Below are 57,671 nucleotides of genomic sequence, written 5' to 3'. Positions count from 1 at the left end.
CAAACTTTGGCGGAGTCGTTGGGGGTGAGTGCTCAAGCCATTCGCCGACATCTAAAAGATCTGACGGCAGAAGCATTGATTGAGCATCGGGCAGTACAGTCTGGCATGGGGCGGCCCAACTACCTTTATCAACTGAGTCGAAAGGGGCGCGATCGCTTCCCCGCCCAATACGATGAGTTTGCGATTTCTCTACTCGATACCCTGGCTGATACTGTCGGGCATGACCAAGTCAGCACAATTTTGCAAAAGCAGTGGGAACGCAAGGCCCAGGAATATCGCGATCGCATGGGGGAGGGCTCGATTGAGGAGCGCGTTGACCGCTTGGTGAACCTCCGTAAGCGAGAGGGCTATATGGCGGAGTGGCACCAAGTTGAGTCCGACGGCGATCGCTGCGCCACTGGCCCCTGCTACATGATCACCGAATACAACTGCGCCATTTCTCACATTGCGGAAAATTTTCCCAGTGTCTGCGGCCACGAACTGGAAATGTTTCAAATCGCCTTGCCGGACTGCTCGGTACAGCGCACCCACTGGCTTGTACAGGGCGAGCATCGCTGCGGCTACCTTGTCCAAGCTCAACCATAAACATTTCAGACAGTACGCACCAACACGCAAAACGCCGGAGGAAAGCAGTTCCTCCGGCGTTCGTTGTCTTAAATTGAGCCACTGATTGTGGGAGACCTGGATGTCATTAGTCTGGCGCTCCTTGCTGTCGCAAACACAGACTTATCTGACTACCCTGATCGCTACAAAATAAAGTCATTGGCAGCCAAGGGCGTGAAGTTCTCCGTATGAACATTGATGATCATGTCGGGACTGGTATCGGCGGACGCTCCCCCCAAGTTGACCATCACCACTGATTGATTCTGAAAAACTCCGGATCCCACTTGAACGACTCGAACCTCTCCCAGAGCATCTCCGGAGAATTCATCATCCCCAATAAACCGGAAGGCTTGATCGCCATGGGTATTGGGATCTGAGTCAATGGCAGACAGGTCAATCTTGTCTCCATCATTAGCAGCTTGGCGCGACTGAAACGCATCTGCCCGCACGGTCTGATCGTAAATGGGATCGACAGTGACCCAGACTCTTCCCGTGGGATGACTATGAGTGGTTGTCGTCACCATCCCAATTTGGTCTTGGTTGCCAGCTCCAGGCCGACTTTGATTAACGCTGGTGTAGACATAGCGATCGTTGCCCTCATAGCCGAAGAGGAAATCTTGTCCGGCCCCTCCCACCAGGGTGTCGTTTCCTGAGTGACCAATGAGCAAGTCTTCATTAAGCCCCCCTTCCAGGGAGTCATTCCCCGTTCCGCCTAATAAAATATCCTGGCCCTCAAAGCCTTTGAGAACGTCATTACCGTCATCAACATTCGAATCGTGGTAGCTATTGGCGAAACCACTCAGCGTATTGCTTTGCTCGTTGCCATAAATCACGTTGCCGAGTAAGTTGCCGCGACCAACATAACCTGCCGCATCTTTCAGCTCTAGAATTTCAATATTTTCGAAGCCTGCCGTGCCCAGGCTGAAATCACCCCAGTAGGCATGGACAGTATCAAAGCCTTGCCCCACCCCCTCGGTGACGGTGTCGACCGCTCTGACATCAATGATGTAAGTGTCATTACCAGATCCACCACTCAGGATGTCGATCCCATTACCACCATCGAGCCAGTCGTTGTCTGCACCACCGTTGAGAATGTCGACCCCCGCGCCCCCCTTCAACGTGTCGTTGCCATCATCACCAAAGAGGCTATCGTTAGCGCCGCCACCTTGGAGCAAATCATTATCGTCCCCTCCTCGCAAGAGGTCGCTATGGTTACCGCCGCTCAGCGTGTCGTCACCATCGCCGCCGCGTAGGGTATCTTCGCCGTTACCGCCGTACAGGGTGTCGTCGTCGATGCCGCCAAAGAGCGAGTCATCGCCCGCTAGGCCAAAGATGATATCGTCGCCAGCTAACCCGTTGATGGTGTCACCGAGACCCGTTCCAAAAATGGTCTGGTTAGCAATGTTGCCGGGGGCTTTAACAGGGCTGAAGCTCATGATTGATTCCTTGTGAGTATCGTCATGCGGCAGCGATCTCGGGCTGCCAGGGTTAAACACAGGACAAAAATCGAGCGCTACAGAATATTCTCTGGCAGTAAATTGCACAGTTGATTTTGGAAAATTGCAGACTTGGGAGACTGCGGTTGCATCCTGTTGTTTTCTGCCAAATGCAGGAGGGTGATTGTGTTAAGCGGCGGTGAATCTCAGTGAACGGTTACTGAGATCGCCCCACCACCCACCTCGCTAGTTTTGGGATCTTGCGCAAAGATTAAAAGGTCATTTCCGCCTATCTGTTTCAGGTTTCCTTTGCCGCAGTTACCCGTCATTTATCATCCCGACTACGTCGCGCCGCTGCCGCCACAGCATCGCTTTCCGATGCCAAAGTTTGGCCTGCTAAAAGAGCTCCTGGTCAATGATGGGGTCGTTACGACCGAGCAGATTTATCAGCCGGGGGCACCGCCGCAGAGTTGGATTGAGCAGGTTCACACCACCGACTATGTGCAGGCATATTGCACCGGGACACTGGATGCCAAAGCCCAGCGCCGCATTGGCTTACCGTGGAGTCCCAACTTGGTGAAACGCACCTGTACAGCAGTGGGGGGTACCATTCTCACAGCCAAGCTGGCACTGAGTCATGGTCTGGCTTGCAACACCGCCGGCGGCACTCACCATGCGTTTCCTAGCTACGGGGCGGGATTTTGCATTTTCAACGATTTGGCGATCGCTGCCCGTCTCCTGCTTGCCCAAAATCGCGTGCAGCGGATCCTGATTTTTGACCTGGATGTGCATCAGGGGGACGGCACCGCCTGGATTTTTCGCGATGAGCCCCGGGTGTTCACGTTCTCGATGCACTGTGAGGTGAATTTTCCGCGCCAAAAACAACTGAGCGATCTGGATGTGCCGCTGGTGGAGGGGATGGGAGATGAAGATTACCTCTCCAAGGCGCAGACTTATTTGCCGATGGTGCTGAGTCAGGTCAACCCAGATCTAGTGCTTTACGACGCTGGGGCCGATGTGCATGGCCGCGATCGCCTCGGCAAGCTAGCCCTCACCAACACCGGACTGTATGAGCGCGATCGCTACGTGCTCGATACCTGCGTGGCGGCGGGCTATCCCGTCGCCTGCGTGATTGGGGGCGGCTACGACAAAAACATGCCGGATTTGGTCTATCGCCATTCGCTATTGCATCGCGCCGCCGCCGAAGTCTATCGGCAATATCGTTTGTAGAATAGAGAGTGCTAAATTTTGCCGCTTGGGTGCCCGCCCAATCCTTACCATGACTGTCGTTGTTGCCACCTTTTATAAATTTGTGTCCGTTGAGGATTGTCTGGGCTTGCAGCGATCGCTCCAAGCCTGCTGTGATGACTTATCGCTCCAGGGCACGATTTTGCTCGCGTCCGAGGGCATCAACGCCACCGTTTCGGGCACGGAAGCGGCCATTACCCAACTGCTCGATGAGCTGCGATCGGACGTGCGTTTTGCCGACCTCACCGCCAAGTTTTCCACGGCTAAGGAGCATCCCTTTGGCCGTATGAAGGTCAAAATTAAGCGGGAAATCGTCACCCTGGGGCAGCCAGATGCTAACCCCACTGCCCAGGTGGGCACCTACGTTGCGCCTGCTGAGTGGAATCGCGTCATCAGTGATCCCGATGTGGTGTTGGTGGATGCCCGCAACGATTACGAGGTGAATATCGGCACTTTTAAAGGCGCAGTGAATCCCCATACCGAGTCCTTTCGGGAATTGCCTGACTATCTCACCACCCACCTCGATCCCCAAAAACATCCTAAAGTCGCCATGTTCTGTACGGGCGGCATCCGCTGCGAAAAAGCCACGTCCTATCTACTCAAGCAAGGCTTTCAGGAGGTCTATCACCTACAGGGCGGCATCCTCAAATATTTGGAAGAGGTGCCCGAACCCGAGAGCCTGTGGGAAGGGGAGTGTTTTGTGTTTGATGAGCGGGTAGCCGTGCGGCATGGTTTGCAACCGGGCAGTCACGAACTCTGCTACGCCTGCGGTAATCCCGTGAGTGAAGGCGATCGCGCCCATCCTCACTATCAACCGGGCATCTCTTGTCCCCACTGCTACGCCGACATGACACCCGAAAAACAGGCCAAACAGGCCATGCGACAACAGCAGCGACACTTACAATAGTGGCCCTCAAGAGCTGCCACACCCTACCAGTCCGCGATGGGGATAAAGGGCGTTGCTGCCCCGAAGGATTAACAATCTGCTGACCAGCAGGCTGGCGATTTCTGCCCCCAATGCTTTATCCGACCAGTTGGCTGCTGGATAAATTTTTTACGTAACTTGGGTGATGAGCACCCATTTTCAAACATGGCTGAATAGGATCAGAATCAACAGTCGGTCGAAGGAGTCAATGCGTTTGACCGCTCATCCTTAACATTGCTCTCAGACTGTTTTCATGTCGCTGGGTATGCTCTCAATGAGGGAACCCCAATCCGCGATCGCGATTTCTCCCATCCGGTCTTTCTCATCCATCCGAGTGCTCAGCATGTTTAATCGACTCAAGCTCGCCCCCAAATTCACCGTTCTGCTGCTGCTGATTTTTATTCTGGGGAGTGCCGTGGGCGGCTTATTCCTATCCAAAGCTTTGCAGTATCAAGCCGAGGGCAAAGTGAATGCGGAAGGCCTCATGCTCATGGAAGCGATGCAGGCGGTTCGCCGCTACACCGACCAAGAAGTTTTGCCCATCTTAGAGCGCTACGAAAATGAAGCGGAATTCTGGCCGGAAATGGTGCCTGCTTATGCCGCCCGGCGAACCTTTGAACTAATGTCGGCGGCCAATCAGGATGCCGCTGATCCTTTAGCTGGCGATTTTGACTATCGCTACAAGGAGGCGGTGCTGAATCCGACCAATCCTGATGATCTGGTCGATGAATTTGAAGCGACGCTGGTGCAAGATTATTTAGACAATCCAGAGGTGTCTAGCCAGTCTGGGTATCGCGAGGTGCCAGGAGAAGGACTTTACTTTTACAGTTCCTTGCCCATCATTATCAGAGACGAGTCTTGCCTGGTCTGCCATAGTAGACCGGAAGCTGCTCCCCCAGCGATGTTAGCCATCTACGGTCGGGAAAATGGCTTTGACTGGGAGCTCAATCAAGTGCTGGGAACTCAGATTGTTTACGTTCCTGCTGAAGATGTGTTCACGGGGGCTCGTCAGGCTTGGGGCGGGGTGATGGGGCTGTTTATCGTGGTATTTGCGATCGCCCTGTTTGGCATCAATGTGCTGTTAAAGCCACTGGTGATCAAGCCCTTACAGGGACTTGCCAAGCTGTCGGAAAAGCTCGCCTCAGATGATATTCAAACGGTGGAAGAACTGGATCAAGCGGAGTCACGCAAACTGACCGCTGTGGTCAACCGCCAGGATGAATTAGGTCAACTCGGACAAGTTTTCCAGAAGATGGTTAACGAAGTAATTGCGCGGCAACAGCGGCTACGGCAACAAATCCGTGATCTCAAAATCGAAATTGACCAAACCCGGAAGTCCAAAGAAGTGGAGGAGATCGTCGAAACCGATTATTTCCAAAACCTGCAACAAAAGGCCAAGGAGTTTCGTAGTCGCAAGGCCGATGAAGATGAGGCGGATAGCTGAATCCAGAGAACGGTTCCTCGCTGTCGGCAGCGATTCATCATTGCCAATGCTTTCGCGACAGAGACCAACTATCGCCCTCAATTTTGAGTTCCTATATGTACCTGAACGATCGGATGTCAGGCCGTGAAATCGTTGTCTGGCAAATGATTTAGCCTGTCAGCCAGCGTCAGAGAAATATGATTGGGAAATGTTGACAAAGGAATCGCTGTTTGAGATATTGATTAAACGCCTGAAAGGCATATGCGGGTATAGCTCAGTGGTAGAGCGTCACCTTGCCAAGGTGAATGTCGCGCGTTCGAATCGCGTTACCCGCTTTCAAAGTTTTTACATCAGATATTTGGCTAAAGCTGTTGACCGTTTTAGCAATCGATGCGTCTAAGTAATGGATTTCTCCCGACTAGTTTTTTCGCTCGGGTTGAATCAGTGTAAAGCTAGACGATGTGGACAGACATTGTTTAGCTGTCTGCCCACATTAGTTTAGTTAGTGTCAGGTTGCCGCCAGATGTTTAGCCGAACTTTTCGTTTGAGAGAGGTTCGAGGTCAAAGAGTGTGTGCAAGGTTGTCATGGCTTGCTTCCGCGCTTCAATATCCCGCTGGGCTCGCAGCTGCACCATGGGGTCGTGGAGGATTTTGTTGACGATGCCTCGGGTCAACGCTTCGATCACTTCCCGCTGTTTTTTGCTGCCAAACTCTTCGCCTAAACGAGATAGGGCTTTTTCCAGCTCTTGTTCGCGGATGGTTTCGACTTTGCTGCGCAGGCTGCTGATGGTGAAGACGGTGTCGAGCGATCGCCACCAATCCATAAAGGCTTCCAGTTCCTCTTCGAGCAGTGCTTCAGCTTCCATCGCCATTTGCCGGCGGCTCTCCTGATTTTGCGCGACAACCGCTTTCAAGTCATCGACATTAAAGGCCGCAACGTTGTCTAACTCATTCACGTCGGTGTGGACGTTGCGGGGGACGGAAATATCGAATAGCATCAGCGATCGCTTCGACACCAGAGCGTCAGTCAGCTTGGCCTTATCCAAGATGGGTTCGGTGGCCGAAGTGCAGGTGAAGACGACATCCGAGTTACAGACCGTCTCCATCATGATGTCGAGGGTGCCGGTCTGGATGTCCGCACCGTTGAACTGAGCAGCGAGCTCATCGGCCCGCTCGATGGTGCGGTTGAGAATGGTGATTTGACAGGAGTCCTTAGAGAGCAAGTGCTGAACCAGCAACCGAGCCATTTTACCGGCCCCTAAAATGCTGATGCGACACTCTTCCAGGTCGGGGCGCTTCATTTTGGCGAGTTCGGCCGCCGCAGAGCTAATGGAAACAGCCCCCGTCCCGATACTGGTCTCAGTGCGGACCCGCTTGCCAGCGGTAATGGCCTGTTTCAGCAAGCGATTGAGAATGCGGCTGACCCCTTTATGCTGTTGTCCGAGCTTGTGGGCATGTTTCACCTGAGACAAAATTTGTCCCTCGCCCAACACCAGACTGTCAAGGCCCGCAGCCACGCGGAACAGGTGCATGACGGCATCTTGGTGAAGCAGGATAAATAAATGCTCGCGGAGCTCGTTCAGGTTCACTTTGCCGTAGTCAGCCAGGAACTGGATCACTTCGCGCACGCCCTGATCGGCCTGACTGGTGGCGATGTGAATCTCTAGGCGGTTACAAGTGCTGAGGATCGAGACTTCTTCGATGTGGGGATAGCTGAGGAGCTGAGCGATCGCCTCACCTGCCTGCGGGGTGGGGATACTAAGTTTTTCCCGTACTTCAACCGGGGCCGTTTTATGGCTCAAGCCCACGACAGCAATATTCATGCGTCCTCCCAACGAAATCAGTTTGTTATTCGTTAAATGAAAATGAGTAGCCTAATCGGCAAACGTAAAGCTCAAAAGCGTTTTGCTTATTTGCCAGCTCTTTGAAGGTAAAGAATAATCGGGGTCGGACTCAAGAAAACTCAACAAAAATCCATCAAATTTTCGCCGGTATGATGGGCGATCGCCCCCTTTGCTGCAACCACTGCAAGCACCAAAAAGCCAGGGATGAGTCGACTCATCTCTGGCTTTTTGAATACCCAAGGGCTCGGCGCTAGAGTAGCCACTTGGCTAGTAGCTGACGCTTACTTCACCTGAATGACTTTGGGCTCTTCAAACATGTGGATGGTGTCAACAAAGCGAGCCGTTTGGGACTGGCTAGAAATCACCAAGCTCTGAGTGCGAGCCCCCCCGTGGAAGAAGCGGACCCCTTCCATCAGGTTGCCAGGGGTGATGCCACAGCCGGCAAACAGCACCGTTTCACCACAAGCGAGTTCGGAGGCGTCATAAACCTTGTCAGGATCGGTGATCCCCATTTCTTTGAGACGAGCGATGTTGGACTCTTTGCTCTCCCCGATCAAACCGGTTTTCACCACAGCCGGATCGTAGATGAGTTGGCCTTGGAAGTGACCCCCAATGGCCCGCATCGCTGCTGCCGAAATCACGCCCTCGGGAGCCGCCCCAATACCCATGAGCGCATGGGTGTTAGTGCCGGAGAAACCACAGGAAATCGCGGCCGAAACATCCCCATCGCTAATGAGACGGACGCGAGCACCCGCTTCACGAATTTCTTTGATCAGCTCATTGTGGCGCTCACGCTTCATCACCACCACGACTAACTCGTCGATGGAGCGATCCAAACACTCAGCCAAAATCTTGAGGTTCTCAGTGGGGGATTTGCGAATATCGACTTTACCTTTAGCCGCTGGAGGTGCAGCTAATTTGTTCATGTAGAAGTCAGGGGCGTGGAACAGGCCGCCTTTTTCCGAAATGGCGAGCACTGCCATGGAACCGGGTTGTCCGTAAGCACACAGGTTGGTGCCCTCACAGGGGTCAACGGCAATGTCAATTTCGATCAGTTCATCGGGATTACAGTAGTTCTTGGCGTCGGGTTGGGTGCAGATACCCACTTCTTCACCGATGTAGAGCATGGGCGCATCATCCCGCTCACCTTCACCAATCACGATGCGACCCCGCATGTGAATCTGGTTCATGCGCTCACGCATGGCCTCTACAGCCACTTGGTCGGCAGTATCTTTTTCGCCTTTACCCATCCAGCGAGCCGACGCGATCGCGGCTTTCTCGACAACTTCAATAATTTCTAAACCCAGTGTGGTTTCTAACAAGACTTATATCCTCCAAAACTCCCGACATTACGTGGGTCTGACCAGAGCGATCTCAGTTTTTCAGTCTATCAGAGGAGGGGATCGGGGGATAGTGGGGGCCGGGTGTGAGGGGGCTGGGGTGGCAAAGTGGGGTGTGACAAGATGAGGTGTGCGGATGAGGAGGGGGCATGGCACAGCGACTCAGAGTGACGGTGATTGGCGGGGGCGCAGCGGGTTTTTTTGGTGCGATCGCAGCGGCAGAAGCGAACCCAGAGGTGCAAGTGACCCTGCTAGAAGCCGGGGCACAGCCGTTGAGTAAGGTGCGCATATCTGGTGGCGGGCGCTGCAATGTGACTCACCACTGTTTCGATCCCGCTCTATTGGTGCAGCATTATCCCCGGGGGGGGCGAGCCCTTCGCGGCGCATTCACGCGATTTCAGCCACAGGATACGGTGGCCTGGTATCGGCGACGCGGGGTCCGGCTCAAAACGGAAGCGGATGGGCGCATGTTTCCCACCACGGATGATTCCGGCACGATTGTGGATTGTTTGATGCGGGAGACGCGACGGGTCGGGGTGACGCTGCGGACGCAGGCGATGGTGAAGGCGGTGCGGCAGGTGGGTGAGACCTTTGTCGTGGAACTGAAAGCGGGTGAAACGTTGACCAGCGATCGCCTCTTGCTGGCGACGGGTAGCAATCCCCAGGGCCATCGTTTGGCGGCTAGCCTCGGTCACACTATCGTGCCGCCAGTGCCCTCACTGTTTACGTTCAATATTCCTGATCGTGCCCTACGGGAACTGGCGGGGGTGGCGGTCGATCCGGTCGAGGCCAAGCTGATGGTGCCAGGGGCGAAGCCGCTGACGCAGACGGGTCCTTTGTTGATTACCCATTGGGGACTGAGTGGTCCCGCTGTGTTGAAGTTGTCGGCTTGGGGTGCCCGACTATTGCACGACGCCCGCTATCAAGCCACGTTGCAGGTGAACTGGTTGCCGTCCCGTAATGCGGAACAGGTGCGGCAGGACTTGTTGGCCGCTAAGCAAACAGTACCGAAGCGGGCGATCGCGAATCACTGCCCGTTTGACCTGCCCAAACGACTATGGCGTTATTGGTTGCAGCAGGTTGGGGTGGATGATGCCGTCACGTGGGCGAACTTATCCAAAAAGACCGTGAATCAGTTAGTGGACGCGATCGCCCGGGGGCATTTCACCATTCAAGGCAAAGGGGTGTTTAAAGACGAATTTGTCACGTGTGGCGGGGTGAAACTGTCGGAAGTGGATTTCAAAACGATGGCGAGTCGCCGCTGTCAGGGACTGTATTTGGCGGGCGAAGTGCTGGATATTGATGGTGTGACTGGGGGCTTTAACTTTCAAAGTGCGTGGACGACAGGGTGGTTGGCGGGACAAGCGATCGCCGCTCCCAATAGGGCTCTTTCAAAACAACCTTAGAAAATCATCAGGTCGAGTTCGGTATCGGTCAGCGCTTCGAAATCGATCAGTCGTGTCCGCACCGCGAGATAACGATGGGTATAGATTTTGGACTGTTTAAATCGCGGGTTCGGTTGCCCGGTTTGGGCATCGGCTTCGGCGTAGGCTTCGAGATATTCTGGGGCGATCGCCATGGGGCGGCGAGGCCACGACATATCTGGCGAGATGGTCATAGGCAAGTAACAAAGTGGATTTTGCTGTTCAAGATACTGACGCCCGCTGGAGTCGCCCCGGAATTTTCAGAATCCTTAAGGAATGACCGGAGCCGCATCACCTCTCGACGGGGCTCATTCGGGGGCATATGCCGCCTTAGTCATACGTCCTGAACCTGCTGCTGTCCGACCATCTCAACCATCCAACATGCGTCATCTCCTATGATGGCTGTGTCTTAGCGCAAAGAGCTTGGTGATGACTCGGCAAAAATTTTTCTTGGGATGGATGGCGACGGCGATACTGTTCTGTGGCACGATCGCGACCGTGAATGTTCCTGTAGCAGCTCAATCCTCTATGACAGAAACCGGCTTGATTCAGGTCAGTAGCGAGTTTAGCGTTGAGGAAACCAGCGATCGCCTGGCGGCCTTATTCGCAGAACGCCGTCTCAATGTCTTTGCCCGCATCGATCACGCGCAAAACGCGGCCTCTGTCGGCAAAGATCTGCGGCCCACGACCCTGTTTATCTTTGGCAATCCGGCAGTGGGGACACCGCTGATGCAATGCAACCAATCAGTCGCGATCGACCTACCCCAAAAGATGCTCGTCTGGCAGGATGCTGATGACCAAGTCTGGCTCACTTACAACGACCCCCAATATCTCAATGCGCGGCACGACTTGACGGGTTGCGAGATGGTGATCGATCGCATCGGTCAGGTGCTCGGCGATATTGCCCAGCAGGCGACACAGGACTAGAGCTGGTTTGTTACCGGCTTCAGCCAAGGCGCGATCTAGCAACGGTCCGTCGCGCCCAATGCTTAAAATGCAAACAAGCGATCGCACCCCTGGAGAGTATGCGCAGAATTGACGTCATCGGCATTGGCTTAGGAGTCTTTTTACTCGGCGGCGGACTGTACGTCGGGTTTCGTATCGCTGGTTTTGACGGCCTTTCAGCCGGTGTTTGGAGCCAACTGATCTTTGTGACGGGGCTGCTCGGATGGGTGGCGACCTACTTATTTCGCGTCGTCACGAGCGATATGACCTATGGCCAACAGCTCCGCGATTATGAAAATGCCGTCTTGCAAAAGCGTCTGGAAGAAATGACGCCCGAACAGCTAGCGGCTTTAGAAGCTGAAATTGCTGCCGAAAAATCGGCTGAAGCAGATGAAGCAGCGAACTCCGCTGCTCCCGACAGTTGAATGGGGCGCTGACCAGTAGACTCGGGCTCCGTCTTGCCCTAGATTGCTGTATGGGTTGATGAACGGTCTAGCGTTGAGAGGATGAGGGTATGAAGTCGGTTTCTGAGCAGTTCCAGGCACTCCGCGATCGCCAGCAATGTGCTCTGATTCCCTTTGTGACGGCAGGTGACCCTGATCTGGCAACGACGGCTGCTGCCCTCAAAACGTTGGATAGCAATGGCGCTGACTTTTTGGAATTGGGTGTCCCCTACTCTGATCCGTTAGCGGACGGACCTGTGATTCAGGCGGCAGCGACGCGCGCTCTACAAAAAGGGACGACGCTAGATGACGTGCTGGAACTGGTCAAAACCGTCTCCCCCGAACTGCAAGCCCCCATTATTCTGTTCACTTACTACAATCCGATTTTGAATCGGGGCATCGATACCTTCTTTCAAGACATTGCGGCTGCCGGAGCCAAGGGCCTGGTGGTCCCTGACTTACCGTTAGAAGAAGTGAGTGGCGTGTTGGAGTCGGCGACTCAGCACGGCATTGAGGTCATTTTGTTAGTGGCACCCACAAGTCCTAAAGAACGGATTCAGGCGATCGCCGAAAAGTCCCAAGGCTTCATTTATTTGGTCAGCGTCACCGGCGTCACCGGCATGCGCACGGAGATTCAGAGTCGGGTCAAAGAACTGCTGGACGAGTTGCACAGTTTGACGGATAAGCCCGTAGCCGTGGGCTTTGGTGTATCTCAACCAGAGCAGGCAGCGCAATTACGCTCTTGGGGAGCTGATGGCGTAGTCGTGGGCAGCGCTTTTGTGAAGCGTCTAGCCAACACTGATGATCCGCAAGCTGGGCTGACCGACCTAGAAGCCTTTTGTAAAGAGCTCGGACAAGCCGTCAAAGCGGGATAAGGCGTCCAGCAATAGCAATCCTGGTCAAGGCGCGTGGTTGGGTAGCTGGGTGGATGCGTGAATGCCTGCTGAAGCTATTCGTGGTTAGGCGTGCGTCATGGCCATTTCTAGAGGCTAACCCCAGAGATGGGGAGTGAAATAAGTTGTAACAGCCTTCTCAGCGGCTCGCTACCGGGCACAACGGGGCTCGCGAATACGAGGTCAGTTTGAGAAATCCGACTATTCACCGTTATGAAACTGGATTCCGGAAGGGGGTGACCACTGTGTTGATTGTCTCTGGAGTCAGCGATCGCTCCTTTGCCGGATCTTCTGCAATTTTACTGATGCTAAGTGGCCTGTAGCCCTTTGTTTTGAACGGATTTCGCTGTTAGAGACGACGCGCTTTCCTCAACAACACTGAGTTCAAATGTCCACTCAACTGGCACAGATGCAAAGAGTGCCACATGATTACGCCACCGATTTGGGCACTCTAGATAAAGTAGGGTTACTTCTCAAGGGTTGATGATTGCTCTGCTGGCAGGCGATCGCCCAACTCTGTTCTGTGCACTACCCAAGCTTATGATTCGCTCAATATCTTCTATTTCTAATGCACCCCTGTGTGCGCAACAATCTCAGCCGTCTGCCGATCAATCGACGACTCGCAACTTAGCTGTGGGTCACGGAGAGGTCGTTACTTCAACGACGACAGCCCCTGCCGCTGCCTCAGAACCGCCTGCGCCCCCGCCTCCCGATCCGGCATTTATCGATTGGATTATGGTGGAATTTCGGCGCGAACTGCCGGAACGGGTCAGCAGCCTTAAACAAGTGGCGACCCGGATTGCTAGCGAAGTCGATCGCATTTGCCGCATGAGCCGCCGCATCCAATCTTCGGGTGAGGTGGTGCACTGGCAGCGATCGCTGGCCCGTCATCGCATTACTAAATGTCTTAAATATTTCAACTTGGGTTCGCAGCGGGGCCGAGTGGAGCTGCACAGTACCCTGAGTGCGATCGCTTATCGCTACATCGCACCCCGTCAGGCCCGACTGGGATTTGAAGGGCGCTACACCCTGCTCGAAGACTTTTTACAAGGATTTTATATTGAAGCGCTGAAAGCCTTTCGGCGGGAGAACGACGTGGCTGACGACTACTCCCCCAAGACGCGGCTGCAACTGTCGGAATACATGACCTTTTGTGAACAGTATGCCAAGCGGCGCATCACCATTCCTGGTGCGGTGAATCAGCAGATCATCGTCTTGCGAGCGCAGACCTTTGCCCGCAGACAGCCCGATGAAACGTCCGTCGATATTGAGCGGGCCATGGAATCGGCGCGGTCAGACGAGATGGAGAGTCAAAACCGCTCGCCCGCACTGCAACAGGTGCGTGAGCAAATGGTGACCGAAGCTGAAGATCCGGCGGATCAGGTGTTGCGCGATCGCATCATTCAAGAGCTGATTGAATATTTGGAAGAGCAAGATCAGCCTGACTGCATCGACTATTTTGTGCTGCGGCTGCAAGATCTCCCAGCGGCGGAAATTGACGAAATTCTCGACTTAACTGCGCGTCAACGCGACTACCTGCAACAGCGCTTTAAATATCACGTTGAAAAATTTGCCCAAGTCCACAACTGGCAGATGGTGCATCAATGGTTGGGCATCGACTTGGAGCATAATCTCGGCCTCTCGTCGGATGAGTGGGATAGCTTTGTGGCGACCCTTAATCCGCTACAGCAGCAACTTTTGCAACTGCGGCGCACGCAAGTCCGCGCAGGGCAGCAGGAAATGGATGCGGGCGAATTGTCGGAATTGCTGCAATGCACGCCCAAACGGGTGAATCGCACATGGGGCCAAATCCTTAGCCTTGCGTGGAAACATCGCAATCAGCGCCAAGCTTAATTATCCAGATTGAGTTGGTAAATTGGGGACGCTGATTGCTGACTGGACTGCTTGTGTTTCTCCTCAAGCTGGGAGGCTTGTCAGGGAGCGATCGCGCGGTTTCATCGCCTGTAAAGATCTGACCCACTTGCGATGTCATGTCCAAGGTTTCCCGGCGATGGATGCTGCGCTGTCGGTCAAAGCTTCACGGTATGCTAGGCGTATCGTTGGGGGGTACTTTGAGTATCCTTAAACGAAGCCTTTCCTAGAGTGTGATCGCGAGACCGATGCGGCATCGTTTTACCTTTTCCTTAACCGAGTTATTGCGTGACAGTGTGTTGGTGGCGCTGTGCCTGGTAGGGGGCGGCATTGTTCCCACTGCGACCTTGACCCTGGCTCCGGCTCCGGCGATCGCTCAAAGTTCCACCGCTGACGAACAGGCCGAACTCGAACGGCTGCAGCAAGAGGCGAACTTGGCCTTTACTCGCGCGACCACCCTCGTCGCGATTTTGCTGACGGCATTGGCGCTGCTGCTGGTGTTAGGGGTGGCGATGCTGTGGTTTTTGCGCCGTTCGGTCGTGCAAGAGGTGGCGACTGCTGTCCGCACCCAGCTCAATCAAATGTCCGATCTGGAGCACAAGATTCGCACGGCGACCCGCGAACTGAATAACGTGCTGAAAGACGCGGAAGACATTAGCGACGATATCGAGCAAGATGCCGAAGCCTTTAAGGATCTGCTGAACGAAAAGCGCCGCGTGCTGAATCAGGCCCTCTCTGAAGTTAATGATTCCAAAGCGAATACGCTGGAAGATTGGGAAAAGCAGGTAACCCTGCTCTCTAAAACCTTGGCAGATTTAGAAAGCAATGTTGAAGAACAGGCCAGTCTGATTAAACAGCGTATGGAAGGGCGGGCCGCCAGCATTGATACTGATACCGCTGAGCAAACGGCGGCTGTGCTTGCTGCCGTGCAGGCTAATGCGCAGGATTTTCAGCAGCAGCTAAAGGCCATGGCCGATGAGGTTGCCGCGACCAAGGGCGATACGTTGTCCACAATGGCGGCCTCTTCTACCGACTTTGCGGCCCAGATGCAGGAACTGACGACGGCAGTGGAGACGACCCGCGATCGCACTCTGGCCGACCTGGATAAGCTGCGGGAAGAGTTTGCTCCGTACTTTGAGACCCTGCGAGACAATCTGGAAGCCCAGCTAGAGCAGTATCAGCAGCGGGTAATGGATGCCATGAGCGATCGCCAAAAATCCGTCGATCGCCAACTGGATGAAATGCAGGCGAGCACCCTGGGCCATCGCGACTTGGCGCTGCAGACCATGGAGCGCTCCATCCAAGATTTTGAAGAACAGTTTCGCCAGATTAAGGACGAAGTGCTGGCCCAACGTGCCAACACTCTGTCGGATTTGCGGCGATCGCTCGACGACTTTTTGGGCCAATTCAGCAACTATCAGGGCGAAATTGATGCCGGCAAAGCCCAGATTTTGGCCGACATGCAGCAATCTGCCGATGAATTTCTCAATCGCTTCACCGCGTTGCAAGACGAAGTGGATGAGCAGAAATCTGATGCCCTAGGCCAACTGACCGGCAGTGCCGACGAGTTTCGGCGGCAGCTCAGCGACATGCTGGCTGATCTGGATGAGAACAAAACGGTTACCTGGGAATCTGTGCAGCAGACCGCTACTGAACTGTCTGAGACGCTGAAACAGTTGCAGGGCGAAAGTCGCGATCGCGCCACCGTCGCGCTGGAAAGCCTGGTGCGCATGGAAGATGAAGTCGGACGCCAAATGAACGAAGTGCGTGACGTAATCTTTGATCGACGCGATCGCATGCTCGACAAACTCGACGGCTTCGACCAGCGCCTGACGGAGCATGTCAGCGCCCTCGAAAGTGAATCGGCCACCCGCCAAGAACAAGCCCGCCAGCGCCTCACCGAAATTGAGACTGACTTTAGCAACCAACTGACCGAGTTGCAGAAAGACATTGCTGCGGGTCGCACCGATGTAATTGCCGACCTCGAAGAGGTGAAGCGCACCGTGCAGGAGCGGCTGATTACCCTGCAAGCCGAAGCCCAAGGGGAAAAAGAAGCCATCATGCGGCGACTGGGCGAACTCGCCCCGGAATATGTCGCCAACAGCTTTATGGCGACGACACAGCAGCAGCTTGAAACCGTTTCGGGTTTAGTACAGCGCCTGCGAGACAATCGCCCCAATCTCTTCCTCTCGGCGGAAGAGCGCATCGAAGCGGCGAATCAATATCTCGCCGACGAAAACTACGCGGCTGCGCTGGAACAATACACCGAGGCGCTGACGATTCAGCCTGAGAATGCCGAAGTCTGGCTCAACCAAGCCCTGGCCCTAGTGGGATTAGACCGCCAGGAGGAAGCGATCGCGGCTTTTGACCAAGTGCTCGAACTCGTTCCCGATCAAATCGCGGCGCAGTTCCAAAAAGGCCAAGCCCTGAAAGAGCTGAAACGCTACGAAGAGGCGCTGGAAGCTTTCGACAAAGTGCTGATGCTCAACCCTGACGATGCCAAAGCCTGGGTCAATCGAGGCATGGTGTTGGGCCGCCTCCGCCGCCGGGAAGAAGCGATCGCTGCCTTCGACAAAGCTCTCACCATTAAGCCCGATTACCAAGAAGCCTGGGTCAATCGCGGTGTCTCCTACGGCGTCCTGCAGCAACATACCGAGGCCTTCCAATCCTTTGATAAAGCGACCGAAATCCAAGCTAACGATGCGGTGGCCTGGCTCAATCGGGGCTTGGCGGCGCTGGAACTGGAGCGATTTGAAGAAGCACTATCGTCCTTTGATAAAGCCACCCGCTTTAATCCTCAAGCGCCCAAAGCTTGGGACAATCAAGGGCTGGCTTTGATGAAGTTGGGCCGTGATGAAGAAGCGCTTACCAGTTTCGATCGCGCCCTCGACATCGATCCTGATTACGCCAAGGCGTTGTATCACAAGGCGCTTTGTTACACGATGCAGCGCGAATATGATGTTGCGCTAGAAAACTTACAACTGGCGGTGCGACTTGATCCTAATCTACGAGCCGACGCCCAAATGGAAGACACCTTTGCCGATCTCCGCAACGATGATTGGTTCCGCGAACTGGTTGGCTTGTAAGGCTGGCAATGCTCATCCTCACCGGGAGGATTGAAGACCACCTGCTCCGATCTTCGTTATTGCTTCTGTTCATCCTCACCGTGTGATGTCGCCACTTGCTCCCCGTCTCTCAGAAACTGAACTGAGTCAGCGCATTTTAGAGATGGCCAGAACGGGCGTCTATCGCGAGTCGATTTTTGAAACGTTTCGCTCGCTGGCAACCAAACGGCAGATTCGCCAGGCGATCGCCCAGGCCAAGCAGTTCGGACTCTACTCGGTGCGCGACCTGCGGGATGAGGAACTCGGCACCTATTACCAAGTTGACCCTGCCAAGTACGACTCTTTTCAAGCGGCTCTCAAAGCGGCAGTGCCGATGCCAGCAGGAGACGACTTGGCGGCTCAAATGTTGGCCGCCACCCAAGCAATTCGCGCCATGGTCGCGATCGCGGGCAGCGTCACTTTCATCTTGTTCATTGCTGGGGGTCTCTGTCTGCTCACGGGTCATCTGCAGAGTGGTCGCTTTGCCTGGGTGAGTGCTGCCAGTGTGGGCGGTATCTGGTTGCTGCAACAGCGCTGGGCAAAAGAGTATCGCCGCTAATCACGCAAGTGCAGATGAGGGCTAAGCGATCGCTGCTGTGGGGGCGCTGACTTATTTTGCTGTAGTCAACTTTTGTCGATGGCTGGTAGTCGCGATACGCCTAATTCCACGACAACCTTGCAACCTTCAATCATATTGATGAAGTTGGCCAGACTGATCACTCAAATCTAAGATATTCAGAAATCAGCTGCAGAATCGCTAGAACATTGTTACTAAAAGCAGAGCGACGACTGACCGGTTGAATCAATTGATAATTGTGAAAACTGCATAGGATCTAGCGCGCCATGCTGATTTCTATTCACTCTGTAAAAGACTCAGCCCCTTGAGCTGCAGGGATCACTAGACAGCTGCGACCAACTTTCTGGTGCAGGAGAGTGTGAACTAAGCTAACGTCCTTGATCAGTTTATTAGGACAAAAATACTGAAAAAGGGGCTCACGATTCCCTTCCTGATCGATTTTCTCGTTCTAAAAGTAATTTTATAAACTCGTGAGGTCTGTTTTAAAAAAATTGGTTTACTATTGCCTAAATTCCGAAATCCTGGAAATATATCGTGTAATCAAAAAAGTCTACCGTCAGCAGGTTTTATTGTTGTGCAATAGCACTCATGTACTGCTGAGCTGATCTGATCCAGCGTAGATAACTCTCGCGCTAGTTACTGATGAGTCCGCCAAGCCGGGTGGGCACGAAGGTGGCGCGATCGGCTAGCTGAGTGACTAATGATTTCTTGTTTCCCTAAAGATGGCTATCTCGAGACCAGATTCTCAATTGCTTCATTACCTGGCCACAGGCATTTGCTAGGGGATGAGTTCTGAGTCTCATCTCAAGCTGTTTGTCGGCCATATGCATTTCAACGTTTTGATGTTGTGGAGAGAAGAAAATTACATGAATCTCGCAAAACTGCCCTGGCGCAAATCCGTTGCTTTGTTGGGAATGGGATTTTGGGCTAGCTCGTTAGCTCTGATTTCGCAGACGGCCCAAAGCTCTGGGCATAATGTCAGCCCTTATTGTTTCAGTATTCAAATTGAGACCGAGATGTACTCGCATCCGTCTTTTCACTCAGAAGTGATTGGTCGGTATAACGTGGAAGACGTTGCTTATGCGACTGCTAATCCCATCAAGTCTTACTGGTTTTGGGATGGGACGAAAGATGGCAATTCATTTGTAAAAGTTGCGGGTTTCGATGGCACGGTCGGCTGGGTGCCTCGTTTTCCAAAAGGGGAGAATGCCCCCGTCTTGGTTGATCTGGCAGATTGCCCCAGTCCTGGCGTCAATGCTTCGGGTTTTCCGGGTGGCAGCGGTGATGATCGGCTCTGTTACTTCGTTTTAGAGCCGACTAATCTTTATGGCCGACCTGATTTTGATACGGCGCTAAATGCCAACTATGTTCCGGGGGATATTGCGTATGCCAGCTATCCTCCGCAAAAAGTTGTAGTAGACCACGGTCGCAATGCCTTTGTTTTAGTGGATATTTTTGATGGCAATCAAGCGTGGGTGCCGTTCTTTTCTGGGAATTTGAGCACGAAGATTGTGGAGGAATATCCGCCGGAAGACTGTGAGCGGCCAATCTAAAGTCGGTACCAGTTTGCTCATTTGCTCAAACGTTAGAAGACGATTTTTTCTGACTTTATGAGACGCTTTGCGTTTGGCGAAGCGTCTTTTTGTTTGCTGCAATTGAGACAGCTCTAGCAACAATCTGTGCTGAGTTCTACCCAATACACAATACGGTCAGCTGCGATTACGCCATGAACGTTAGTCAATGGCGGCATCTGCCTGTGTTAAGAAGTCACCGACTTGCGATCGCGTGGGCATTGATGGTTGTGCCCCGGCTTGGCTCACCGACAATGCGGCGGTTGCTGAAGCCCAAATGACTGCCTGTTGGAGCGATCTCCCCTCAGCGATCGCCACCGCGAGGCCACCGTTAAAGGCATCGCCAGCGGCCACGGTATCCACTACCGAGACAGGAAAGGCGGGTATATGAAAGGTTTCCTGAGGAGTCCCGCAGAGGACGCCTTGCTCGCCCAGTTTGATGAGAACGGTGGTGGCTCCTTGCTGTTGGAGGTGAGCGATCGCCTTCTCGGCTTCAAGCAAATTGTTGACCGACCTTCCTGTGAGTTGCGCGGCTTCGACTTGATTAGGCGTCAGAATGTCGATGAATGGATAGATTGGGCGCAAGTCCATGGCTGGCACCGGGGCCGGATCGAGTATCACGGTAACGCCAGCGGCATGGGCCAGTTGGGCCGCTTGTGCCACGATCGCCGCTGGAATTTCGCATTGCAACAGCAGTAGCTGAGCCGTGGCGAACCGGCTCTTCAAGTGGGTGAGATCTGCTGCATTGACCCGACCATTGGCTCCCGGCACAATGACGATTTGGTTTTCGCCTGACTCGGCCACGGTGATGGTGGCGATGCCGGTGTAGGTTTCGGCATCCACTTGGACGGCGTCAATATTGATGCCATCAACCGCTAGCGCATGGCGTAACTGATGGCCAAAATCGTCGGCCCCGACGCGCCCTACCATCGCTGTACTGATGCTTTGACGGGCGGCGGCGACCGCTTGGTTCGCTCCCTTGCCGCCGGGAATGGTCGCGAAACTGTGGCCGGTCAAGGTTTCACCGGGTTGGGGTAGGCGAGGCGATCGCACCACCAAATCCATATTCAAACTGCCGCACACCAGAATCGTCATGGCGGTTAAAAGTCAAACGGATCGTCAGTGATGTCGGCGGGCTCATCGGTTTCGTCGTGCTGCCCGCTCCATTCGGTGGGGGGGCGATCGCTGCTCCAGGCCCACCAGGCTGATTGGCATTCGCCACATTGATAAAACTCTTGCCACTTTCGGCGATGCCCATCGGTATAAACGGGCGAGCGGCGATTAATCCACACTGCGGCCGACTCAGAAACGTTAGCCCCGCAGCGGGGACAGCCAAACTGGTAGGCATGCACGGCAGACTCAGACCAGGTTGGCGGCACGGGAGAAAAGGGATTCATATGCTGGGAAGGAACCATTTTCCCCATTATGGTCTGGTGATCGTAATCCCGCACAAAGTTGTAAATGGATACTGAGTATTTATGCGACAAGAGTTTACTGATAGACAAAAAGCACAGATTTACGTTCGAGATCGGGCACTTTGTGCTTTCTCCGGTAAAAGCCTGTGGATTTTAGACTATGGTCTCAGTCCAACATTCGATAGCGATTGGGTTGATCATATTAAACCAGCAGCTAAAGGTGGAGGGAATTCTATCGACAACGGTATTTGTGCAAGTTATTTTTACAATTCAAAGAAACGTGCTAATAGCCATGATAACAAACACTTATTCTTTGCTGGTAAGCCAACACGAGAATTTTTCTACTTTTATGAGACTGTTTCGATTGAGATAGCAGAGCATTTGAGACGTTTTGCCAATGTGTCCTTATCTGATTGGTATTTTAATCGAGCAGCCTATCGCTTTATGATTGCGCTTTACCGTCTGCGTATGCAAAGTTTCGGAAAGACATATGCACGTACTGAAAGCTACTACGCAAAAGCTGCAATGAAGATGCTGAAAGCGTGGAAGAAACTGATCAAAATTGAAGGAACCTTTGAACAAAGGGGATTAATGAATTCTCCAATCTCGACAGATCAGGAGCAATTGCGTCAGCTTCAGTATTGTCAAGCTGAGGCGGATGTTCTCGAACATCTTGATCAATGTTTTCCTTTTTATGAAAACTCATGCAACGCTATTGATGAACTTTCCACAGCTACAAATAATGATCTTCTAAAGTCAGTTCGAGATAAATACTCTGAAAATGAGTTTATGTCTCAAAGAGTTCGAGACTTAATTGAGATAAATGTTCATCGATTACAGGGTCTTTATGATGAATAGCTGGCCTATGCTTCACAAAGTCGTAAAACAACGTTGCGGATCGTCGGAACCCCTGTAGAATCGTGGCGTTAATCGGAAAAGGATGCGCCGATGCTGAACTTACTGTCGCTGGTGGGGCTTGCGGGTCTGTGCTTTGTGGCTTGGCTAGGGTCAGAAGACCGCCGTCGAATTCCCTGGAAGTTGATGGCGTGGGGCATTGGCCTCCAATTGGTATTAGGTCTGTTCATTTTTCGAGCGCCCATTACCCGTGAAATTGTGGTGTGGCTCAGTGGTTTGCTGAATGCGCTGATCGATGCTTCAGAAGAAGGGTCAAAATTTTTGTTTGGTCCCATTTTGGTGCCCGATTTAGGGGCTCAGGTGGGGCCGCAGGGGGCGGGTCGCTGGTTGGCTCGGGCATTAACGCCGCCGTTTACCCCGGTGCCAGGCGATCGCTTGGGCACCGACAATCTCAGCATGGGGTACATTCTGGCGTTTCGGGCGTTACCCCAGGTCATTTTCTTCGCTGCGATTTTTAATCTGCTTTACAACTTGGGGATTATTCAGCCGGTGGTGCGGGTCTTTGCCAAGTTTTTCCGCTCGGTGATGAATATCAGTGGAGCCGAATCTCTGGCGGGGGCGGCCAACATTTTTGTCGGCATTGAGTCAGCGATCGCCATCAAACCCTTTCTAGAACGCATGACTCGCAGTGAGTTGTGCGCCATTTTGGCCTCCTGCTTTGGCTCGATCGCCTCTACGGTGCTGGGGCTGTATGCCGGATATTTGCGAGGCACCTTTCCGGCGATCGCCGGTCACCTCATGTCGGCCTCGGTGCTCACCATTCCTGCCGCGTTCGTCATGGCAAAAATCCTGGTGCCAGAAACAGACGAACCAGAAACCCTCGGCAAAGTCCCCGATTTAACGCAGGACGAAGACGACCAAAAAAGTCCGATGGATGCCCTGATTTTGGGTGCTTTGGACGGCGTCAAAATGGCGGTCGGGATTGCGGCATCGTTGATTGCCATCCTGGGTTTAGTGGCCTTACTCAACCTGATATTTGCGTCTCTCGCTGGACTGCAAACCAGCAACATTGCGCTGTTGCGCCCCATTGGTCAAATTTTTAGCGTCATTACTCTCGACAACATTACGGGTGTCCTGTTCTTGCCACTCACCTTTTTGACGGGCGTCTCGACGGACTGGAACGAACTGTGGACGTGTTCGGTGCTGATCGGGCAAAGACTTTTGAAAACGGCGATTCCGCCCTATATCGCCTTGGCTGATTTATCGGCTGAAGGTGTCTTGAGCGATCGCGCCTTAGTCATTGTCAGCTACGTGCTCTGCGGCTTTGCCCATGTGCCCTCTGTCGGCATTTTTGTCGGCGGCCTCGCCGGACTCGTGCCCTCCCGCAGTCACGATATTTCTTCTCTCGGGTGGAAAGCCCTTTGGGCGGGCACCTTGGCGACTTTGATGACCGGATGCATTGCGGGCGTGTGGTTTTATGACGGTACGGCGGTGTTGGGTCGCTAGACTCGCCAATGTCTGTATGGATGATGCCTGACAGGCGGCACTTTTATCGCGGCGATCGCGTCATCTCATCGGTGTCTATCTGACGATTGGGGGCTTCGGTTTGTGATCAAGCAAGCGTTGACAAAAGTCTGGCACCGTTATCATCAGTCGTTACCGTGGTTGCTGGGCTTGGGACTGCTCTCGGGCCTCGCGATCGCCCCACGGCCAAATCCGGTGGTTGTCATTGCTGCCGACCCCGCGATCGCAACTCTGGAGCCGATGACAGCACTAGAGCCGACCGCAGAGACCGACGAGCAGTTTCTCTGGCAAATTGAGACGCCCACTAACACGGTGTATTTGCTCGGTTCTATTCATTTTCTAGACGCTGACAGCTATCCGTTGCCCGAGGTCATGCAGGCGGCATTTAGCGATGCCGAAAAGCTCGTGCTAGAAGCCGACGTTGGCCCCGGCACCGAAGCCGAAGTGGCCGCGTTGCTGTGGGAAGCGGCCCTGCCTGAGCCGGGTGAATCTTTGACAGACGTGCTCGATGTTGAAACCTATGGGTTAGCGGCACAACGAGTGAACGAACTCGGGCTGTCGATTCAGATGTTCGAACCGTTTGAGCCCTGGTTTTTGGCGGTTTCTCTGACGGCTTTTGAACTCATTTCCCTCGGTTTTACGCCCGAATATGGAGTCGATCAGCACTTTTACCAACAGGCACAAGCGAATGGCAAGCCCATCTTGTTTTTAGAAACTGCCGAGCAGCAGTTTGACTTATTTGAGCAGCTATCGATCGCCGAACAACGCCTGTTTACGGAGCAAACCCTGGCAGAACTCGACCTGTTTGAGGACTCCTTTAACGAAATCGTGGGTGCATGGGAAACGGGAGATCGCGATCACATGGCCGAAATTTTGCTGACGAGCTTTGCCGATTATCCCGAAATGCAGGCGATTTTTCTCAGCGATCGCAACCGTGACTGGGTCAATCAAATCTTGCCCTGGCTCGAATCTGACGAAGATTACCTGATTGTTGTTGGAGCACTCCACCTCGTGGGTCCGGATAATGTGCTCGATCTCTTGGCGGCAGCCGGCTATGAGGCCGAGCAACTGTAATGCCAATCTGAATCAGGTGGGTGTATTGAGGCGGCGGTTGAGTGCGTCCTTCCAGTCTGTACTCCGGCAAGCTTGGCAACATGGGAGGGGACTGGGGTGGCTCTCAGCGATCGTGGTCAGTCTGTGAATCGGCAATATCTAAACTAGGATAACGGTAAGGTTTGAGGCGTTTGTCATGGCGGATGGTGAACCAACACAAGTGCGGCAGAGTCAACTGCACCAACAACTGGTGATAGACCTGGAAACGACGGAAGAACTCGGCAAACTGTCGCAGTTTTTGGTCGATGTGCAGCATCACCAGGTGGAAGGATTTGTCTGTAAAAAAGGACTGCTGAGTTTTGATCCGGTGCCGATCATGTGGGTGCAGGTCGACTCTGTGGGCCAAGACTGTATCTTGGTGCGTCGCAGTGGGGCCACCATTTCGGAACGGTTGGATGCGGCGATCGCCCTCGATCACCAAGCCATCTGGTCGGACGCTGGCAGCGAGGTGGGACAACTAGTCGATTATTGCATCGACCTCGCGACCGGTGAGATTACTCAATACCTGTTCACCGCCCCTGGTTGGCAGGGCTTGACCGATGGGGTGTACACGTTTGCCCCAACGGCTGTGGTGAGTGTGGGCAAAAAGCGCATGATGGTGCAACAAGCCGCTCTCCAGCAGGCCGAGCAATTTGTTCCAGGTGTCCAAGATCGGGTGCAGCAAGCGTGGCAGCAAGATCTGAACCGGACCCGACAGGATATGCAGGGGGCGATCGATAGCACTCGGGAAGTTGCTGAGCAGGTACAAAACCAAGCGCAAAAACTGACCGAACAGGCCCGTAGTCAGTTTGGCCAAGTCTTTGGCCAGGTCAAAAAACGCAGCAAAGGTTGGCGATCGCAGGTCAATGATCGCTTTGCGGATGCGGCTTCTAACTTTGACCAAGGGCGTCGACCCAGTCCGCCCCAGGTGCCCGGCGATACCATCGATGTGGATTCCGAGGAAATTTGGCCCGAAGAGAATGACTCTTCCCATCAACCTTAGGGATGGGAATTGAATTGCGGAGATCGCTGGAAAAGAATTTCCCGCTTGTAGGGTGTTATGAGCGCAGCGTAATGCACCGCAGCCAGGTACTTGGATGTTGGAAAATTCCGATCCCTTCGTTGCCGGATCGCAGTGAGACGACGTTATTGCAATCTGCTGTCGGTTTACTAAGCTGACTCTAGGCCGACTGCGAGGTAATGGACGAAGTTCCCTGGTGACCTTGCAACCGCAGCGCCCGCTGGTAATCGTGTAACGCCCCTTCGGCATCATCGGCCGCAGCGCGAGCTTGGGCGCGACTAATGTAAGCGTCAGTCAAATTGGGATCTAGCTTCAGAGCCTGCGTAAAGTCTTGGAGCGCCGCTTGGGCATTGCCCAACTCGTAGTAAGCATTGCCGCGATTGTTATAGGCTTCGGCGTAATTGGCGTCTTGTTGAATCGCTTGATCAAAATCTTGAATCGCCGACTCATATTGGCCTGCTTGCAACCGCAATAGCCCCCGTTCGTTGTAAGGACGGGCTTTATGGGGCTCAATGGTTAGGGCTTTGGTATAGTCGGCGATCGCTCCTTTGGGGTCGCCTAATTCGGCGCGAAGCTTGCCGCGACTGTGATAAATCTCCGCCATTTGCGTGGCTGATGCGGAGGTTTTTTCGTAAGTTTGCGTCATGCCCGAAGCCGTGCCATGGGGATCTGCCGGGGTACCTGACTGCAAAACTGGGGCAGCTGCCTGTGATAGTTCAGCCGTGAGCTGCATGACTTTTTGGTAGTCATTGACCGCGCCCTCGGTATCGCCCAGCTTGTGGCGCAGCAGTCCCCGATTACCATAGGCCTCGACAAATTGCGGGTTGAGCTCGATCGCCTGATTCATATCGGCGATCGCTTGATACAGGTTGCCCAAGTGCATATGGGCTAAACCACGGCTGTGCAAGGCATCCGCGAGCGACGGTTTGTACGTCAACGCTTGATTGAAATCGGCGATCGCCTGCGAGTAGTCCTCTAAATGCAAATAGGCACAACCCCGCCAAAGATAGACTTTGGCAAACTTCGGTGAATAGGCCAGGGCTTGCTCAAAGTCACGAATGGCTGCCGTGTAGCGGGACTGCATTAAAGCGGTCAATCCACGCCCACCGTAAGCTTTAGCCGAGGTGGGATCGAGCTGCAGCGCCGATTCAAAATCAGCCATCGCCGCCGCATAATCGCCAATTTTGCGGTAGAGATTGCCCCGGTTCAAATAAGCGTTGACGTAGTCAGGGTTGAGCTCCAAAGCATCTGTAAAGCTTTTTAGCGCTTCCTGAGCCCGCCCCAAATCGCTCAGAGCACAAGCTCGGTTGTAGTGCGCCTTACTGTAACTGGGCTCGATTTTTAAGACCTGGTCGAACAAAACCACTGCCTCGGCCAGCTCGCCCCGACGTGCCCGATCAATCGCCTCATTGAGTATCGTTTTCCACTGCATGTTTGCACCTCAACCCTCAGAGGCCGATCCCAGTCTTCTGGTTGAACTAACGCTACCTTGGCAAGATGGCTCCAGCTTTGGCCCAGCTTCGGTATTTACGTACCTTACTACTAGCGCATCTCAACCTCAACAATCACAAAAGTTGTGCTTGCGAGTGTCGTCAAAGGCAGCCTGACGACCCACCTGTAGAGTCTGGAATGTACGACTTCCCAAGAGATTGACCGTACATACTCAATATCTGCGATGTCTATACATTAAGCGAAAGGGGCCTAAAGCCAGGAGTCATGCTTGATTGGGTTCATACAATCTTCATAAAACAGCTCAAGATTCTTGGTGCGTTCACAAATATTATCCGGCGAATCGGAAATTCTTGGGTTGTGCTCATCTGCAAACAGTGCCTTCGGCTAACGAACGTTCTAGGGAAATGCCCCAAAGCCTGGGCCTGACGGTCATCATCATGCCCGGGGGTCGGGATGATTACCCCGCTGAGAGTAACTGCACCGCAGCCTGATTATGGCGTCGCGTGAGGGCCGGTAAGTCCACCGTGGTGAGCCGACCCTGATCGACCACCCGGCGACCGTTAATAAAGCTGTAGGCGACTTGATCCACATGGCAAAACAAGAGTGCCGCCACTGGGTCATGCACCGCTGCGCCTGCCAGAGAGGGCTGTTCTAGGTCAATCGCGATAAAGTCAGCGGCCATGTTGGGGGCCAGCATACCGATGTCATCGCGGCCCAGCACGCGCGCCCCGCCCCGGGTGGCGATCGCCAGCGCTTCTCTCGCGGTCAAAGCACCGGGGGCTTCATCCCGCACTCGTGCGGCTAACATGGCCATCCGCGCCTCCTGCATTAAATGTCCCGAGTCGTTAGAGGCCGAACCATCGACCCCTAGCCCGACGGGAATCTGCAAATCCAACATTTTGCGAATGGGGGCAATGCCACTGGCCAGGCGCATGTTGCTGCAGGGACAATGGGCGACTCCGGTGCCTGTCGCCGCGAACTGGCCGAGAGAGCTGTCGCTTAATTTGACGCAGTGAGCGTGCCAGACATCGTCTCCGAGCCAGCCGACCGATTCGGCATATTCACCGGGAATCTGGCCAAACCGCTCTAGGCTATAGTTCACATCGCTGACATTTTCGGCCAGGTGAGTGTGTAATCGCACGCCTGGGTAGCTGCGGGCCATGGCGGCAGATTCCCGCATTAAATCTTGGGAAACGGTGAAGGGGGAGCACGGGGCCAGGGTAATGCGCAGCATGGCGTAACGCTCATTATCGTGATACTGCTCAATCAGCCGCTGACTGTCTTGCAGAATGAAGTCTTCCGCTTCGACCAAGCCGTCTGGGGGCAGTCCGCCTTTGCTTTCGCCGATGCTCATGCTGCCGCGATTGGCATGAAATCGCAAGCCAATTTCCTGAATCGCCTGAATTTCGTCGTCGAGGGTGCAGTCGTTGGGGAATAAGTAGTTGTGGTCACTCGCGGTGGTGCAGCCCGACAAAATGAGTTCGGCGGCGGCCATTTGGGCACTGGTGCGCAGAATATCGGCGGTGATATTGGACCAGAGCGGATATAAACCTTGGAGCCACTGAAAGAGTTCGTGATTTTGAGCGGCGGGAATGACGCGCGTTAACGTCTGAAAAAAATGATGATGGGTGTTGACCAGTCCCGGCAACACAATGTAGCGATCGCTCAAATCCAGCACTTCATCAGCCGTGTCGGGTAACTCGGCGGTGGTGCCCACTTGTTCAATCACGTGGTCACGAACGAACAGCGCTCCCTGTCGAATTTCTCGCTGTGCATCATCAAAGGTCGCCAGGGTATGGATGTTTTTGACTAACAAAGTGCCCACGCGCGGTTCTCCTTAACTGGTTTGGTAGGTGCGATCGCCCCATCATATTCTCAGGTGCGCCAATTGCTAGTGGTGTATTGCATCCAGCGAAACCTCTGTTTACTTATCAGGAGCAAGCACTGAGCGGGGGACTGGATAAGCGCTTGGCCGATTACTGAGTCAGGTGCAATGACAGAGCCATAGGCCATAAAGCTTCCGCTACGCTCCAAACGATGAAAAAGTGTGATGTCCTTTATCAGGTAGAGGCTCCCGGTCCCTTGACTGTGATCTCAGGGTACCGAGTCATTCCAGGGACTGGGGGCCTGGAGCGATCGGATGGGGGTATTTTCAGAGCAAACACTTTTTTATATCGAACGCATGGTATAAAAAGGCATGCCTAAAATTGTTGACCACGATCGCTATCGGCGAGAGCTGTTGGCTCAATGCCTTTCTCTATTTGCTGAGCAGGGCTTTGGGGCCGTCACCATGCGCCAAATTGCGGGCAGTCTGGGGGTTTCCACCGGCACGCTGTATCACTACTTTCCCAACAAGGAGAGCATCTTTGTTCAGTTGGTGGAAGAGTACTGCAATCAGGATGTCCCTAAGTTCTTTGCCCAGGCCCCTATCGACGCCACCCCAGAGGAGAAATTGCGATGTGTGATGGCGTTTTTTCTCGCTAACTACCAGGCATTTCAGCAGCAGCTGTTGATTTGGATTGACTATTACCAACACTGCCAGTACGCCGGTAAGGACAGCAACACAGTGTTACAGCAGTTTTGGCAGCAGACGCAGCAGCAGTTAGGGGCGTATTTGCAGTGGCCTCCCGAGCAAGTGGATGGCCTGCTGATTTATTTGGATGGCTTGCTTTTGCAGTGCCTTTACGGACGGAGCGAAACGGACATCGCTCGTCAGATTGACGCCTTTTGCCAACTCTATAGGAGCCGATAGGATGCTTTTTTTGACAGAAGTGGTCCCCGATTTGTGGACGGCAACCCAATCACAGCGCTTTTTAGGGTTAGAAGTGGGCTGTCGGATGACTGTGGTGCGCTTGCCCAACCGCGAGCTGGTGTTGATTTCACCATTGCCGCTGAAGAGTGGCGATCGCGCCCGATTAGATGCGCTGGGCACCGTCAAGCACCTGATTGCGCCCAATCGGTTTCATCATCTTTATTTCGGGGCAGCTCAGGCTTTGTATCCGCACGCTCAGGCGTGGGGCGTCGAAGGGCTGGCCCAAAAACGTCCCGATCTCCGGTTCGACGGCGTGTTAGACGAGCCCGGCAATTTTGCGGGGGCTCTTCACTACCTCCCCTTCTCAGGCTTGGGCAGCATCATGTTGCAAGGGATCCAACTGGCGAATGAAACGGTGTTTTGGCATCAGCTGAGTCAGACGCTCATCCTCACGGATCTGGCCTTTAACTTTGATGAAACGTTTCCGTTTACGTCGCGGCTCGCCGCCCAGGTGTTAGGCAGTTATCAAACGCTGCGTCCCACCCGACTCGAAAAATGGGGCAGCTTTGATAAAGAGGCGGTGGCCCGGTCGATGCGCCAGGTTTTGCACTGGGAGTTCGATCGCGTGATTCCCGGCCATGGCTCGATTGTGGAGCATGATGCCAAAGCGCAGCTGAGAGCCGGGTTTGAATGGTTTTTGGGGCGATCGCTGGCGGTGGAGACTTCTCTCGCCACATCGCGCCCCGCTTGACCCGGCGGCATGGCGAACAGGTGAGGGCGATCGCGACACGACTCACGCGCCAAGACCGCATTCATAATCATTCACTGATAAGATCAGGGCCGACATTCACACGCAACATCATGTTAACGATCGCCCTGCCCAAAGGTGCCCTGCTCCAAGAAAGTATTGCCCGGTTTCAAGCGATCGGTCTGGACTTTAGTGCCTTTCTCGACAAGTCCAATCGCCAGTTGCAAATCACGACCCCCAACGGCAAGGCGCAAGGGCTGCTCGTGCGTGCGCAGGATGTGCCCGTGTACGTAGAGTACGGACAAGCTCAGCTCGGCATTGTCGGCTATGACGTGCTGCGCGAAAAGCAGGCTGACGTGGCGCAACTGGCTGATTTAGGGTTTGGGCACTGCCGCATGTCGGTCGCGGTGAAAGCGAGCAGTCCCTATCGGTCAGCGCTGGATCTGCCGGCCCACTGCCGCGTCGCGTCTAAATTTGTGAAATGCGCCCGCGACTATTTCAACAGTATTGATCTGCCGGTGGATATTGTGCCGCTGTACGGTTCGGTAGAGCTCGGCCCGATCACGGGGATGTCTGAAGCCATTGTGGATTTGGTCTCGACCGGGCGCACCCTCCAGGAAAATAATTTGATGGAACTGGAAGTACTGTATGAAAGCACGGCGCGACTGATCGCTCACCCCATCAGCTATCGGGTCAACTCGGATGGTTTGAGCGATCTGATTCAGCAATTGCGATCGCCTGCTTTGGTGACGATTTAGGGTCGCCCGGCAGGGTGGTTTCATCGTCGGCAGAGAAAACTCGGATCGGGCGGTTTGAGGTTTCTGTAGTCGGGGCTTGGCACTGCCCAGCCCTGACAGCCCCGACGAACTATCGCCGAAGCAGAATTGCTTTTGGCGCACATGAAACCGCTCCAGGGCCGCCCAGCCTTAGCGATCGCCCATGGTTTTCGTTACCTAAGATACAGTGTGAAGAGTGTCATCCCTAACGGATTCGCTGGCTGGGGGGTGGCGGCTTTGTCCTTTGATCGGCGATCGCATTTTCTCGTGTTATGACCACAGCCACTGATACGCCTCCTTCCACTACTGCCGCAGCCCCCAATAGCGATTGGCGGTTGTTTTTGCGCTTGTGGCCGTACATTCGCGCTCAGCGTCGCTATTTGTGGCTGCCGTTTGTGTTGCTGGTGCCGCTTTCCCTTGCCAACGCCCTCCAGCCGATTTTGATTGGTCAGGCTATTTCTCTGATTCGGCAAGAGCCCGTGGCCTGGTTTTTGCAAGAGCGCACTCTGCAAGGGGGGCTCAATCTGCTGGTGGCGCTGCTGTTAGTAACGGTCGCGGTGCGGCTGACCCTCGATGGTTGGCAAAGCTTTCTCGTGCAAAAAGTGGGCCAACGCATCACCGCGAATATCCGCAATGATTTGTTCACCCACGTCACGTCCCTCGCCGTGCGGTTCTTCGATCGCACCCCAGTCGGTAAACTGATTACCCGCCTCACCAGCGATGTGGATGCGCTGGGCGACGTATTTTCCACCGGGGCAGTGGGCATTTTTAGCGACATTTTTTCCATCGGCGTCATCGCGATCGCGATGTTTTGGCTGCAATGGCAGCTCGCGCTGATGTTGATTGGCATGTTGATTCCCGTCACCTGGCTGATCATTTACTTTCAGCAGCAGTACCGCAAAGCGAACTATCGCGCCCGCGAAAAACTTTCTGAACTGAACGCCACCCTGCAAGAAAACATCATGGGTATCGAAGTGGTGCAGATGTTTCGCCGCGAGCGCTTCAATGCGGAGTCGTTTCGGACGACGAATACCCAATATGTGCAGGCGATCGATAAAACCATCTTTCACGACTCTGCCGTTTCCTCCACGCTGGAATGGATTGCCCTGGTGGCGATCGCCGGTGTGCTCTGGTTAGGCGGCTACCTCGTCATGCAAGAGTCCCTGACCTTCGGGGTGTTGGCGTCGTTCATTTTGTTTGCCCAGCGCCTATTTGACCCATTGCGCCAATTTGCCGACAAGTTCACCTCCATTCAGGCTGGATTCACCGCTGTTGAGCGCATTACTGACCTGTTCAACGTCCCCGTCGAGATTCAAGACCCGGGACATACTCAACTCTCGCAGACGAGCCCTGAGCCAGTGCCGGTCAACACCCTCGTGAACGGCTCGGCTCATGCCCCGCTCGCTGCCGCGATCGCTGAGCAGAATGGCGATCGGACGGTAGCAGAGCGCGTCAAAGCCTCGGAAATTTGCTTTGATCACGTGCAATTTGGCTACAAGCCGGATGAATACGTGCTCAAAAATCTGAATTTCACCATTCAACCCGGCGAAAAGGTGGCCTTGGTCGGTCCGACGGGAGCGGGCAAAAGCTCTATTATTCGTCTGCTGTGTCGGCTCTATGACGTCACCCACGGCGAGATTTTGTTGGATGGTGTCAACATTCGCGATCTGCCTCAGGCCGAGCTGCGCCGCCGCATGGCCGTCATTTTGCAAGATGGCTTTTTGTTTGCCGGGGATGTGAAAAGCAACATCACCCTCGGCGAAAACTATTCCCTAGAGGCAGTTAAAGAAGCCGCGTTCAAAACCAACGTCGCCCCGTTCATTGAACAGCTGCCCCAGGGCTACGACACCCTACTGCGCGAACGAGGAACCAATCTCTCGGGGGGGCAAAAACAGCTGCTCGCCTTTGCTCGCGCCGCCATTCGCAATCCAGGTATCCTCATTTTGGACGAGGCCACGGCCAACCTGGATGTCGGTACTGAAGCCCTGATTCAAGATGCCCTCGAAAAGCTACTGGAAGATCGCACGGCCATTATCATTGCCCACCGCCTTTCCACCATCCGTAATGTTGATCGCATTTTGGTGCTCAAGCAAGGTGAATTGATCGAACAAGGCAACCACGAGGCGCTATTGGCCCACAATGGCTTATATGCCAGCTTGTACAAGTTGCAAATGCTAGAAGGCTAGTGCCATGGCAAGGCGAGTGAACAGATCAGCGATGGCATGGCGTCGGTGCTGATCAGGGTGTCTGGCCCTGGCTGGGGATAGCGATCGCGCCAATGATCCGGGCTGCTGTTTCAGTGATATTGGCGATTGCTCCGGACAACTTCATTAAAAATTTAAATTAAACTCCGTATTTTTCATGAAATTAATGAGTTTGCCTACTTACAACGTTAAGAAAGTTCGGCTTATACTTCACCTATCCATTTGATTGATTATGAGCAAATAGAAGTTACTCAATTATTTCTATTTGCTCAGGCGTTTAATCACGAGAGTTCTCTTTGGGGCTGCATTTAAGGCCAACTTCTTTGCTCAATCGGGTTTAGCTCAGTAAGGTTATTTGGCTTTTTGGATATTCAGGTTTATACGGTGCTGATTTCTCGGTCTTTTTGAGAAACGGTGTAGTTCAGCTGGGTCTGAAAATATTTCTGGATGGCCCAATGCTGGAGTCTATTTCAGGCAGTTGATGAATACCTGCATTGAGAACGGGGCGGTTTGCAAGCATCAATCGTAAGGCTGGCCCTAAAACGCTCTAACCTATGCAGATTGAAAAGTGAGGCTCCATCTGATTGCTAAGCATTCAAGAAGAACTTGAACCTTTATGTGGACGCAAGATGTTTTTAGACATTGAGCTGACTGAGATTAATGGTGGTATTTGCATCTCCTCAATTTAATTGGCTATCGCTTTACCGTCGGTGCGGACGCTATCGGCGGTGGCTGATGATTGGCCTAGCGATGTTGAGCGCAATGACAGTAATTGCGTTTGGGAGTTGCTCCGCTTTGCGCTCATCAGCTGTAGCGCCGCCGCCCAATATTTTGGTTGATCAATTTGGCTATCGCCCGAGTGATACCAAAGTAGCGGTGATTCAGCAGGCGAATGCTACGGCAGAGGATGCGCCGAGTCTGTATCAGCACCTGACAGATACTTTTCAAGTGGTGAATGTTGCTGCGCCGGATGTCCCGGTTTATGTTGCCGCAGCGGAACTTTGGGAGGCGGGCAAAATTCATGACCAATCTGGCGATCGCGCGGCTTGGTTTGATTTTTCAACGGTGCAAACACCGGGCGAATATGTGGTCAAAAACGCTCGGACGGGAGAAACCTCTGCCCAGTTTGCGATCGCGCCCGATGTTTACCAAGATGTGCTGAAAACAGCCACCCGTATGTACTACTACCAGCGCAGTGGGTTTGAGAAAGCGCCACCCCATGCTGATCCCCGCTGGACTGATCGCGCCGCCTTTTTGGGACCTGGCCAAGATCCTGAAGCTCGCTTTGTAGATGATAAAGAGAATGCTGCGCTGGCAAGGGATATGCGTGGCGGCTGGTTTGATGCGGGCGACACCAACAAATACATCACGTTTGCGGCGCAACCGCTGCATCTGTTGCTGAGTGCTTACACTCAAAATCCGGCCCTGTGGACGGATGATTTCAATATTCCAGAGTCGGGCAATGGCATTCCTGACTTACTGGATGAAGTTCGATACGAACTCGATTGGTTCCAACGGATGCAAGATGACGACGGCGGGGTTTTCATCAAGTTAGGCGCCCTAGAATATGATGCCGCCCGTACTCCTGGTCGCGATCGCCGCCCTCGATTTTATGGCCCCAAGTGTTCGTCTTCCACCATTGATCTGGCCAGCACCTTTGCCCACGCAGCGGTAGTGTTTCGCGACTTTCCTGCATTGCAGGCAGAGGCCGAGACGTTAGAGGCGCGATCGCTCCAGGCTTGGGATTGGTTTAACCGCAATCCGATCCAGACAGAATGTGATACTCAAGAAATCAAAGCTGGCGACGCCGACCGCGACCCCGCAGTGCAAATGGGTGGGGCAGTTTTGGCCGCCGTTTACTTATCCCAGTTGCGAGACGATCCGCAGTTTCACACTTACGTTCGCGAGCATTATCGCGAGACTCGGCCCTTCGACAACGCCATGGGCGTACTCTATGCCTCGTCAGTGGTCGATGGTCTAGTGGCCTACAGCCAGTTCCCTAAGACGCCGACTGACTTTGCGGCTCAACTGTCAGCTGATTTCTCAGCGCTCTTTTTTGACCAACTATCGCCCTTCTTTGAGCGCACCTTAGATTTAGATCCGTATCGGGCTTACATGCCAGATGGCCAGTATCACTGGGGCAGCAATGCGGTGAAAAGTAACTTTGGCAATGTCAATGACGCGATCAGCGCCGCCGCCGCGACCCGCCAGCAGGCTGACATGTATACCGATCAAGCCCTGGGCTATCTGCACTATTTACATGGCGTCAATCCGTTGGGCATGGTGTACCTCACGAATATGTACGACGTTGGTGCTGAGTATTCGGCTAATGAAATGTTTCATGAGTGGTTGGGGAGAGGGATCTATAAAAATGCCCTCACCTCTCCCAGTGGACCCGCACCCGGATACCTTACCGGGGGGCCGAATAACCGCTACACGGGGCCTGCCGAGGGCCTTGCCGAGCGACCAATTATGCGCGCCTATTTAGATCGAAGTGATTCGGAGTTGTATATGTGGGAGATTACGGAACCTTCGATCACGTATCAAGCCCCTTATATCAGGCTGTTATCACGGCTGTCGCGATCGCCACTAGCCTCCCAAAGTTCAACTTCAACTGTTTTGAAGCGGCCTATCGTCAATTAGCTTTTCTCTATTGATTTTCACATTTTGTCATGACGACCTTTATTTCAATCTGCATCGCCACTTATAAACGTCCTGAGGGCTTAGCTCGATTATTAGAAGGCATCGACAATCTCCGATTTAGTGAACTTGACGCCCCCAAGATTGAAGTAGTGATTGCGGATAATGACCGAGAGGGCTCAGCCAAACCGGTTTATGAGTCGGTAAAACCCACCTTTAAATGGGAGCTGGTCTACGGAGTTGAGCCCCAACAAGGAGTAACGTTTGCCCGCAATCGCTCCCTCTTGCTGGCATCCCCCGATGCTGAGTTCTTCGTTTTTATTGATGATGATGAAGTGCCTTCTCCCTTTTGGTTAGAGACACTGCTACTGTGCCAAAAAGAATATCAGGCTGATATCGTCACCGGGCCGGTCGTGCCCAAATTTGAGGCTACTGAAGTTCCTGACTGGATAGTCAAAGGCGGCTTTTTTGACCCCGCCCAGCATGAAACTGGTAAACTCATGGGCGTCGCGTTTACTAACAATACCCTGGCCAAAAGTCACCTGCTGCAAGGGTTAGAGCATCCCTTTGATGACCGATTGGCTTTTAAGGGAGCAGAAGATGTTGATCTATTTACCCGATTCTTCGCAGAGGGAGGCAAAATCGTCTGGTGTAGTGAAGCGATCGTTTACGAATTTATTCCCGAAAATCGTATGCGGATCAAATGGCTGGTAGATCGGAATTATTACGGCTATAGTGCTCACAGTTTGACTGAGAAAAAATATTTTCCGTCTCTGTTTATTCAAACCCAAAGAGTGATTAAAGGGTGTTTGAATATTGTGCTGGGATTATGCCTGCTGATACCCGGTTTATTGCTCGGGCGACACCGACTGGCCCAAGCCCTAATTTATGTATATCGAGGGTTAGGGAGTCTGTCAGGCTTGTTCAATATTCAGGGCGATTGGGGCGGTGCTAATCGTTAGCCGTTGACTTTGTGTCCCTGAAACGATGTCAGCCCGGGAATAGGGCTTCTAGCTTCAAATCAGAGGCCGCCTGTACGAGAGCAGGAATATCGTCCGTCTGAGCCAGGTAGGGCATGGTTCCCAAGACAGGCAGTTGGGTGAGGCGCTCGATTAGGTCAATGGGAGCCCAGTTTTGTTGCTCTGCTTTTGTGAGGGGGGCGGTGCAGTTCAGAATAATTCCCCGAACGGAGAGCTGATATTGACGGGCGAGGGCGGTGTTAGCGACGGCTTGAGCGATCGCCCCTAGCTTCACTGGAATCACCAATACAATCGGCAAGTGCCAGGCGGCGGCGAGATCGGCGATCGTCCACTCATCTGTCACGGGAGAGCCCAAACCGCCCAACGCTTCTACCAAAACAAACTGGCGCTCGGCCAACAGTTGACTGAGATGTTGCCAAACTACGGTTAAGTCAATGCTTTTGCCCTCTTGAGCGGCGGCGAGGGGGGGCGCAAGGGGGGCGGCAAAGCGCTGCGGCGTCAGTGATTCAGCTGATTGTTGCAGATCAAAGAGGCGAGTGTAGGTTTCAAAATCGCCAATGCCCGATTGGACGGGCTTCATCAAGCCCAGGGAGTTGGCCCCAAAATGCTTGAGCCAATAAGCGGCGATCGCGGTGGTGACGATGGTCTTGCCGACATCGGTATCAGACCCCGTAATCAACAACCCATTTTTGACAGGAGTGCTCATGGCTAATTCTTGACAAACTGCAGAGTAAACTCAGATTCGCCGGTGGCCGTGACATCGACCGCGTAATCTCCCCCGACGGGGGCAGCATCTTCCCACAGCTCGACCCCCGACACTAACGGATCACCCGTGGGCAACTGCACCGAAAAGGTGGTCGGGGCACTCGAACGCGCCACCCGAATTTCCAACACTTCCCCCTCGCGCAGGCTGATCACATAGCGGCGAATCCGGCCTGGCCCCGCACTATTGGCGACTAATGTGGTGTTTTGTCCTGAGGGAAATCGCACTCGCTGCTCAGAAATGATTTCTGGCTCATCGGGCGTTTCCGGTTCCTCGGGTTCCGTGGGGGTTTCCGGCTCCTCGGGTTCTGTCGGCGTTTCTGAGTCATTGGCTTCAAGAGAGACATTGAGGCGATAGTCGCTCTGCTCGACTCCCTCAACCGGCCTTAATTGCACGGTGTAATTGCCCGTAAACTCCAGCGTGCCGGTCCATCCCAAGACCCGGCGGGCTTGCCGATCAGGGGGATTGCCGTTGGGCGCGAGTACGGTCATCAGCACGCCTTCGCCTTCGAGTTGCGCGAGTAGGGTTTCGCCCTCACGACCCGCCACAATATAGTTGACGGTTTCGTTTGCTTTCAGACTGCCTTCAACGGTGGTGGAGTCACCCGCGCGAATGTCTAAATTTTGCGTGTATTCTACAGGCTCCGTTGGCGGTTCGGGCTCGGGCTCGGGGGTCGGGGTTGTGGGTGGCGTAGTGGGACGGTCTGGATCAATTTCAATTTCTGGCACATCCGGCTGATTGCTCGGAGCCCGGTTGAGGGTGGTGACGAGGCCCCAACCGCCGAGGCCAGCGACTAAGGCCAAACCTAACGCTAAGGCCCCAATCGCTAAGGGATTTTCCCAAATCGAGCCCTCATCTTCTTCGAGCACTGCCGGCGTTGAGGGGCGGTAAGTCTGAGGTGACTCTGGCCCAGCCATGGTGGTTGATTGCGGCGATCGCCCCACGGCCACTGTCCGCACTTGTGAGGCTGGGGCCGCCGCTGGCGTAAACGGTGGTTGGGGGCGTGCAGCCGCAAAATTGCCAACTGTGCCCAGGGCTTGAGCCATTTCACTGACGGTTTGATAGCGATCGCCGGGTCGGTAGCTGGTTGCCTTATCCAGTACCTGAGTCAGCCCCGGACTCACGTCTGCATAATCATGCCAATACCAGGTCAAATTCACATCATCAAAAATGTCTTGTGGTTCGCGGCCGCTGAGCAGCACGATCGCCGTCACCGCCAAGGCATACAAATCGCTACTGGGGTAGGCTCGACCCGACTGCATCTGTTCGCTCGGCGCGTAACCCGGTTTGCCGACGGTGGTCGCGTGATGGGTCTGCCCCGACAGTTGCACCCGGGTGACTACTTCTTTCACCACGCCAAAGTCGATGAGCACTGGTAGGCGGTCTTGGTTGCGCAGCAAAATATTGTCCGGACTGATGTCACGGTGAATGATGCCCTTGGCGTGAATGTGGGCGAGAACGGGCAACATTTGCTGAAGAAACTGCCGGACTTCGGCTTCCGAAAAGGTTGCGTTTTGCAGTCGGCGCTGATTTAGCAACTCCCGATAGGACGGTCCCTCGACATAGTCCTGCACCAAAAACAGTCGTCCTTCTACCTCAAAGGTGGCGCGGAACTGAGGAATTTGGGGATGCTGGATCTGATAAAGAATAGTGGCTTCCCGCTGGAACAGTTCGGTCGACTTGCTGGAGAAATGGTCTTCTCCCTGCTGGGGCAAAAATTCTTTGACGGCACAACGCTCGTTGAAGCGACCTTGGTCTTGTGCCAGATATGTGCGCCCAAAGCCCCCCTGCCCAAGCAGTTGAACGATCTGATATCGCGACTGAAGTACCGTGCCAAAGGGGAGTGGAGAATACATAAACCAACGTCTCTGGGCAAAACACAAGCAAGCATACCTCAATCAAGGTAGCCTGCCCTCAAGATTTATCGATTGTAGAGTGTGCCAATCTCACTTGGCAGGTTTCGGACCCATGGGGTTCCAATCCGTCACTAAAGCATGGGGATGGAATTGATTGATGGAATTAGTTGCTATGGCTGTCTCGGCTATTGAATATCAGGCACCATGATGGTTTGGCTCAAGTTTCGGTTCTGCATCGTCCTCACCCTTGGGGGGCATCTGGTCTGACCTATCGATATTGGCAGAAGGCTGTGATTGCCGACTATGGCGATTTGACACCGATGTTCTGAATGCGGCATTCAGTTCACCGCATGTGGAATTGATGGGGAGAGTCGGGTTGCCGTAATCTGCAAACCCCGATGAGGTCTTAAAATGAGGGTGCTTTGCTCCTAACGTTAGCGGGCATGTCGGCATTTGCGGGGTCTGTGTGGTGGTACGCAAGCTGCTTTTAGAGCGTCCAATTTTAGTCGGTGGGCTAGGTTTAGCGGCGACGTTGAGTTTGTTGGGTGGATTACAGGATGTGTTGGCCGACAGCACCACTGTGGCGGGGCTGATTGCGACGGGGGCGGGTGTCTGGTGGTGGCGACGTCAGCGGCCTGACGCTAAACCCGTCGAGATTAAACCCGCAACGCCTGTGGAGCGAGAGCAGGTAGAGGTGGCGATCGCGACCCTGAAAACCGATTTAGATGCTCTTCAACCAGAATTGTCGTCTTTAAAGACAGCGGACGAGGTCGCCGCGATCATTGCTCAACTCGAACAACAGCGCCAGAACCTTTTGACGGAATTAGATCGAGCTGAGTTAAAAGTGGCGATCGCGGGCGCTCCCCGCTCGGGTAAATCTTTGCTGGAGGGATTTTTGACCGCTTCTAGCTCAGAGGAGAGCGCAGAATTTGCTGATGATTCCCGGATGTCAGTGACCGAAGTGTCATTAACCGCTGAAACGACTCATCCTCAAGTCATGGCTGACTTGCTCCAGCAGCAAGATGCGGTGATCTATATAGTGACTGAGGATCTGACCGAGTCGGTGTTTGCCGACCTGAAAACGCTGGCGGCAGCAGGGCAGCGGATGATCGTATGCCTCAACAAGCGAGATCATTACTTACCCGATGAGCAGACTGCAATCCTGGACAAGCTGCAAACCCAGTTGCGATCGCTGCCTCAACCCGTCGATTGTGTGGCCATTGCCACCGCCCCGCGTCCGATTAAAGTCCGCACCCATGACGAGGCGGGTCAAGTCACCGAGCGCTTAGAAACACCGGACCCAGAAGTCGCCCCTATCCTGACCCCAGTACAGCATTGGTGTGCGCAAGCAATTCCGCATTTGGTGGCGCAAACTGTGATGCGGCAGGTGCAGCAACTGCGGCGTGACATTCAGACGACTTTGAACCAAGCGCGGCATCAACAAGCGCTGCCCCTGGTTGAACAATTACAGTGGGCCGCAGCGGGTACCGCCTTTGCCAGTCCCGTGCCGTCGCTAGATTTACTAGCTGCGATCGCCATCAACGGCCAACTGGTGATGGATTTGAGCAAAGTCTATCAGCAGCCCCTCGCCCTCGATCAAGCGAAGGCGATCGCCACTGAATTGGCCGCCGTCGTCGTCAAACTCGGCGTGGTCGAAGTCTCGACCCAATTATTGACCACAGCACTGAAAAGCCATGCCGCTACGTTTGTGGTGGGGGGCAGCGTGCAAGCCTTTAGTGCGGCTTATCTCACGCGCCTTTGTGGTGAAAGCCTGATGGCCTATTTTGAAGAGCGTGCCCTCTCAGGACAAGTGGAAGCAGCCGTCTCGGTGGCAGCGATCGGGCAAAAACTGCAAGCCCTCATGCCCAGTACTCAACGCACCGAGTTTTTGCAAACTCTCATCAATCAAGGTATCCAGAAATTGACGCCCAAAACGCCTCCTGCCCTGGCACCGGGAGCAGCGGCCCCGCTGAATTTGGCTCAATCTGCATCCACCAAAGTGTCTGCTCAGCCTGAGACAGTATCCTCTGGAGAACTCGTCTAAGCCGTCGCCCATCCATCGTTTGTCGAGAACCCACCGTGTCAACTTCTGCTAGCAATCGGTTTCAGCGGGTGCGTCAAGCTTTGCGCCAGAGCGTGCAGCGATATACACCTACCTTGCAAACTCCGGTGGCTGCTGACCAGCAAACGCAAAAAGCCGCAGTACAGGAAGGGGTGAGTGCCCTGAGTGCGTTAGAAGCGCGACTCGCAAAACCAGTATTGCGGGTGGCGGTGTTTGGCTTGGTGAGTCGGGGTAAATCGGCCGTCATTAATGCCCTGGTGGGAGAAGATATTTTGCCCACCGGCCCGCTGCATGGCGTGACCCGCTGGCCGCGATCAGTATACTGGCGTCCCCCCATTGAGGCTGTGCACGATGTGGAAGAGTTGCCCCAGATCGAGTTAATTGATACGCCTGGGCTGGACGAGGTCGATGGCGAGGCCCGCGGTGCGATGGCCCAAGATGTGGCTCATCAGGCTGATCTGATCCTCTTTGTTGTGGCGGGCGATATCACGCGCACGGAATATGATGCCCTGGTGACCCTGCAAGCTGCCAAAAAGCCGCTGCTGCTGGTGTTCAATAAAGTTGACTTGTTCCCCGATACCGATCGCCAAGCCATTTATCAGGTCTTGACGAATTTGTGGAAGGCGACGAACCGCGATCGCCCCAATGCGGCCCTGGCGGTTGACGATGTGGTGATGGTGGCGGCGGCCCCGGCCCCGCTGCAAGTGCGGGTCGAGTGGCCCGATGGCAAAATCACCCACGAGTGGGAACAACTGCCCCCGCAAATGGACAGCCTCAAACAAGCGCTGCTCACTATCGCTCGCCAGGATGGCACGACGTTGATTGCCCTCAATGCTCTGCGTGAGGCTGACTCTCTGGAAACTGATATGGCCCGCCGGGCGATCGCCCTGCACCACGAAGAAGCCGAAGCCCTGATCTGGAAATTCGCTAAATATAAAGCTCTCGCAGTCGCCCTCAACCCCATTGCCGTGCTAGATCTGGCGGGCGGTTTCGTCACCGACCTGGTCATGATCCGCGCCCTCGCCAAACTCTACGGCCTACCCATCACTCAGCATGAAGCGAAAAAACTGTGGCAGGCGATCGCCAAAAGTTCCGGCACTCTCTTACTCAGTGAAGTCGGCACTGGCCTCCTGCTCGGCACGGGCAAAGGAGCCGCCGCCGTGTGGAGCATGTTTGACAGTGCGGGGGGATTTTCTGCCATGCTCAGCGTGATGGCTGCCCAAGCCGGAGCCTCTGGTTACGGCACCTATGCTGTTGGCAAAGCGGCTCAAGTCTATTTAGAACAAGGCTGCACTTGGGGACCGAACGGTGTGAAGGCAGTCATGCAAGACATCCTCAGCCAGATCGACTCCGGCTCCACCGTCTCCCGCCTCCGCCAAGAACTCGAAGCCCAACTGCTGGCTAAGAGCGATCGCTGACTTCTTTCTTTCCCAATACCGACAAAGGCTGACAAAAAAGCGACGACAGCGAGGACTCTCGTCGCTTTATAAAAGAACGCCTTAGCTCAATCCAATGGACTCTTGCCCGGGAAGAATTCATATTTCTTAATTCAATAAATATCTAACGCCGGGAAAATCCGGGTTTTTGCGTAGAAACCGTCACGCTGACCTGGGCAACTTTAGATCAGCTAACGCACTCACTGCATCTGTTGATTGCGACTTAGCTAGCATCTACCCGCGCATCAGCATCATGAAATTTATAGGCCAATACCAGCCGACTTTACCGGGCCACCGTCAATACAGTGTTGCTCCTCAGAGTACACAAGTCGCTGCCGCTTGTATTTTCGACGGTAAAGACGTCCAATCTCCAAATCTAAAGCCTTTGGTTTCGGGCCTAATTTTTTCTTTCAAGCACCGGGCTGCTGCACTTCGAGGGCATGCCATGCGGTGCACTTTCTATCCTCGTTTGAATGGGCGACCTCAATGGTCGAAATCTTGGATCATTTTCATCCTGGGTGATTGGCAAGCGGCAAGTTTGCTGGAACCGCCTCTACGTCCACCAGCTAATTAGCCGAACTTCGGATGCTAGCAGGAAGGTGATGAACTCAGCCTATGACCGCATCTCATCCCCAAGCGCATTAAGTGACAGCAACCCTTGCTTCGCTTCTAATCTGCGCTAACAACGCGAAGACTTAACTGCCATCTATTCACAAACATTACGAGGAAATCTACCATGCCACTAAATCCCGGCGATATCGGCTTCGTTCAATACAGCTCTGATGCTCCAGATAACTTTGCCTTTGTGGCCTTAGTCAATATCACTGCGGGCGAAGAAATTAAATTTACTGATCGTGGCTGGAGTAACACCAACAATAGTTTTGGCCCTTCTGAAAGCACTAGTGAAGGCACCTATGTTTGGACAGCAACAGTTAACGTGAGTGCTGGCACCATAGTGACCATTGATGTGGACACTGACGCTGTCGATGTTGGCACAATTTCGGAGTCCGGTAACGTGTCACTCAATGGTAATGGTGATCAAATCATTGCGTTCCAGGGACCTGATGGCACCCCCACTCTAATTGCGGCCATCAACGCTGAAGGCGCTGATCCATGGCAGACTGGTGTCACAACCAACACTTTTGACTCAGATCTTCCAACAGCTCTCACTGACGGAATCAATGCCATATCTATTGTTGAGGAGGATAATGGAGCATACACGGGTGGGGTGCTTACCGGTGACAAAACTACTCTGCAAGCCGCACTCTTTGACATAAACAATTGGACAACATCAGATACTGCCAAGCCAACTTTTACTGGCAGCTTCACGGTGACGACTTCTGGAGGCAGCGGTGGTTCCGGGGGCAGCGGTGGCTCGGGGGGTAGTGGCGGTTCTGGGGGCAGCGGTGGTTCCGGGGGCAGCGGTGGTTCAGAGGGCGGCATCACACCTGTATCAGATGCGCTCTTTCTGCCGCTAAGCCTGTCTGCTCAGATTGGTTTAGCTGGCTTAGGGCAACCTGTACAGACCTTTGGCTATGCGGTGAATGGCATCAACATCGAAAATATGTTTGATGAGGGATATTATCTAGCCACTAACCCAGACGTCAAAGCGGCAGTTGCCGCTGGGGTGGTAGAGTCCGGCTATGTCCATTTTCTGGTGGCGGGTTTATCTGAAGGTCGCGAGCCGTTCCAGTTTTATGACGAAGACTTCTACCTGGCTAACAATGCCGATGTAGCAGCCGCGGTGCAGTCTGGAGTCTTAGCGAGTGGGTTGCAACATTTTCTATTATCTGGCCATGAGGAAGATCGCAATCCCTCAGCCTTATTTGATAGCAGTGATTATTTGCTCAATAATCCTGATGTGAAGGCTGCAGTTGATAGTGGTGCGATCAGTAGTGCTTTTGAGCATTTCGCTAACTCTGGTCTCGCTGAAGGCCGACTAGGGGGCTTATTATTCGACGAAGGTTATTATTTAGCGAATAACGCTGATATAGCCAAGGCAGTGACAGAGGGCTTGCTAGGTTCCGGGTGGGAACATTTTGTCGCTTTTGGCCAGACAGAAAACCGTGATCCGAGTGCTGGCTTTGACCAAAATGTTTACTTAGCTCTCCATGGTGATGTGGCAGCTGCCGTGACAAGTGGTTTGATTAAGAGTGCTTTTTATCACTATGCGACCTTTGGTATTGCCGAAGGTCGAGCAATTTAGAGCTTGAGTGGAAGTCTTCATCAAAATTCCAAGCCTACGGCCAGGTGGTCGGAGGCTTTTTATATGGAGTCTGGTGCGATCGCTAATTTGTGTTGTGCGCCAACGGCTAATGGTGGAGGCTGCTACACGTCAGTCTGGAAGTTACTTAGAGCATGACATTCCAGTTAAATCAAATCGGCGTTGTCTTCCAACGTGTTCAGATCCGTGTTGGGGGCGGTTACATCATCAGCGGTTTCGGCGTCACTCGGGGCTGTTGATGGGGCCGTTTCAAGCAGCGGCAAGTCTTCAGCTTCGGGTGATGCTGGCATGCTGGTCGGAGTTTCTGCTGCTGGACTTTCCGCGTCTTGAGTTGATGGTAGTTGCTCGGTTGTCAGAGCACCCGGCTCGTCGCGATCGCTTTCCTTGTCGCGAACCATTGAGGGGGCATCTTCTGGGGCTATTTGATCCTGTAAGGTTCTCGTCGATTCTTGTGGAGCTTCAGCCTCTTGAGGAAGGACGGTTTCCGTATCCTCCACAACTGCTGGTGAGCCGTTGTCCGTCGCAGGGGCGGTCTTGCTGGCGGCTGGCGGCTGGTCTAGCTGATCTGCAGACTTGGTCTCAGCATCGCTAACATCCGTATTGCCCTCTGCTGTGGAAGCATCATCGACTTCAAGCCGCTTGGTGTCAGGAGGGGCTAGGCGATCGCTCTCGCTGGGTTTTGCCTCCACATCTAATGATGTTGGCTGAGGTATGACGGTCTCGGTATCGTCGCTTGTTGCTGGTTCTACTTTTTCCGTTGAGCCTGGAGCCGGTGTAGTCGCTGATTCTGATTTGGCTGGCGAAGCCTCCATCGTTGAATTGGGTGCGGGTGTTGCTTCCGTGTCGTCGAGTTCTTCTGAGTTGTCGTCTTCCGAGTCGGCAGGCAAGGATTCTGGTTGGTCGCTAGTGGTAGCGGCACCTGTTGTTGTGGCTGAGTCATGCTGTTGTTCCGCAGACTCGTCGACTACTGGTGCTGGTGGTTCGTAGCTTGGGTCGATTAATACCTTGGCTTGCGCTAGCGGAATTTCGCCCCGCACGAGCTGCGATAGGCTATCGTCGCCACCTGGTTGATAGTCAATCACTCGGACGGTGGTGTTCAGCGCATTGTCAATCAGATTGCCATTTTCATCAATGAGTTCGAGTTTCAGCCAGTTTTTACCGGGTTGAAAGCCCTGCAGATAAATCGGTTGCCAGCGATCGAAGACAAACGATTCGCCATTGATAGTGCAACGGATTCGCCAGTCAGTGATGGTTTCATCGGCTTGGGCCACCAGATGAGGTGGCGCATTATTGAGATGAAAGTCGAGGAGAATGGGCTCGGCTCCGTAGCGGTCTTGGGGCTGGTTATAGGTCAAGACGGGTTGACTATCGTCAGGATTATTTTGCGGTGAAGGCGCAAATACGTTGAATGTGACTTGGTCATAGGCACCCTCATTTTTAAAGCTTTCGCCCCAGGGTCTGACGGCTAAAAGTCTGAGGGTATGGGTACCAGGGGCTAAATTTTCCAAGCTGATTGGTTCACCGGCATCATAAATAGCTTGATGAGGCTGATCATCGATAAAGAGATGCAGATGGGGGCCGAAGCCTAAAGACTGATCCTTATATATAGGAAAATCCCGGACTTGTACTTCTACTTGTACGGTCGTGCTGGTGAGTGTGGCGTCTGGGTCAGGGGTCGCGATACGGACTTGCGGCGCATACACATCGAGATAAGGCTTGAGTTGCTGAATGCGCTCAGGGGGAGAAACCTCGGCGATCGCCCCCACCAATCGATTCGCTTTCGTCGCGGTGGCGTCGTCGGCCAACAAGACAACGGGCACATCGCGATCGCCGCCACAACTGGTCAAACCTAGTGCAAGCACCACCAACATCAACGCGATCGCTCGCTGCAACATCGAAACCATTCCCACACTCCCTTCCTGGTGTCCCCGCTTCAGATTCTCTCGCACGTTGGATCCCGATGAAACCCTAACGGTTGAGACACATCCCCAAATGCACTGTAGCGGCACAAAAATTGAAGAATCCAATCATTGCAATAAGAAATAGACTATTTCGTAATCACAAAACCTGAAAATTGCGATCGCTAATTGCCAATTAACAGGAGTTTCTACAACAAAGTTTACGTTTCTTAATGAAAAGAGCCGAGGATCGCCTCAACGTCAAGAAACTCGTCGAGGTATTTGATTGAGAATTATTAATAATGTGGTTTTTGACACCGTTTTCGCCTGGTGTGCGCTGCCTGAAAGTCAAGCCCGGAGCCTGTTTTCCTAGATTGAAATATTGTTAACCTGATCTCGGTTACGGAAAACATGCCGTCTATAATGCTCAAGAGCAACTGTAGTCCGAGTTCTAAGAAATCTAAGGTTTTTTAATCTTTAGGTAACGTCCTGATTATCGGTATACAGTACTTACAACTTGCAACTGCTCGTTTGTCTAGAGAGAGGAGAGTCTCCATGACAACTACCCCACGCGAGCGTGAGGCAAATGCAAAGGTGATGGTGGATAAGGATCCCGTTCCTACTTCCTTCGAGAAGTGGGCCAAACCGGGTCACTTTGACCGCACCCTTGCACGGGGACCCAAAACCACTACCTGGATTTGGAATCTCCACGCCGACGCTCACGATTTTGATAGTCATACCAGTGACTTAGAAGACATCTCGCGCAAAATCTTTAGCGCGCATTTCGGTCATCTGGCCGTTATTTTCATCTGGCTTAGTGGCATGTACTTCCATGGCGCTAAGTTTTCCAACTACGAAGCCTGGATGGCAGATCCCCTGTCTATTAAGCCCAGTGCTCAAGTAGTCTGGCCAATCTTTGGTCAAGAAATTCTCAACGCCGATGTTGGCGGTGGCTTCCAGGGTATTCAAATTACCTCTGGCTTCTTCCAGCTTTGGCGGGCTTCCGGTATTACCAATAGCTACCAGCTTTACTGCACCGCCATTGGTGGGCTTGTGATGGCTGGCCTGATGCTGTTTGCCGGCTGGTTCCATTACCACAAAGCAGCTCCGAAGCTCGAGTGGTTCCAAAACGTGGAATCGATGATGAACCACCACCTGGCAGGACTGCTGGGTCTGGGTTGCCTGAGCTGGGCTGGACACCAAATTCACGTGTCTCTGCCCATCAACGCACTGCTGGATGCAGGCGTGGCTCCGCAGGATATTCCCCTGCCCCATGAGTTCATCTTGGATAAGAGCCTGATGGCTGAGATTTATCCCAGCTTTGCTCAGGGCTTGACGCCGTTCTTTACTTTGAACTGGTCTGCTTACGCTGATTTCCTCACCTTTAAAGGTGGCTTGAACCCCGTAACAGGCGGCCTTTGGCTGTCGGATACGGCGCACCACCACCTGGCTTTGGCCGTTCTCTTTATTGTTGCGGGCCACATGTACCGCACCAACTGGGGCATTGGCCACAGCATGAAGGAGATTTTGGAAGGCCACAAAGGCGATCCCCTGCTCTTTGGTGGCAAAGGTCACGACGGTCTGTTTGAGAACCTCACCACTTCCTGGCATGCGCAGCTCGCTGTGAACCTGGCAGTGTTGGGCTCTTTGACCATCATCGTGGCGCATCACATGTATGCGATGCCTCCCTATCCGTACATTGCGACGGATTATCCGACTCAGCTATCCCTCTTCACTCACCATATGTGGATTGGCGGTTTCTTGGTGGTCGGTGCCGGTGCCCACGCAGCCATCTTTATGGTGCGCGACTATGATCCCGAAGTGAATTTTGACAACGCTTTGGATCGCATGATTCGTTCGCGCGATGCCATCATTTCTCACCTGAACTGGGTTTGTATCTTCCTCGGCTTCCATAGCTTTGGTCTATACATCCACAACGACACCATGCGGGCCTTGGGACGTCCTCAAGACATGTTCTCTGACTCCGCAATTCAGCTACAGCCGATCTTTGCCCAGTGGGTACAAGGTCTTCATGCCGCTGCTGCAGGTGCCACTGCACCGAATGCTTTGGCTGGCGTTAGTCCCGCCTTTGGGGGCGATGTTGTAGCCGTGGGTGGCAAGGTCGCAATGATGCCCATCACCTTGGGTACGGCTGACTTCATGGTTCACCATATTCACGCCTTCACGATTCACGTGACGGTGCTGATTCTGCTGAAAGGTGTGCTGTATGCTCGCAGCTCCCGTCTTATCCCCGATAAGGGCGAACTGGGCTTCCGCTTCCCTTGCGATGGCCCCGGTCGTGGCGGTACCTGTCAGGTTTCCGGTTGGGACCATGTGTTCCTCGGTCTGTTCTGGATGTACAACTCATTGTCCATCGTGATTTTCCACTTCAGTTGGAAGATGCAGTCCGATGTTTGGGGCACGGTTTCTGACTCGGGTGCGGTGTCTCATATCACCGCTGGCAATTTTGCCAACAGCGCTATCACCATTAACGGTTGGTTGCGTGACTTCCTGTGGGCACAAGCTTCTCAGGTCATCGGTTCCTACGGTTCGGCCCTGTCCGCCTATGGTCTGATGTTCTTGGGCGCTCACTTTGTTTGGGCATTTAGCCTCATGTTCTTGTTTAGTGGCCGTGGCTACTGGCAAGAGTTGATTGAGTCGATTGTCTGGGCTCACAACAAACTGAAAGTTGCTCCGGCAATTCAACCTCGCGCTCTGAGCATCACTCAGGGTCGGGCTGTTGGGGTGGCTCACTACCTCCTGGGAGGGATTGCCACAACCTGGGCATTCTTCCTGGCTCGCATAATTGCTGTTGGATAGAGCGCGGAGGACTCATTAACAAGCTATGGCAACTAAATTTCCAAAATTTAGTCAAGCACTCGCTCAAGACCCGACCACTCGTCGGATCTGGTACGGGATTGCCACAGCCCACGACTTTGAAAGCCACGATGGCATGACGGAGGAGAATCTTTATCAAAAGATCTTCGCCTCTCACTTTGGCCACCTGGCAATCATCTTTCTGTGGACTTCTGGTAACCTGTTCCACGTTGCTTGGCAAGGTAACTTCGAGCAGTGGATCAAAGATCCGCTCAATGTTCGTCCCATCGCCCACGCGATTTGGGATCCTCACTTTGGTCAACCTGCGGTGGATGCATTCACCCAGGCTGGCGCTTCAAACCCCGTTAACATCGCTTTTTCGGGCGTGTATCACTGGTGGTACACCATCGGTATGCGCACCAATGCGGATCTGTATACTGGCGCAGTCTTTTTGCTGATTCTCTCGGCAATCTTCCTGTTTGCTGGTTGGTTGCACCTGCAGCCCAAGTTCCGCCCTAGCCTTTCCTGGTTTAAGAATGCTGAATCCCGTTTGAACCACCACTTGGCTGGTTTGTTCGGTGTCAGCTCTTTGGCTTGGACCGGTCACCTGGTGCACGTCGCCATTCCCGAATCTCGTGGTCAACATGTGGGTTGGGACAACTTCTTGTCCACTCCGCCTCATCCGGCAGGCTTAGCGCCTTTCTTTACCGGTAACTGGGGAGTATATGCTCAGAATCCTGACACTGCCGATCACATGTTTGGCACGGCTCAGGGCGCTGGGACTGCGATCCTGACCTTCTTGGGTGGCTTCCATCCGCAGACGGAGTCGCTCTGGCTGACGGATATGGCGCACCACCACCTGGCGATCGCGGTGATCTTCATCGTGGCTGGCCACATGTACCGCACCAATTTTGGGATTGGTCATAGCATCAAGGAAATCTTGAATGCGCACAATCCTCCTGTCGGTACTCCGGGTGATTTGGGTGAGGGCCATAAGGGTCTGTACGACACGCTGAACAACTCCCTGCACTTCCAGTTGGCTCTGGCCCTGGCAAGTCTGGGTGTGGTCACCTCCCTGGTGGCACAGCACATGTACGCACTGCCTCCTTATGCCTTTATGGCTAAGGATTACACCACTCAAGCCGCGCTCTATACTCACCACCAGTACATTGCTGGTTTCATCATGGTGGGGGCGTTTGCTCACGGGGCGATCTTCCTGATTCGGGACTACGATCCCGTTGCGAATAAGAACAACGTTCTCGACCGCGTTCTGCAGCACAAGGAAGCCATCATCTCCCACCTGAGCTGGGTGTCCTTATTCCTGGGTTTCCACACCTTGGGGCTGTACGTTCATAACGACGTTGTGGTTGCGTTCGGTACTCCTGAGAAGCAAATCCTGGTTGAGCCGGTGTTTGCTCAGTGGGTACAGGCAGCTTCTGGCAAGATGATCTACGGTTTCGACACGCTGTTGTCTAACCCCGATAGTATTGCCACCACTGCTTGGCCCAATGGCGGCAACGTCTGGTTACCCGGCTGGCTGGATGCCATCAACAGCGGTTCTAACTCTCTGTTCTTGGCCATTGGCCCTGGTGACTTCTTGGTGCACCATGCGATCGCATTGGGTCTGCACACCACCACTCTGATTCTCGTCAAGGGTGCGTTGGATGCTCGCGGTTCTAAGCTGATGCCCGATAAGAAAGACTTCGGCTACAGCTTCCCTTGTGATGGCCCCGGTCGTGGCGGTACTTGTGACATCTCTGCTTGGGATGCCTTCTACCTCGCCATGTTCTGGATGTTGAACACCATCGGTTGGACGACGTTCTACTGGCACTGGAAGCACTTGAGCATCTGGTCTGGTAACGTGGCTCAGTTCAACGAGAACTCGAATTACTTGATGGGCTGGCTACGGGATTACCTGTGGCTCAACTCCTCTCAGCTGATTAACGGCTACAACCCCTACGGCATGAACAATCTGGCGGTCTGGGCTTGGATGTTCCTCTTTGGACACCTGATCTGGGCAACTGGCTTCATGTTCTTGATCTCTTGGCGGGGTTACTGGCAAGAGCTGATTGAGACCATCGTTTGGGCTCACGAGCGCACTCCCCTGGCGAACTTGGTTCGCTGGAAGGACAAGCCCGTTGCACTGTCCATTGTTCAGGCTCGTGTAGTTGGTTTAGCCCACTTTACGGCGGGTTATATCATCACCTACGCTGCCTTCCTAATTGCCTCGACCTCAAGCCGCTTTGGTTAGCTAGGTTAAGTCGATTATTGAACTCCTGAAAGGCTACTTCCGAAATTTCGGAAGTAGCCTTTCAGCATTGCGAGGGGAACTATATTTGTTGTGTAAGTTTTGAGATACGCTATGTCGGGCAATACGAAACCAAATTTAAAGATATTAGTCCAGCACCGTCATAAGAATGATGAAATCGCTGGAGTACTTACATATATTGATAGCCTTTGCCAAGAACTTAGTGAACGCAATATTGAGTACAAAATCTTAAGTACATCTGAAAGTGATATTAGTCGCTGGCTGAGAGAAATATTGTGGGCTGATGTAGTTTATATGCACTCTAATAATCCTGTCTTTGCATTAATAAGTAAGCTTTTATTAAAGAAAGTAGCTTTAATGTACCACTATAAGTTTTATCTTACAGAATGCTTGTCTACAGACATATCTTTTGTCGAGCGTTTAAAGATAGAGATAAACCATTTGAGCAAAGTCGATCATCTTTCATGGAAATGGAAAGTGGGGAGATTGTCCCAGCTTTTCAAGCTTGGGGGGCGACTCACTGCATCTTACTTGGCAGATGAGTTACTAGCCAATACAGAATTCATGGCAAACAGCACCTTTCTTCCGAAAGAGATCAGTGTTTTTCCATATCCTTGTCCTAATGACATCATTATAAATTTTGAGCAGAAGCTATTTTCACGGTTAAATACTCCATATACGTTTACTTTTGCTGGTCGTTTAACCCATGACAAAGGAGTCGATATATTGTTGGCATCAGCAAAACGCCTCTTGGCAGAAGGACTTGATTATAAAATTAATATTATCGGTACTGGCCACTCCAAAGCTGCATTGGAAAAGTTATCTAAAGAATACTCGTTAGCTTCAAAAGTTCATTTTTTAGGTAGACTCCACCTTGATCAAGTGTTGGAGTATATGCAGGATTCTCTAGCAGTAGTTGTCCCTTCACGCTGGCAGGAGCCTGCAGGGAGGGTTTTATTAGAGTCAGCTAGCGTTGGAACTTTAGTTATAGCTGCAAGAGTTGGTGGATTGCCAGAACTAGGCCGCGATGAGTGTCTGTATTTTGAAAAAGATGATGATGATGGTTTGTATGAGGCAATGAAGCTTTGCCTGGAAGACCCTTACGATGCTTATAAAAGAGGAATTGAATTTCAGAAGCGGATTCAAAGGGAGCACAATATTTCCAGACATGTTGATAGCTTATTAAATTTGTTTGTTGGAATGTAAAGTGACAGTTATTGACTATTTCTTAATTCGGATATTGGCTAAGGATTAAGAAATAGTCAGAATAATTTCTGGCGTCAACTCCAGCATTCAGGTGGCGCGCAAGTGGGTGACAAGGGCTTGTAATCCAAGGCAATAACTCTCAGCGCCAAAGCCGGAAATTTGTCCGATCGCAACGGGGGCAATGTAGGAATGGTGGCGGAAGGCTTCGCGCTGGTGGATATTGCTGAGATGGACCTCGACAGTGGGAATGGCGACGGCGGCGATCGCATCGCGGATGGCGACGCTGGTGTGAGTGTAAGCTGCAGGATTGATGAGCAAACCATCGAAAACACCAAAAGTGCTCTGGATGAGATCAACCAGAGCACCTTCATGATTTGACTGTTCAATGCTTAGTTCGACACCAAGCTCGCTAGCGAGAGACTGCAAGAGCGAATTGATATCTTCTAAAGTCTTAAGACCATAGATACCAGGCTCTCGTTTGCCTAAAAAGTTAAGATTGGGCCCGTGCAGCACTAATATTTTGAGAGATTCCTGATTCACGCCTATCGAATGCGGCGATCATCAACTGGAACGGGAATGGGCTCGGATTCGGGCTGGGCTTGGGGGCCAAAAAGAGCATCAGCTAATCGGTTTAACCACTCTTTTAGCTTTTCCAAAACCTTTTCAATATCCATGAAGGCGCTCTCCGTCTCGGCTTTAGATGCGCATGTGACGACTACGTAGGCACTAATCAAGTCAAGGATATGGGCCTGATTAGCTATTTAGCCTCAAAAGCATCCTGTCTTGATGATAGCCGATATTAACAAATGATCAACCTTAAGCAAATGTTAACTGGTCTGTAGCGATCTCCGCAGCAAATCTAGCGCTGTGCAACAGCTGAGATGCCGAATCCAGTCGCGGCCTCGAAAATTGCCAAACTGAAAGCGATGACTCACGACACTGCGATCGGGGCCAGCAATGCCGATATAAACTAGGCCGACCGGCTTGTCGTCGGTGCTGCCGCCAGGGCCAGCAATGCCCGTAATGCCAATGCCCCAGTCAGTGCCCAATCGCGCTCGCACTCCCGCCGCCATTTGACACGCGACAGGATCACTCACGGCTCCTTCGGTTGCTAAGTCATTAGGCTGCACGCCCAGCAGGCCAATTTTTACGGCATTGTCGTAAGAAATGATGCCCCCCATAAAATAGGCTGAACTGCCGGGAACTGCCGTTAACATTTGTCCTAAGCCGCCCCCAGTGCAAGATTCGGCTACTGCCAAGGTCTGTCCTTTTTGCAGAAGGAGTGCTCCAGCCGCAGTGGCTAACGTTTCGTCGTCATCGCCGTAGTGATGCTCGCCAGCAATCTTTAGGATTTCGTCTGCAATCGGCGTGATCAGAGCCGCAGCGGCAGCCTCATTGGCGGCACGGGCTGAGATACGCAATTTTGCCGTACCTTGACTGGCATAGGGGGCCACCGTCGGATTCTCTAGGTCAAATAGATGGGTAACCTGTTCCGCCAGGTTCGACTCGCCGATGCCCCAAAATTTTAGGGTGCGGCTATAAATGGGCTCTGCTGCCCAGCCTTCAGTTTGCAGATAGGGGACGGCGGTTTCGCGCCACATCATCTGCATTTCTTTAGGAACGCCAGGGAAGGTCATGACTACCAGGCCCGGGCGCGGCTCCCAGATGATGCCAGGGGCGCTGCCGCCGGGGTTAGGCAGTACCGCTGCGCCCTGGGGCAACAGCGCTTGTTTGCGATTACTGGGGGCGACTTCGCGCCCGCGACGGGCGTATTTTTGTTGAATGTCGGCCCAAATTTCTGGACGCTCTTCGAGGGGGGAGCCAAAAAAGTCGGCTAGGGTTTCATGGGTTAGATCATCGGGCGTTGGTCCAAGTCCTCCTGTAAAGATGAGCAACCGCGCCCGATCGCAGGCGATCGCCACTGCCCGCTGAATGCGCAACGGGTTATCGCCCACCACTGTTTGGTAATAGTGGGGAATCCCCAGTTGCGCCAAAGCCTGCGCCAAAAACTGCGCGTTGGTGTTGGTGATATCGCCCAGCAGCAATTCACTGCCGACACAGATGATTTCCGCACTTCCCTTCATGGGTTTTACGATTCCCGATGCCGATAGGTTCACGTCCCGACAGGGCGGCCAAGCCATGTCATGATGTAGGGCACTGAGACGACATTTTATCTGCGATCGCCCAAAAATACCCGCCGCCTGCTGTTTTCCCGCTTTTCGGTCGCGCTTCCTGATGATTTGGTTTGTGCTGTCATGAAACTTCTTGTCCCCCAAGTTTCCCGAGCGGTTTGGTGGTGGCTGGGAGGCGGCTTCGTCTTCCGCGTGATCGTCGCCACATTTTTACCAGTCGGCTTTGATGAAGCTTACTACTACCTTTATAGTCGTCATCTGGCCTGGAGCTATTTTGACCACCCGCTGATGGTTGCTCTGACAACGGGGATGGGTTGGTGGCCTTGGGGCGCTGGGGCGGCTCTAACGATCCGTGTCGGGGCGCTGCTGCTGTATCCCTTGAGTTTGCTGCTGCTGTACGTTGTTGCGCGGCACTTGTTTGATGAAAAGACGGGGGTGCTGGCGATCGCCATTGGTTCTATCGCGCCCATCTTTTGGATTGCCTTTGGCGTCCTCTCTTCGCCCGACAATGCTCTGATTTTTTTCTGGACGCTGACCTGTTTACTGGCCGCCTGGGAATTCATTCCCGATCGCTTCTCTTCTGCTTCGTCCTTAAGAAAGGCCACTTATCAACCGACCTATCGAGTCGCTTTGATCGGCCTTACGGTCGGGCTGGCCTGCCTGAGCAAATATCACGGTTTTATTCTTGGGGCTGGGCTGGTGGGCTTTTGCCTGACCAGCGATCGCACCCGCAAAGTTTTTTGGTCACCGTGGCTGCTGGTGTCCCTCGTGCTCTTCCTGCTCACCCTGATACCGCTCTGGTGGTGGAATGCGCAAAACGATTGGTTCTCGTTCCGCTTTCATCTATTGATGCGGTTTGACGGCGATGGCACGCCCAATCCTTATCGCCCGCTGGATGTCCTCGGTACCTGGGGATTGGGGCTGCTGTACCTGTTTCCGACGATAGGTTTGCCCCTCTGGTGGAGCACGGGCAAAGCGCTGTTAGAACGTATTCAAAGCATTCTGCAACCGCCCATGAGTGCGGGCGAACGGGTAGCCCGCGATCGCCTTGGGTTAATCCTCTGGCTGTCGCTCCCCATTGCGGTCGGATTCACCCTGCTAGGAGGCAAACAAGCGATTTATCCGGCTTGGCCTGCGCCGGGATTTTGGGGCATGACGTTGTTATTGGCGCATGCCGCTAGCCACTGGCGATCGCTGACAGTACGACATTGGCTCGGTGGCACCGCTTTGGTTTTAGGCGCATTGGCACTGGTGGCCCTCCTGCATTTGAATCTAGGAATTTTACAAAAGCCGAGCAACTATGCCCTTTTAGGCGGACTGGTGCCGATCGAACAAGATGGTTCCACAACCTTGTTGAATGTGGGGCAATTGCGATCGCGCTTTGCGCAATCCGAACCGTTGACCACTGCCCTTGCCGACGCTGATTTCGTGTTCACCGACGAATTTTATCTTTCCGGCTATGTGGACATGGCGTTGTACCCACTGGCGCGTCACCCAATCACCGCCTTCAGCCAAGATCCTCGCGGTTTCGCCTTTTGGCATGCTCCTGAGCAATGGCGCGGCCAAACGGCCATCTATATTACGCTCGAAAGCTTGCACCCTGATCGCGATGAACTGGTAGCAGAATTTCAACCCTATTTCGACAAGCTAGAGCCCATCGGTGAAGTTGAACTTACCCGTGGAGGTGCCACAGCCGAGACGGTGCTGATTTACCAAGCTGAGAACATGAACACGGCGTATGAATATCCTTATCCATAGCCGCGTGCTCGGTTGCCTCATTCACGAACTGAGGCAACCGGGGAATCTTGCTGAGAGGATGTTTGATAAATCGCTCAGTCAGTAAAAAAGCTCACTCGCCATAAGCTGAAGATACGAACCATCAGCCCTTGAGTGAGCATGAG

Annotated in this window: 43 protein-coding genes and 1 tRNA gene (1 of these 44 running past the window's edge); 30 read left to right on the top strand and 14 right to left on the bottom strand. The window is 53.4% G+C overall.

Annotated elements, in window-relative coordinates; translation table 11 throughout:
• On the top strand, nt 1-585 hold the 3' portion of the coding sequence (sufR, locus tag DYY88_RS22200; protein WP_039726652.1) for an iron-sulfur cluster biosynthesis transcriptional regulator SufR. The gene continues 75 nt to the left of window position 1, outside the view; 585 of the gene's 660 nt are visible here — the last part of the coding sequence; its start codon lies beyond the left edge, outside the window; it ends in the stop codon at nt 583-585.
• 161 nt (nt 586-746) lie between these two features.
• On the opposite strand, the gene DYY88_RS22195 is transcribed toward sufR, so the two are convergent.
• Nucleotides 747-2,039: a calcium-binding protein gene (locus DYY88_RS22195; protein WP_052288381.1), complete on the bottom strand. Its 1,293-nt coding sequence runs from the start codon at nt 2,037-2,039 to the stop codon at nt 747-749.
• Between the two features lie 309 nt (nt 2,040-2,348).
• Here DYY88_RS22195 and DYY88_RS22190 point away from each other — a divergent pair, with 309 nt between their 5' ends.
• From DYY88_RS22190 to DYY88_RS22175, 4 genes are all read left to right on the top strand, one after another.
• A complete protein-coding gene (locus DYY88_RS22190; protein ID WP_039726654.1) occupies nt 2,349-3,269 on the top strand; it encodes a histone deacetylase family protein in 921 nt (306 codons plus the stop codon).
• A 49-nt stretch (nt 3,270-3,318) separates the two neighbouring features.
• Nucleotides 3,319-4,194: an oxygen-dependent tRNA uridine(34) hydroxylase TrhO gene (gene trhO / locus DYY88_RS22185; RefSeq protein WP_039726656.1), complete on the top strand. Its 876-nt coding sequence runs from the start codon at nt 3,319-3,321 to the stop codon at nt 4,192-4,194.
• A gap of 292 nt (nt 4,195-4,486) precedes the next feature.
• Nucleotides 4,487-5,656, top strand: coding sequence for a c-type heme family protein (locus DYY88_RS22180; protein WP_160299540.1), 1,170 nt, complete (start codon nt 4,487-4,489; stop codon nt 5,654-5,656).
• A gap of 242 nt (nt 5,657-5,898) precedes the next feature.
• A tRNA-Gly gene (locus DYY88_RS22175) sits at nt 5,899-5,970 on the top strand.
• 192 nt (nt 5,971-6,162) lie between these two features.
• Here DYY88_RS22175 and DYY88_RS22170 read toward each other — a convergent pair.
• Nucleotides 6,163-7,458, bottom strand: a complete 1,296-nt coding sequence (locus DYY88_RS22170; protein WP_039726659.1) for a glutamyl-tRNA reductase — start codon at nt 7,456-7,458, stop codon at nt 6,163-6,165.
• A 302-nt stretch (nt 7,459-7,760) separates the two neighbouring features.
• Nucleotides 7,761-8,801, bottom strand: coding sequence for a class II fructose-bisphosphatase (gene glpX, locus DYY88_RS22165; protein WP_039726660.1), 1,041 nt, complete (start codon nt 8,799-8,801; stop codon nt 7,761-7,763).
• 167 nt (nt 8,802-8,968) lie between these two features.
• On the opposite strand from glpX, the gene DYY88_RS22160 reads away from it, so the two are divergent.
• The gene (locus DYY88_RS22160; protein ID WP_039726661.1) at nt 8,969-10,225 is read left to right on the top strand and encodes a BaiN/RdsA family NAD(P)/FAD-dependent oxidoreductase; all 1,257 of its coding nucleotides are present in this window, start codon (nt 8,969-8,971) and stop codon (nt 10,223-10,225) included.
• Here the strand turns inward: DYY88_RS22160 and DYY88_RS22155 are convergent.
• Nucleotides 10,222-10,437, bottom strand: coding sequence for a hypothetical protein (locus tag DYY88_RS22155; protein WP_039726662.1), 216 nt, complete (start codon nt 10,435-10,437; stop codon nt 10,222-10,224). The genes DYY88_RS22160 and DYY88_RS22155 overlap by 4 nt on opposite strands.
• A gap of 235 nt (nt 10,438-10,672) precedes the next feature.
• Here DYY88_RS22155 and DYY88_RS22150 point away from each other — a divergent pair, with 235 nt between their 5' ends.
• The 7 genes from DYY88_RS22150 to DYY88_RS22120 all read left to right on the top strand — a co-directional run bounded on the left by DYY88_RS22150 (nt 10,673) and on the right by DYY88_RS22120 (nt 19,630).
• Nucleotides 10,673-11,170, top strand: coding sequence for a DUF302 domain-containing protein (locus DYY88_RS22150; RefSeq protein WP_201278989.1), 498 nt, complete (start codon nt 10,673-10,675; stop codon nt 11,168-11,170).
• Nucleotides 11,171-11,268: 98 nt separating this feature from the next.
• Nucleotides 11,269-11,613: a DUF3007 family protein gene (locus DYY88_RS22145; RefSeq protein ID WP_039726663.1), complete on the top strand. Its 345-nt coding sequence runs from the start codon at nt 11,269-11,271 to the stop codon at nt 11,611-11,613.
• 89 nt (nt 11,614-11,702) lie between these two features.
• Nucleotides 11,703-12,506, top strand: a complete 804-nt coding sequence (gene trpA / locus DYY88_RS22140) for a tryptophan synthase subunit alpha (protein ID WP_039726664.1) — start codon at nt 11,703-11,705, stop codon at nt 12,504-12,506.
• Between the two features lie 558 nt (nt 12,507-13,064).
• Nucleotides 13,065-14,378 (top strand): hypothetical protein, encoded by a 1,314-nt coding sequence (locus DYY88_RS22135; protein WP_039729815.1) that lies wholly within the window; start codon nt 13,065-13,067, stop codon nt 14,376-14,378.
• A 266-nt stretch (nt 14,379-14,644) separates the two neighbouring features.
• Complete coding sequence (locus DYY88_RS22130; protein ID WP_039726665.1) at nt 14,645-17,482, top strand: tetratricopeptide repeat protein; 2,838 nt, start codon at nt 14,645-14,647, stop codon at nt 17,480-17,482.
• A gap of 85 nt (nt 17,483-17,567) precedes the next feature.
• Entirely contained in the window at nt 17,568-18,059 is a 492-nt protein-coding gene (locus DYY88_RS22125; RefSeq protein ID WP_039726666.1) for a hypothetical protein, read from the top strand.
• Between the two features lie 884 nt (nt 18,060-18,943).
• The gene (locus DYY88_RS22120) at nt 18,944-19,630 is read left to right on the top strand and encodes a hypothetical protein (protein WP_130199559.1); all 687 of its coding nucleotides are present in this window, start codon (nt 18,944-18,946) and stop codon (nt 19,628-19,630) included.
• Between the two features lie 180 nt (nt 19,631-19,810).
• Here the strand turns inward: DYY88_RS22120 and rbsK are convergent, their stop codons facing one another.
• Together rbsK and DYY88_RS22110 are read right to left on the bottom strand one after the other, a co-directional pair.
• Entirely contained in the window at nt 19,811-20,743 is a 933-nt protein-coding gene (gene rbsK, locus DYY88_RS22115) for a ribokinase (protein WP_039726669.1), read from the bottom strand.
• Between the two features lie 5 nt (nt 20,744-20,748).
• The gene (locus DYY88_RS22110; RefSeq protein WP_039726670.1) at nt 20,749-21,045 is read right to left on the bottom strand and encodes a hypothetical protein; all 297 of its coding nucleotides are present in this window, start codon (nt 21,043-21,045) and stop codon (nt 20,749-20,751) included.
• Nucleotides 21,046-21,126: 81 nt separating this feature from the next.
• Between DYY88_RS22110 and DYY88_RS22105 the strand changes: the two genes are divergently transcribed.
• From DYY88_RS22105 to DYY88_RS22090, 4 genes are all read left to right on the top strand, one after another.
• Nucleotides 21,127-21,921 (top strand): HNH endonuclease, encoded by a 795-nt coding sequence (locus DYY88_RS22105; RefSeq protein WP_039726671.1) that lies wholly within the window; start codon nt 21,127-21,129, stop codon nt 21,919-21,921.
• Nucleotides 21,922-22,011: 90 nt separating this feature from the next.
• A complete protein-coding gene (locus DYY88_RS22100) occupies nt 22,012-23,424 on the top strand; it encodes a NupC/NupG family nucleoside CNT transporter (protein WP_039726672.1) in 1,413 nt (470 codons plus the stop codon).
• A 117-nt stretch (nt 23,425-23,541) separates the two neighbouring features.
• Complete coding sequence (locus DYY88_RS22095; RefSeq protein WP_072041376.1) at nt 23,542-24,516, top strand: TraB/GumN family protein; 975 nt, start codon at nt 23,542-23,544, stop codon at nt 24,514-24,516.
• Between the two features lie 175 nt (nt 24,517-24,691).
• The gene (locus DYY88_RS22090) at nt 24,692-25,537 is read left to right on the top strand and encodes a PRC-barrel domain-containing protein (protein ID WP_039726674.1); all 846 of its coding nucleotides are present in this window, start codon (nt 24,692-24,694) and stop codon (nt 25,535-25,537) included.
• Between the two features lie 178 nt (nt 25,538-25,715).
• Here the strand turns inward: DYY88_RS22090 and DYY88_RS22085 are convergent, their stop codons facing one another.
• Both DYY88_RS22085 and DYY88_RS22080 read right to left on the bottom strand, forming a co-directional pair.
• On the bottom strand, nt 25,716-26,987 hold the full coding sequence (locus DYY88_RS22085) for a tetratricopeptide repeat protein (RefSeq protein WP_052288383.1): 1,272 nt from the start codon (nt 26,985-26,987) through the stop codon (nt 25,716-25,718).
• 477 nt (nt 26,988-27,464) lie between these two features.
• The gene (locus DYY88_RS22080; protein ID WP_039726675.1) at nt 27,465-28,832 is read right to left on the bottom strand and encodes an 8-oxoguanine deaminase; all 1,368 of its coding nucleotides are present in this window, start codon (nt 28,830-28,832) and stop codon (nt 27,465-27,467) included.
• A 372-nt stretch (nt 28,833-29,204) separates the two neighbouring features.
• Between DYY88_RS22080 and DYY88_RS22075 the strand changes: the two genes are divergently transcribed.
• The 6 genes from DYY88_RS22075 to DYY88_RS22050 all read left to right on the top strand — a co-directional run bounded on the left by DYY88_RS22075 (nt 29,205) and on the right by DYY88_RS22050 (nt 37,089).
• Nucleotides 29,205-29,759, top strand: a complete 555-nt coding sequence (locus tag DYY88_RS22075; RefSeq protein ID WP_044151183.1) for a TetR/AcrR family transcriptional regulator — start codon at nt 29,205-29,207, stop codon at nt 29,757-29,759.
• Nucleotides 29,760-29,778: 19 nt separating this feature from the next.
• Complete coding sequence (locus DYY88_RS22070) at nt 29,779-30,510, top strand: DUF4336 domain-containing protein (protein WP_242517659.1); 732 nt, start codon at nt 29,779-29,781, stop codon at nt 30,508-30,510.
• Nucleotides 30,450-31,265, top strand: coding sequence for an ATP phosphoribosyltransferase (hisG, locus tag DYY88_RS22065; RefSeq protein ID WP_367889319.1), 816 nt, complete (start codon nt 30,450-30,452; stop codon nt 31,263-31,265). Before DYY88_RS22070 ends, hisG begins: the two co-directional genes overlap by 61 nt.
• 290 nt (nt 31,266-31,555) lie before the next feature.
• Nucleotides 31,556-33,469: an ABC transporter ATP-binding protein gene (locus DYY88_RS22060; RefSeq protein WP_039726678.1), complete on the top strand. Its 1,914-nt coding sequence runs from the start codon at nt 31,556-31,558 to the stop codon at nt 33,467-33,469.
• Nucleotides 33,470-34,282: 813 nt separating this feature from the next.
• Nucleotides 34,283-36,130, top strand: a complete 1,848-nt coding sequence (locus tag DYY88_RS22055; RefSeq protein WP_207223374.1) for a glycoside hydrolase family 9 protein — start codon at nt 34,283-34,285, stop codon at nt 36,128-36,130.
• A gap of 29 nt (nt 36,131-36,159) precedes the next feature.
• The gene (locus DYY88_RS22050) at nt 36,160-37,089 is read left to right on the top strand and encodes a glycosyltransferase family 2 protein (RefSeq protein ID WP_039726679.1); all 930 of its coding nucleotides are present in this window, start codon (nt 36,160-36,162) and stop codon (nt 37,087-37,089) included.
• A 28-nt stretch (nt 37,090-37,117) separates the two neighbouring features.
• On the opposite strand, the gene bioD is transcribed toward DYY88_RS22050, so the two are convergent.
• Together bioD and DYY88_RS22040 are read right to left on the bottom strand one after the other, a co-directional pair.
• Nucleotides 37,118-37,813 carry a dethiobiotin synthase gene (gene bioD, locus DYY88_RS22045; RefSeq protein ID WP_039726680.1) on the bottom strand — a complete coding sequence of 232 codons (696 nt, stop codon included), beginning with the start codon at nt 37,811-37,813 and terminating at the stop codon, nt 37,118-37,120.
• 2 nt (nt 37,814-37,815) lie between these two features.
• The gene (locus DYY88_RS22040; RefSeq protein WP_039726681.1) at nt 37,816-39,726 is read right to left on the bottom strand and encodes a serine/threonine-protein kinase; all 1,911 of its coding nucleotides are present in this window, start codon (nt 39,724-39,726) and stop codon (nt 37,816-37,818) included.
• 469 nt (nt 39,727-40,195) lie between these two features.
• Between DYY88_RS22040 and DYY88_RS22035 the strand changes: the two genes are divergently transcribed.
• The 3 genes from DYY88_RS22035 to DYY88_RS24365 all read left to right on the top strand — a co-directional run bounded on the left by DYY88_RS22035 (nt 40,196) and on the right by DYY88_RS24365 (nt 45,430).
• The gene (locus tag DYY88_RS22035) at nt 40,196-41,770 is read left to right on the top strand and encodes a YcjF family protein (protein WP_130199558.1); all 1,575 of its coding nucleotides are present in this window, start codon (nt 40,196-40,198) and stop codon (nt 41,768-41,770) included.
• Nucleotides 41,771-41,805: 35 nt separating this feature from the next.
• Nucleotides 41,806-43,206 (top strand): GTP-binding protein, encoded by a 1,401-nt coding sequence (locus DYY88_RS22030; RefSeq protein WP_039726683.1) that lies wholly within the window; start codon nt 41,806-41,808, stop codon nt 43,204-43,206.
• A 754-nt stretch (nt 43,207-43,960) separates the two neighbouring features.
• The gene (locus DYY88_RS24365; protein ID WP_052288384.1) at nt 43,961-45,430 is read left to right on the top strand and encodes a hypothetical protein; all 1,470 of its coding nucleotides are present in this window, start codon (nt 43,961-43,963) and stop codon (nt 45,428-45,430) included.
• Between the two features lie 164 nt (nt 45,431-45,594).
• Here DYY88_RS24365 and DYY88_RS22015 read toward each other — a convergent pair whose 3' ends face one another.
• Nucleotides 45,595-47,352, bottom strand: a complete 1,758-nt coding sequence (locus DYY88_RS22015; protein WP_052288385.1) for a hypothetical protein — start codon at nt 47,350-47,352, stop codon at nt 45,595-45,597.
• Nucleotides 47,353-47,901: 549 nt separating this feature from the next.
• On the opposite strand from DYY88_RS22015, the gene psaA reads away from it, so the two are divergent.
• From psaA to DYY88_RS22000, 3 genes are all read left to right on the top strand, one after another.
• Nucleotides 47,902-50,166, top strand: coding sequence for a photosystem I core protein PsaA (gene psaA, locus DYY88_RS22010; protein ID WP_039726685.1), 2,265 nt, complete (start codon nt 47,902-47,904; stop codon nt 50,164-50,166).
• 25 nt (nt 50,167-50,191) lie between these two features.
• On the top strand, nt 50,192-52,414 hold the full coding sequence (psaB, locus tag DYY88_RS22005; protein WP_039726686.1) for a photosystem I core protein PsaB: 2,223 nt from the start codon (nt 50,192-50,194) through the stop codon (nt 52,412-52,414).
• 111 nt (nt 52,415-52,525) lie between these two features.
• Nucleotides 52,526-53,638, top strand: a complete 1,113-nt coding sequence (locus DYY88_RS22000; protein ID WP_052288386.1) for a glycosyltransferase family 4 protein — start codon at nt 52,526-52,528, stop codon at nt 53,636-53,638.
• Nucleotides 53,639-53,725: 87 nt separating this feature from the next.
• Here the strand turns inward: DYY88_RS22000 and aroQ are convergent, their stop codons facing one another.
• The 3 genes from aroQ to DYY88_RS21990 form a co-directional block, all read right to left on the bottom strand.
• Nucleotides 53,726-54,178: a type II 3-dehydroquinate dehydratase gene (aroQ, locus tag DYY88_RS21995; protein WP_039726688.1), complete on the bottom strand. Its 453-nt coding sequence runs from the start codon at nt 54,176-54,178 to the stop codon at nt 53,726-53,728.
• Nucleotides 54,179-54,180: 2 nt separating this feature from the next.
• Nucleotides 54,181-54,312, bottom strand: a complete 132-nt coding sequence (locus DYY88_RS24970) for a hypothetical protein (protein ID WP_302849263.1) — start codon at nt 54,310-54,312, stop codon at nt 54,181-54,183.
• A gap of 153 nt (nt 54,313-54,465) precedes the next feature.
• Nucleotides 54,466-55,722: a competence/damage-inducible protein A gene (locus DYY88_RS21990; protein WP_039726689.1), complete on the bottom strand. Its 1,257-nt coding sequence runs from the start codon at nt 55,720-55,722 to the stop codon at nt 54,466-54,468.
• Between the two features lie 171 nt (nt 55,723-55,893).
• On the opposite strand from DYY88_RS21990, the gene DYY88_RS21985 reads away from it, so the two are divergent.
• Complete coding sequence (locus DYY88_RS21985) at nt 55,894-57,528, top strand: ArnT family glycosyltransferase (protein WP_039726690.1); 1,635 nt, start codon at nt 55,894-55,896, stop codon at nt 57,526-57,528.
• Nucleotides 57,529-57,671: the final 143 nt, after the last annotated feature.

Origin of the sequence: Leptolyngbya iicbica LK (assembly GCF_004212215.1) — a bacterium.
GTDB lineage: Bacteria > Cyanobacteriota > Cyanobacteriia > Phormidesmidales > Phormidesmidaceae > Halomicronema > Halomicronema iicbica.
The sequence above is the reverse complement of the archived record's forward strand: the minus strand, read 5'-3'. Positions and strand labels throughout refer to the sequence as shown.

Coding starts and splice junctions, on each gene's coding strand:
- DYY88_RS22195 (WP_052288381.1), bottom strand. CDS start 2,039: ATGAGCTTCAGCCCTGTTAAAGCCCCCGGCAACATTGCTAACCAGACC.
- trhO (WP_039726656.1), top strand. CDS start 3,319: ATGACTGTCGTTGTTGCCACCTTTTATAAATTTGTGTCCGTTGAGGAT.
- DYY88_RS22180 (WP_160299540.1), top strand. CDS start 4,487: ATGAGGGAACCCCAATCCGCGATCGCGATTTCTCCCATCCGGTCTTTC.
- DYY88_RS22170 (WP_039726659.1), bottom strand. CDS start 7,458: ATGAATATTGCTGTCGTGGGCTTGAGCCATAAAACGGCCCCGGTTGAA.
- DYY88_RS22160 (WP_039726661.1), top strand. CDS start 8,969: ATGGCACAGCGACTCAGAGTGACGGTGATTGGCGGGGGCGCAGCGGGT.
- DYY88_RS22155 (WP_039726662.1), bottom strand. CDS start 10,437: ATGACCATCTCGCCAGATATGTCGTGGCCTCGCCGCCCCATGGCGATC.
- DYY88_RS22150 (WP_201278989.1), top strand. CDS start 10,673: ATGACTCGGCAAAAATTTTTCTTGGGATGGATGGCGACGGCGATACTG.
- DYY88_RS22145 (WP_039726663.1), top strand. CDS start 11,269: ATGCGCAGAATTGACGTCATCGGCATTGGCTTAGGAGTCTTTTTACTC.
- trpA (WP_039726664.1), top strand. CDS start 11,703: ATGAAGTCGGTTTCTGAGCAGTTCCAGGCACTCCGCGATCGCCAGCAA.
- DYY88_RS22135 (WP_039729815.1), top strand. CDS start 13,065: ATGATTCGCTCAATATCTTCTATTTCTAATGCACCCCTGTGTGCGCAA.
- DYY88_RS22130 (WP_039726665.1), top strand. CDS start 14,645: ATGCGGCATCGTTTTACCTTTTCCTTAACCGAGTTATTGCGTGACAGT.
- DYY88_RS22125 (WP_039726666.1), top strand. CDS start 17,568: ATGTCGCCACTTGCTCCCCGTCTCTCAGAAACTGAACTGAGTCAGCGC.
- DYY88_RS22120 (WP_130199559.1), top strand. CDS start 18,944: ATGAATCTCGCAAAACTGCCCTGGCGCAAATCCGTTGCTTTGTTGGGA.
- rbsK (WP_039726669.1), bottom strand. CDS start 20,743: ATGACGATTCTGGTGTGCGGCAGTTTGAATATGGATTTGGTGGTGCGA.
- DYY88_RS22110 (WP_039726670.1), bottom strand. CDS start 21,045: ATGAATCCCTTTTCTCCCGTGCCGCCAACCTGGTCTGAGTCTGCCGTG.
- DYY88_RS22105 (WP_039726671.1), top strand. CDS start 21,127: ATGCGACAAGAGTTTACTGATAGACAAAAAGCACAGATTTACGTTCGA.
- DYY88_RS22100 (WP_039726672.1), top strand. CDS start 22,012: ATGCTGAACTTACTGTCGCTGGTGGGGCTTGCGGGTCTGTGCTTTGTG.
- DYY88_RS22090 (WP_039726674.1), top strand. CDS start 24,692: ATGGCGGATGGTGAACCAACACAAGTGCGGCAGAGTCAACTGCACCAA.
- DYY88_RS22085 (WP_052288383.1), bottom strand. CDS start 26,987: ATGCAGTGGAAAACGATACTCAATGAGGCGATTGATCGGGCACGTCGG.
- DYY88_RS22075 (WP_044151183.1), top strand. CDS start 29,205: ATGCCTAAAATTGTTGACCACGATCGCTATCGGCGAGAGCTGTTGGCT.
- hisG (WP_367889319.1), top strand. CDS start 30,450: ATGGTTTTTGGGGCGATCGCTGGCGGTGGAGACTTCTCTCGCCACATC.
- DYY88_RS22060 (WP_039726678.1), top strand. CDS start 31,556: ATGACCACAGCCACTGATACGCCTCCTTCCACTACTGCCGCAGCCCCC.
- DYY88_RS22050 (WP_039726679.1), top strand. CDS start 36,160: ATGACGACCTTTATTTCAATCTGCATCGCCACTTATAAACGTCCTGAG.
- bioD (WP_039726680.1), bottom strand. CDS start 37,813: ATGAGCACTCCTGTCAAAAATGGGTTGTTGATTACGGGGTCTGATACC.
- DYY88_RS22040 (WP_039726681.1), bottom strand. CDS start 39,726: ATGTATTCTCCACTCCCCTTTGGCACGGTACTTCAGTCGCGATATCAG.
- DYY88_RS24365 (WP_052288384.1), top strand. CDS start 43,961: ATGCCACTAAATCCCGGCGATATCGGCTTCGTTCAATACAGCTCTGAT.
- DYY88_RS22015 (WP_052288385.1), bottom strand. CDS start 47,352: ATGGTTTCGATGTTGCAGCGAGCGATCGCGTTGATGTTGGTGGTGCTT.
- psaA (WP_039726685.1), top strand. CDS start 47,902: ATGACAACTACCCCACGCGAGCGTGAGGCAAATGCAAAGGTGATGGTG.
- psaB (WP_039726686.1), top strand. CDS start 50,192: ATGGCAACTAAATTTCCAAAATTTAGTCAAGCACTCGCTCAAGACCCG.
- DYY88_RS22000 (WP_052288386.1), top strand. CDS start 52,526: ATGTCGGGCAATACGAAACCAAATTTAAAGATATTAGTCCAGCACCGT.
- DYY88_RS24970 (WP_302849263.1), bottom strand. CDS start 54,312: ATGGATATTGAAAAGGTTTTGGAAAAGCTAAAAGAGTGGTTAAACCGA.
- DYY88_RS21990 (WP_039726689.1), bottom strand. CDS start 55,722: ATGAAGGGAAGTGCGGAAATCATCTGTGTCGGCAGTGAATTGCTGCTG.
- DYY88_RS21985 (WP_039726690.1), top strand. CDS start 55,894: ATGAAACTTCTTGTCCCCCAAGTTTCCCGAGCGGTTTGGTGGTGGCTG.